This is a genomic window from Heterorhizobium halophytocola (genome assembly GCF_017873095.1).
GTDB lineage: Bacteria > Pseudomonadota > Alphaproteobacteria > Rhizobiales > Rhizobiaceae > Allorhizobium > Allorhizobium halophytocola.
Window position 1 is genome coordinate 225,013 of the sequence record NZ_JAGGJU010000005.1, and the last position, 55,512, is coordinate 280,524.

At 63.9% G+C, this 55,512-nt stretch carries 59 protein-coding genes (2 of these 59 cut by a window edge); 38 read left to right on the forward strand and 21 right to left on the reverse strand.

The genetic code is table 11. The annotated features are described in order from the left end of the window. Both pdxA and rsmA read left to right on the forward strand, forming a co-directional pair. Positions 1-528 carry the 3' portion of a 4-hydroxythreonine-4-phosphate dehydrogenase PdxA gene (pdxA, locus tag J2Z17_RS10840; protein ID WP_209944781.1) on the forward strand. 498 nt of this gene lie to the left of the window's left edge, so the window shows 528 of its 1,026 coding nt (coding positions 499-1,026); the start codon falls outside the window, past its left edge; it ends in the stop codon at positions 526-528. Beyond that, positions 528-1,358, forward strand: coding sequence for a 16S rRNA (adenine(1518)-N(6)/adenine(1519)-N(6))-dimethyltransferase RsmA (rsmA, locus tag J2Z17_RS10845; protein WP_209944783.1), 831 nt, complete (start codon positions 528-530; stop codon positions 1,356-1,358). Before pdxA ends, rsmA begins: the two co-directional genes overlap by 1 nt. Positions 1,359-1,506: 148 nt before the next feature. Here rsmA and J2Z17_RS10850 read toward each other — a convergent pair whose 3' ends face one another. From J2Z17_RS10850 to J2Z17_RS10890, 9 genes are all read right to left on the reverse strand, one after another. Next, a complete protein-coding gene (locus J2Z17_RS10850; RefSeq protein WP_209944785.1) occupies positions 1,507-3,690 on the reverse strand; it encodes a methyl-accepting chemotaxis protein in 2,184 nt (727 codons plus the stop codon). Between the two features lie 144 nt (positions 3,691-3,834). Next, positions 3,835-4,467: a guanylate kinase gene (gene gmk, locus J2Z17_RS10855; protein WP_209944787.1), complete on the reverse strand. Its 633-nt coding sequence runs from the start codon at positions 4,465-4,467 to the stop codon at positions 3,835-3,837. A gap of 10 nt (positions 4,468-4,477) precedes the next feature. Further along, a complete protein-coding gene (locus tag J2Z17_RS10860; protein WP_209944789.1) occupies positions 4,478-5,368 on the reverse strand; it encodes a YicC/YloC family endoribonuclease in 891 nt (296 codons plus the stop codon). Between the two features lie 382 nt (positions 5,369-5,750). After that, entirely contained in the window at positions 5,751-6,950 is a 1,200-nt protein-coding gene (gene mltG, locus J2Z17_RS10865) for an endolytic transglycosylase MltG (RefSeq protein WP_209944791.1), read from the reverse strand. Positions 6,951-7,065: 115 nt separating this feature from the next. Further along, positions 7,066-8,328 (reverse strand): beta-ketoacyl-ACP synthase II, encoded by a 1,263-nt coding sequence (fabF, locus tag J2Z17_RS10870; RefSeq protein ID WP_209944793.1) that lies wholly within the window; start codon positions 8,326-8,328, stop codon positions 7,066-7,068. A gap of 117 nt (positions 8,329-8,445) precedes the next feature. Continuing rightward, the gene (locus tag J2Z17_RS10875) at positions 8,446-8,682 is read right to left on the reverse strand and encodes an acyl carrier protein (protein WP_141147342.1); all 237 of its coding nucleotides are present in this window, start codon (positions 8,680-8,682) and stop codon (positions 8,446-8,448) included. Positions 8,683-8,971: 289 nt separating this feature from the next. After that, the gene (fabG, locus tag J2Z17_RS10880; protein ID WP_209944796.1) at positions 8,972-9,709 is read right to left on the reverse strand and encodes a 3-oxoacyl-[acyl-carrier-protein] reductase; all 738 of its coding nucleotides are present in this window, start codon (positions 9,707-9,709) and stop codon (positions 8,972-8,974) included. A 29-nt stretch (positions 9,710-9,738) separates the two neighbouring features. Continuing rightward, positions 9,739-10,683: an ACP S-malonyltransferase gene (gene fabD / locus J2Z17_RS10885; RefSeq protein WP_209944798.1), complete on the reverse strand. Its 945-nt coding sequence runs from the start codon at positions 10,681-10,683 to the stop codon at positions 9,739-9,741. Between the two features lie 124 nt (positions 10,684-10,807). After that, positions 10,808-11,323 carry a DUF3592 domain-containing protein gene (locus J2Z17_RS10890; protein ID WP_209944800.1) on the reverse strand — a complete coding sequence of 172 codons (516 nt, stop codon included), beginning with the start codon at positions 11,321-11,323 and terminating at the stop codon, positions 10,808-10,810. Between the two features lie 206 nt (positions 11,324-11,529). On the opposite strand from J2Z17_RS10890, the gene J2Z17_RS10895 reads away from it, so the two are divergent. From J2Z17_RS10895 to rplI, 7 genes are all read left to right on the forward strand, one after another. Then, a complete protein-coding gene (locus J2Z17_RS10895) occupies positions 11,530-12,573 on the forward strand; it encodes an aldo/keto reductase (protein ID WP_209944802.1) in 1,044 nt (347 codons plus the stop codon). Between the two features lie 272 nt (positions 12,574-12,845). Next, positions 12,846-14,468, forward strand: a complete 1,623-nt coding sequence (locus J2Z17_RS10900) for a peroxidase family protein (RefSeq protein ID WP_209944804.1) — start codon at positions 12,846-12,848, stop codon at positions 14,466-14,468. Between the two features lie 228 nt (positions 14,469-14,696). Further along, positions 14,697-15,593, forward strand: coding sequence for an RTX toxin (locus J2Z17_RS10905; RefSeq protein WP_209944805.1), 897 nt, complete (start codon positions 14,697-14,699; stop codon positions 15,591-15,593). Between the two features lie 264 nt (positions 15,594-15,857). Continuing rightward, positions 15,858-16,337: a 30S ribosomal protein S6 gene (rpsF, locus tag J2Z17_RS10910; RefSeq protein ID WP_209944807.1), complete on the forward strand. Its 480-nt coding sequence runs from the start codon at positions 15,858-15,860 to the stop codon at positions 16,335-16,337. Positions 16,338-16,349: 12 nt separating this feature from the next. Beyond that, on the forward strand, positions 16,350-16,586 hold the full coding sequence (rpsR, locus tag J2Z17_RS10915; protein WP_209944809.1) for a 30S ribosomal protein S18: 237 nt from the start codon (positions 16,350-16,352) through the stop codon (positions 16,584-16,586). A gap of 180 nt (positions 16,587-16,766) precedes the next feature. Next, positions 16,767-17,768 (forward strand): DUF2232 domain-containing protein, encoded by a 1,002-nt coding sequence (locus J2Z17_RS10920; protein WP_209944811.1) that lies wholly within the window; start codon positions 16,767-16,769, stop codon positions 17,766-17,768. A 5-nt stretch (positions 17,769-17,773) separates the two neighbouring features. Next, positions 17,774-18,406, forward strand: coding sequence for a 50S ribosomal protein L9 (gene rplI, locus J2Z17_RS10925; RefSeq protein WP_209944814.1), 633 nt, complete (start codon positions 17,774-17,776; stop codon positions 18,404-18,406). 80 nt (positions 18,407-18,486) lie between these two features. On the opposite strand, the gene J2Z17_RS10930 is transcribed toward rplI, so the two are convergent. The 3 genes from J2Z17_RS10930 to J2Z17_RS10940 are packed head-to-tail and all read right to left on the reverse strand — an operon-like array spanning position 18,487 to position 21,727. After that, positions 18,487-19,551: an HlyD family secretion protein gene (locus J2Z17_RS10930; RefSeq protein ID WP_209944816.1), complete on the reverse strand. Its 1,065-nt coding sequence runs from the start codon at positions 19,549-19,551 to the stop codon at positions 18,487-18,489. A gap of 21 nt (positions 19,552-19,572) precedes the next feature. Continuing rightward, positions 19,573-21,276 (reverse strand): MFS transporter, encoded by a 1,704-nt coding sequence (locus J2Z17_RS10935; RefSeq protein WP_377300026.1) that lies wholly within the window; start codon positions 21,274-21,276, stop codon positions 19,573-19,575. Beyond that, positions 21,266-21,727 carry a MarR family winged helix-turn-helix transcriptional regulator gene (locus J2Z17_RS10940; protein WP_209944818.1) on the reverse strand — a complete coding sequence of 154 codons (462 nt, stop codon included), beginning with the start codon at positions 21,725-21,727 and terminating at the stop codon, positions 21,266-21,268. Before J2Z17_RS10940 ends, J2Z17_RS10935 begins: the two co-directional genes overlap by 11 nt. A gap of 279 nt (positions 21,728-22,006) precedes the next feature. On the opposite strand from J2Z17_RS10940, the gene J2Z17_RS10945 reads away from it, so the two are divergent. Continuing rightward, entirely contained in the window at positions 22,007-23,506 is a 1,500-nt protein-coding gene (locus J2Z17_RS10945) for a replicative DNA helicase (protein ID WP_209944820.1), read from the forward strand. A gap of 55 nt (positions 23,507-23,561) precedes the next feature. Here J2Z17_RS10945 and J2Z17_RS10950 read toward each other — a convergent pair whose 3' ends face one another. The 3 genes from J2Z17_RS10950 to J2Z17_RS10960 form a co-directional block, all read right to left on the reverse strand. Then, positions 23,562-23,864: an AzlD family protein gene (locus J2Z17_RS10950; protein WP_209944821.1), complete on the reverse strand. Its 303-nt coding sequence runs from the start codon at positions 23,862-23,864 to the stop codon at positions 23,562-23,564. Further along, positions 23,861-24,574: an AzlC family ABC transporter permease gene (locus J2Z17_RS10955; RefSeq protein ID WP_209944823.1), complete on the reverse strand. Its 714-nt coding sequence runs from the start codon at positions 24,572-24,574 to the stop codon at positions 23,861-23,863. The genes J2Z17_RS10950 and J2Z17_RS10955 overlap by 4 nt, the downstream gene beginning before the upstream one ends. A gap of 66 nt (positions 24,575-24,640) precedes the next feature. Next, positions 24,641-25,501, reverse strand: a complete 861-nt coding sequence (locus J2Z17_RS10960; RefSeq protein ID WP_209944825.1) for an AraC family transcriptional regulator — start codon at positions 25,499-25,501, stop codon at positions 24,641-24,643. Positions 25,502-25,595: 94 nt separating this feature from the next. Between J2Z17_RS10960 and alr the strand changes: the two genes are divergently transcribed. From alr to J2Z17_RS11000, 8 genes are all read left to right on the forward strand, one after another. Continuing rightward, positions 25,596-26,762 carry an alanine racemase gene (alr, locus tag J2Z17_RS10965; RefSeq protein ID WP_209944827.1) on the forward strand — a complete coding sequence of 389 codons (1,167 nt, stop codon included), beginning with the start codon at positions 25,596-25,598 and terminating at the stop codon, positions 26,760-26,762. Positions 26,763-26,826: 64 nt separating this feature from the next. After that, a complete protein-coding gene (locus J2Z17_RS10970) occupies positions 26,827-26,967 on the forward strand; it encodes a hypothetical protein (RefSeq protein ID WP_209944829.1) in 141 nt (46 codons plus the stop codon). A 225-nt stretch (positions 26,968-27,192) separates the two neighbouring features. Continuing rightward, positions 27,193-27,372: a type II toxin-antitoxin system RelE/ParE family toxin gene (locus tag J2Z17_RS10975; RefSeq protein WP_209944830.1), complete on the forward strand. Its 180-nt coding sequence runs from the start codon at positions 27,193-27,195 to the stop codon at positions 27,370-27,372. Between the two features lie 5 nt (positions 27,373-27,377). Next, on the forward strand, positions 27,378-28,778 hold the full coding sequence (radA, locus tag J2Z17_RS10980) for a DNA repair protein RadA (RefSeq protein WP_209944832.1): 1,401 nt from the start codon (positions 27,378-27,380) through the stop codon (positions 28,776-28,778). A 92-nt stretch (positions 28,779-28,870) separates the two neighbouring features. Continuing rightward, positions 28,871-29,464, forward strand: coding sequence for a CvpA family protein (locus J2Z17_RS10985; RefSeq protein WP_209944834.1), 594 nt, complete (start codon positions 28,871-28,873; stop codon positions 29,462-29,464). 126 nt (positions 29,465-29,590) lie between these two features. After that, a complete protein-coding gene (gene purF, locus J2Z17_RS10990; protein WP_209944836.1) occupies positions 29,591-31,081 on the forward strand; it encodes an amidophosphoribosyltransferase in 1,491 nt (496 codons plus the stop codon). A 31-nt stretch (positions 31,082-31,112) separates the two neighbouring features. Then, entirely contained in the window at positions 31,113-31,853 is a 741-nt protein-coding gene (locus J2Z17_RS10995) for an SDR family NAD(P)-dependent oxidoreductase (RefSeq protein WP_209944838.1), read from the forward strand. A gap of 34 nt (positions 31,854-31,887) precedes the next feature. Continuing rightward, positions 31,888-32,097, forward strand: a complete 210-nt coding sequence (locus J2Z17_RS11000; RefSeq protein ID WP_209944840.1) for a hypothetical protein — start codon at positions 31,888-31,890, stop codon at positions 32,095-32,097. A gap of 158 nt (positions 32,098-32,255) precedes the next feature. On the opposite strand, the gene J2Z17_RS11005 is transcribed toward J2Z17_RS11000, so the two are convergent. Further along, positions 32,256-32,693 carry a nuclear transport factor 2 family protein gene (locus J2Z17_RS11005; RefSeq protein WP_209944842.1) on the reverse strand — a complete coding sequence of 146 codons (438 nt, stop codon included), beginning with the start codon at positions 32,691-32,693 and terminating at the stop codon, positions 32,256-32,258. A 120-nt stretch (positions 32,694-32,813) separates the two neighbouring features. Between J2Z17_RS11005 and J2Z17_RS11010 the strand changes: the two genes are divergently transcribed. From J2Z17_RS11010 to J2Z17_RS11025, 4 genes are all read left to right on the forward strand, one after another. Next, positions 32,814-33,155 (forward strand): winged helix-turn-helix transcriptional regulator, encoded by a 342-nt coding sequence (locus J2Z17_RS11010; RefSeq protein WP_209944844.1) that lies wholly within the window; start codon positions 32,814-32,816, stop codon positions 33,153-33,155. Between the two features lie 233 nt (positions 33,156-33,388). Then, a complete protein-coding gene (locus J2Z17_RS11015; protein ID WP_209944846.1) occupies positions 33,389-34,270 on the forward strand; it encodes a DMT family transporter in 882 nt (293 codons plus the stop codon). A gap of 246 nt (positions 34,271-34,516) precedes the next feature. Beyond that, positions 34,517-35,077 carry a TetR/AcrR family transcriptional regulator gene (locus tag J2Z17_RS11020; RefSeq protein ID WP_209944848.1) on the forward strand — a complete coding sequence of 187 codons (561 nt, stop codon included), beginning with the start codon at positions 34,517-34,519 and terminating at the stop codon, positions 35,075-35,077. Continuing rightward, positions 35,074-35,418, forward strand: coding sequence for a DMT family transporter (locus J2Z17_RS11025; RefSeq protein WP_342454397.1), 345 nt, complete (start codon positions 35,074-35,076; stop codon positions 35,416-35,418). The genes J2Z17_RS11020 and J2Z17_RS11025 overlap by 4 nt, the downstream gene beginning before the upstream one ends. 15 nt (positions 35,419-35,433) lie before the next feature. Here the strand turns inward: J2Z17_RS11025 and J2Z17_RS11030 are convergent, their stop codons facing one another. After that, entirely contained in the window at positions 35,434-36,156 is a 723-nt protein-coding gene (locus tag J2Z17_RS11030) for an SH3 domain-containing protein (protein ID WP_209944850.1), read from the reverse strand. A gap of 286 nt (positions 36,157-36,442) precedes the next feature. Here J2Z17_RS11030 and cysS point away from each other — a divergent pair, with 286 nt between their 5' ends. The 9 genes from cysS (at position 36,443) to J2Z17_RS11075 (ending at position 44,107) form a co-directional block, all read left to right on the forward strand. Further along, positions 36,443-37,828, forward strand: coding sequence for a cysteine--tRNA ligase (gene cysS / locus J2Z17_RS11035; protein ID WP_209944852.1), 1,386 nt, complete (start codon positions 36,443-36,445; stop codon positions 37,826-37,828). 630 nt (positions 37,829-38,458) lie between these two features. Further along, positions 38,459-38,710 carry an antitoxin gene (locus J2Z17_RS11040; protein WP_209944854.1) on the forward strand — a complete coding sequence of 84 codons (252 nt, stop codon included), beginning with the start codon at positions 38,459-38,461 and terminating at the stop codon, positions 38,708-38,710. 11 nt (positions 38,711-38,721) lie between these two features. Beyond that, the gene (locus tag J2Z17_RS11045; RefSeq protein WP_209944856.1) at positions 38,722-39,120 is read left to right on the forward strand and encodes a type II toxin-antitoxin system VapC family toxin; all 399 of its coding nucleotides are present in this window, start codon (positions 38,722-38,724) and stop codon (positions 39,118-39,120) included. Further along, positions 39,117-39,596 carry a GFA family protein gene (locus J2Z17_RS11050; protein ID WP_209944858.1) on the forward strand — a complete coding sequence of 160 codons (480 nt, stop codon included), beginning with the start codon at positions 39,117-39,119 and terminating at the stop codon, positions 39,594-39,596. Before J2Z17_RS11045 ends, J2Z17_RS11050 begins: the two co-directional genes overlap by 4 nt. Beyond that, positions 39,593-40,075 (forward strand): GFA family protein, encoded by a 483-nt coding sequence (locus tag J2Z17_RS11055; RefSeq protein WP_209944860.1) that lies wholly within the window; start codon positions 39,593-39,595, stop codon positions 40,073-40,075. The genes J2Z17_RS11050 and J2Z17_RS11055 overlap by 4 nt, the downstream gene beginning before the upstream one ends. Then, on the forward strand, positions 40,072-40,560 hold the full coding sequence (locus J2Z17_RS11060) for a GFA family protein (RefSeq protein ID WP_209944862.1): 489 nt from the start codon (positions 40,072-40,074) through the stop codon (positions 40,558-40,560). The genes J2Z17_RS11055 and J2Z17_RS11060 overlap by 4 nt, the downstream gene beginning before the upstream one ends. Before the next feature lie 2 nt (positions 40,561-40,562). Further along, entirely contained in the window at positions 40,563-41,522 is a 960-nt protein-coding gene (pip, locus tag J2Z17_RS11065; protein ID WP_209944864.1) for a prolyl aminopeptidase, read from the forward strand. Between the two features lie 224 nt (positions 41,523-41,746). Beyond that, complete coding sequence (gene cimA / locus J2Z17_RS11070; protein ID WP_209944866.1) at positions 41,747-43,363, forward strand: citramalate synthase; 1,617 nt, start codon at positions 41,747-41,749, stop codon at positions 43,361-43,363. Between the two features lie 30 nt (positions 43,364-43,393). Next, positions 43,394-44,107: a 3-keto-5-aminohexanoate cleavage protein gene (locus J2Z17_RS11075; RefSeq protein WP_209944869.1), complete on the forward strand. Its 714-nt coding sequence runs from the start codon at positions 43,394-43,396 to the stop codon at positions 44,105-44,107. A gap of 7 nt (positions 44,108-44,114) precedes the next feature. On the opposite strand, the gene J2Z17_RS11080 is transcribed toward J2Z17_RS11075, so the two are convergent. From J2Z17_RS11080 to J2Z17_RS11090, 3 genes are all read right to left on the reverse strand, one after another. Further along, positions 44,115-44,948, reverse strand: coding sequence for a protein-L-isoaspartate O-methyltransferase family protein (locus J2Z17_RS11080; RefSeq protein ID WP_245224018.1), 834 nt, complete (start codon positions 44,946-44,948; stop codon positions 44,115-44,117). Positions 44,949-45,103: 155 nt separating this feature from the next. Next, positions 45,104-46,138 carry an aldo/keto reductase gene (locus J2Z17_RS11085; protein ID WP_209944871.1) on the reverse strand — a complete coding sequence of 345 codons (1,035 nt, stop codon included), beginning with the start codon at positions 46,136-46,138 and terminating at the stop codon, positions 45,104-45,106. A gap of 42 nt (positions 46,139-46,180) precedes the next feature. After that, a complete protein-coding gene (locus J2Z17_RS11090) occupies positions 46,181-47,347 on the reverse strand; it encodes an MFS transporter (protein WP_209944873.1) in 1,167 nt (388 codons plus the stop codon). A 103-nt stretch (positions 47,348-47,450) separates the two neighbouring features. On the opposite strand from J2Z17_RS11090, the gene J2Z17_RS11095 reads away from it, so the two are divergent. From J2Z17_RS11095 to J2Z17_RS11115, 5 genes are all read left to right on the forward strand, one after another. Continuing rightward, positions 47,451-48,356, forward strand: a complete 906-nt coding sequence (locus J2Z17_RS11095; protein ID WP_209944875.1) for a LysR family transcriptional regulator — start codon at positions 47,451-47,453, stop codon at positions 48,354-48,356. Positions 48,357-48,560: 204 nt separating this feature from the next. Beyond that, positions 48,561-48,857, forward strand: coding sequence for a hypothetical protein (locus J2Z17_RS11100; protein ID WP_209944877.1), 297 nt, complete (start codon positions 48,561-48,563; stop codon positions 48,855-48,857). Next, positions 48,847-49,002: a hypothetical protein gene (locus tag J2Z17_RS11105; RefSeq protein WP_209944880.1), complete on the forward strand. Its 156-nt coding sequence runs from the start codon at positions 48,847-48,849 to the stop codon at positions 49,000-49,002. The genes J2Z17_RS11100 and J2Z17_RS11105 overlap by 11 nt, the downstream gene beginning before the upstream one ends. A gap of 416 nt (positions 49,003-49,418) precedes the next feature. Further along, positions 49,419-50,294 (forward strand): EamA family transporter RarD, encoded by an 876-nt coding sequence (gene rarD / locus J2Z17_RS11110; RefSeq protein ID WP_209945124.1) that lies wholly within the window; start codon positions 49,419-49,421, stop codon positions 50,292-50,294. A gap of 115 nt (positions 50,295-50,409) precedes the next feature. After that, positions 50,410-50,553, forward strand: coding sequence for a hypothetical protein (locus tag J2Z17_RS11115; protein WP_209944882.1), 144 nt, complete (start codon positions 50,410-50,412; stop codon positions 50,551-50,553). Positions 50,554-50,634: 81 nt separating this feature from the next. Here the strand turns inward: J2Z17_RS11115 and J2Z17_RS11120 are convergent, their stop codons facing one another. Beyond that, a complete protein-coding gene (locus tag J2Z17_RS11120) occupies positions 50,635-51,252 on the reverse strand; it encodes an LOG family protein (RefSeq protein ID WP_209944884.1) in 618 nt (205 codons plus the stop codon). A 156-nt stretch (positions 51,253-51,408) separates the two neighbouring features. Here J2Z17_RS11120 and J2Z17_RS11125 point away from each other — a divergent pair, with 156 nt between their 5' ends. Together J2Z17_RS11125 and J2Z17_RS11130 are read left to right on the forward strand one after the other, a co-directional pair. Then, positions 51,409-53,550 carry a LysM peptidoglycan-binding domain-containing protein gene (locus J2Z17_RS11125; protein ID WP_245224019.1) on the forward strand — a complete coding sequence of 714 codons (2,142 nt, stop codon included), beginning with the start codon at positions 51,409-51,411 and terminating at the stop codon, positions 53,548-53,550. Positions 53,551-53,867: 317 nt separating this feature from the next. After that, a protein-coding gene (locus J2Z17_RS11130) for an ABCB family ABC transporter ATP-binding protein/permease (protein ID WP_209944888.1) crosses the window boundary here: on the forward strand, positions 53,868-55,512 show its 5' portion. The gene runs 242 nt beyond the window's last position; the window shows 1,645 of its 1,887 coding nt (coding positions 1-1,645); its start codon is at positions 53,868-53,870; the stop codon falls past the right edge of the window.

A 55,512-nucleotide genomic window follows, 5' to 3' on the forward strand; every position in this document is an offset into this window, starting at 1 on the left:
CTGCGGGCGGTGCCCGTCACCATCCACATTCCCCTGAGCGCCGTGCCGCAGGCGCTGACCCGCGCGTTGATCGTCGAGACCTGCGAGATCATTCATGCGGACCTGAAGAACCGGTTTTCGATCGCTTCCCCCCGCCTTGCCGTCGCCGGACTCAACCCGCATGCGGGCGAAGGCGGGGCGCTCGGCCGTGAAGACGACGAGATTATCCACCCGGCCGTCATGGCGCTGCGCGAGCGCGGCATCGACGCCTTCGGCCCGCTGCCGGCCGACACCATGTTTCATGACGATGCCCGCCGCCGCTATGACGTGGCGGTCTGCATGTATCACGACCAGGCCCTGATCCCGGCCAAGGCACTCGGCTTCGACGACAGCGTCAACGTCACGCTCGGCCTGCCCTTCGTGCGGACTTCGCCGGACCACGGCACCGCATTCGGCATCGCCGGCACCGGCGTCGCCAAGCCCGACAGCCTGGTCGCAGCCCTGCGCATGGCCGACGAGATCAGCCGCATGCACCAGGAAACCCACTGATGGCCGCTCTCGACGGACTGCCGACGCTGCGCGATGTCATCACGCGGCACGGGCTGGATGCCCGCAAGGCGCTCGGGCAGAACTTCCTGCTGGACCTCAACCTGACCCAGAAGGTGGCGCGCACCGCCGGCAATCTCGAAGGCGCTACCGTCTTCGAGGTCGGCCCGGGTCCTGGCGGGCTGACCCGCGCGATCCTGGCGCTCGGCGCAAGGAAGGTGATTGCCGTGGAACGCGATCCGCGTTGCCTGCCGGCGCTGGCCGAGATCGCCGATCATTATCCCGGTCGGCTCGAGGTGATCGAGGGCGATGCGCTGAAGACCGATTTCGAGAGCCTGGTGCCGGATGACGGCCCGGTGAAAATCATCGCCAACCTGCCCTATAATGTCGGCACCCAATTGCTGGTCAACTGGCTGCTGCCGAACCGCTGGCCGCCCTTCTGGCAGTCGCTGACGCTGATGTTCCAGAAGGAAGTCGGTCAGCGGATCACCGCGGTGGAAGGCGACAATCACTATGGCCGGCTGGGCGTGCTCTGCGGCTGGCGCACCGAGGCCCAACGCGCCTTCGACGTGCCGCCCGAGGCCTTCACGCCGCCGCCCAAGGTCACCTCCTCGGTCGTCCATCTGGTACCGCGTGCAGCCCCGATCGCCTGTGACCCGCAAAAGCTCGAAAAGGTCACCCAGGCCGCCTTCGGCCAGCGTCGCAAGATGCTGCGCCAGAGCGTCAAATCGCTGGGGGGCGAGGCGCTTCTGAACCGGGCCGGGATCGATCCCGCACGGCGGGCGGAGACACTGTCGGTCGAGGAATTCTGCCGGCTGGCGGCGGAAATCTAGACCTCGATTTACACGAAATTGCTCTTGGGCTCGCGGGTTGCGCCAGCGCAAAGACCGCGCGGCAATTGCCCTGCCATGGGAATGGGACGTCCTGCGCCGCACAGAGAAAAAAGAAGCCGAGGGGGGCAGCCCCTCGGCTTCCCCGCCGTCACGCCGCCCGGGAGCGGGCCGTGCCGGCGGTGGCAAGCTTGAACATGTCGACCTGGCTCTTGAGCCGGTCGGCTTCGCCGGCAAGCGCATGGCTTGCCGCACTCGTCTCTTCGACCATCGCGGCATTCTGCTGCGTTACCTGGTCCATCTGGTTGATCGCGGCGCTGATCTCATTGAGAGCCACCGACTGCTCCCGTGCGGTCTCGACGATCGCCTTGACCTCTTCGTTGATCGAAGCGACGTGACCCTCGATACTGCGCAGCACGCTCCCGGTCTCGCCGACCAGCGTCACGCCTGCGCCCACTTCCGAAGCGGAGCGCTGGATCAGGTCCTTGATCTCGTGCGCGGCATTGGCCGACCGCTGGGCGAGTTCCCGGACCTCTTGGGCAACGACCGCAAAGCCCTTGCCCGCATCCCCCGCCCTGGCCGCCTCGACACCGGCATTGAGCGCCAGGAGATTGGTCTGGAAGGCGATCTCGTCGATGACGCCGATAATCTGGCCGATCTGGCCGGACGACTGTTCGATCCTGCCCATGGCGTCGACGGTTTCCGTCACCACCACTTCGGACCGGCTGGTGTCGACCTGCGCCTTCGACACCAATTCGCCGACCGATTCGGCGCGCCGTGCGGCTTCCGTCAGCGAGGTGTTGATCTGCGCCAGCGATGCCGAGGCCTCTTCAAGTGCCGCCGCCTGCCGTTCGGTTCGCTGCGCCAGGTGATCCGTCGCACGCTTGACCTCGCCGGAACCGCTCTGGATATTCAACGAGCTTGAGCCGATCACGGTGACAACGCCGTTCAAGCGCTCCATCGACGCGTTGAAGTTGACCCGCAGCGGATCGAGCTCGGCTGCGAAGCTTTCGGTAATCCGGTGGGTAACATCGCCATTGGCCAGCGCATCGAGACCGCCGGCCAGATTGTCGACGGCAAAGCCGATTTCCTCGGCCCGCCTGGCGCGCTCCTTCTCGGACAGTTCGCGTGCCGCGCGGCGCTCTTCCACAGCCTTTTGTTCCTGCGCCCGCTCCCGCTCGACGCGTGCGCGCGTCGATCTGATGAAGGACTGGATCGACTGCCCCATCCGGCCGATCTCGTCGTGGCCCTCGGAGTGAATGACATGCACGTCGATTTCGCCCTTGGCCAGCTTGTCCAGCACGCCGCTCAACAAGCCGAGCGGACGCACGACGGTGTAGACCATCGAACAGCCGAGCACCAAAGACAGCACGAAACCGGCTCCGGCCAGAGCAATGACCAGAAGAGCGTGGCGCAATTCGCTGGTGGCAACCCGCTCGGCGCTGCCGCGCAGCTCTTCCAGGGCCTCGTCCTCTATCGCCTTGTATTCCTCAATCCGCTGGGTCGTAAGCTTGAACCATTCCGGTGCGCTATGCAGCGTCAGGTCGGCCTTGGCGCCGAGCGCCAGCAGATCTGCGCGCATGTCCGCCACGGCGCGCGCCGCCCGGCTGTCGATATCCTGTTCGTAGATTGCCTTGCTCTCGGGCGGCATCATCTGGACAAAGCGATCCAGCAGCGCCTGCTGCGCGCCGAACAGTCCGACGAATCCCATATAGCGTTCCGGATCGAAGGCACCGGCCGACAGGAAGCCATTGCCCATGCCGCGTTCGCGGCCGGCCAGTTCCTTCACATGCATCATCAGGTCGAAGCCCAGCACCTGCCCGGTCACGCCCTGGGATGCCATGTCGAGCGAGAATTCGCGTGAGATATCCATCAGCCGGCCGACCGTCGACGTGTAGTATGCGAAGGCGGAAGCACCGGCCTCTGTGCCCGCGTCGATCGCCGCGCGCTCGCTCTGCAGCTCGGCCAGCTGCGCTTCGGTCTCGCCGGCGTGATCGACGAGATCCTGCTGGCCGGTCGCCCGGATCGCCGCGAACACCTCTGTCATGTCGCCCAGATTGTTGTCGGTCTTCCTGCGCGCGACACTCAGCTCCTTGCTGAATTTCTCGCCCTTGGAGCCGATGAAGCCCGCCGTCAGGCCACGCTCGGCCTGCAGGAGATGCACCAGATCGCCGATCGTGCCAGCATCTTCCGCCGCCGCCACCAGAGCCGTCGCCCGTCTATAGGCGTTCCACGTGTCTGCAATCTCGATATAGGTGAGAGCCGTAAGGACGATCAGCGGCACGGACAGGGCTGCGGCCAGGCGCCACTTTACGGATATGTCAATCAATCTCATAACGGGCTCCGAGCAATTATGTCTCAACAGAACCGATGGTCTCGGTCGCCAAAGGTTATGTATTAGTTTGATTTAATATTCGGTAAAATTGAAATAAAAGGCCGATAATCGTCCACTGATTGCATTAGCAAATTATTCTGAACACTATTCAACCAGCACACTGACGAAGTCGAACAGGCCGTGCCGCCGCTCGCGCCGCAAGCGTTCCGCCTTGACGATCGACTGAACCGAATCGAACGCCGTGTTCAGGTCCTCGTTGACGATGATGTAGTCGTATTCGTGCCAGTGCGAGATCTCCGCGCGCGAATTGGCAAGCCGCGTCTGGATCACCTCCTCCGTGTCCTCGGCCCGGCGATGCAGACGAGACTGCAGTTCCGCCATCGTCGGCGGCAGGATGAAGATCGAAACGATGTCCGCCCCCATCTTCTCCTGCAATTGCTGGGCGCCCTGCCAGTCGATGTCGAACAGCATGTCGCGGCCCTCGCCGATCGCCTTTTCCACCGGCTCGCGCGGCGTGCCGTAGAAATTGCCGTGCACCTCGGCCCATTCGAGCAGCGAATCGGAATCGCGCAGCCGCTCGAATTCGCGCTTGGAGACGAAGTGGTAGTGCACGCCCTCGATCTCGCTCTGCCGGCGCGGTCGCGTCGTGACGCTCACCGAAATGCCGATCTCGCGGTCGCTTTCCAGCAGCGTGCGCGCGATCGTCGACTTGCCCGCACCGGACGGCGAGGAGAGCACCAGCATCAACCCCCGCCTCTGGATCCCGCCTGACGTCATGCCTGTCCCCCTATTCCAAATTCTGCAACTGTTCACGAAACTGGTCGATCACCACCTTCAGTTCGATCCCCGCATTGGTCACCGCAACGGAGGTCGATTTGGAACAGACGGTGTTGGTCTCCCGATTGAATTCCTGCGCCAGGAAGTCGAGCTTGCGGCCGATCGGGCCGCCCTTGGCCAAGAGTTCGCGCGCCGCGCTGACATGGGCCTTCAGCCGGTCGATCTCTTCGCGCAGGTCCGCCTTGGTGGCGATCAGCGCCGCCTCCATATGCAAGCGCTCGCGGTCGAGATTGTAGCCGCCTTCCATCAGCGCGCCGACCTGGGCTTTCAGCCGCTTTGCGATCTCTTCGGGGCTGCGGGACGGGTCTGCCTCGATGGTCGCCGTCAGGTCGCCGATCTGCGCGACCTGGCCGAGCAGCACGTCCTTCAGGGCGGATCCCTCGTGCTCGCGCATGGCGCAGAGCGCATCGACGGCCTCTTTCAGGCTCGACAGGATCGCCGCATCGCGTGCCTGCAGCGTTTCTGCGGTCTCCTCGGCTTCCTTGAACTCGACCACACCGCGCATCGCCAGCAGCGCGTCGAGCGTCAGCGGCGCGGGATCGAGCACATCGGGACCGAGCGTGCCCTTCAGCGACAGGACTGCGTCCAGTGCATCGCGGTTGAGCACGGCTTCGACCCGCGGTTCGGTCTGCGAAAGGTTCAGGCTGATCTGGATGTTTCCACGGGTCAGTCCCGCCTGCAACAGGCGCCGGACCTCGTTCTCCATGGTTTCGAGACCGTTCGGCAGGCGCAGCCGCATGTCCAGCCCCTTGCCATTGACCGACCGCAGTTCCCAGGCCCAGCGGTAGCGCCCGAGAGCGCCCTCGCTGCGGGCAAAGCCGGTCATCGACAGAACGGTCATGGGCCTCTCCTTCGGATCGGTTGGTGCGGCTTCGACATCGTCATTCCGTTTCAGCATTCACGGACGCCATTGTCACGATCCGAACACCCCCAGACCGCAGTAATCCAGTGAAATTGCAGACTGTTGCCATCCAGGAGCGCGGCGGCTTCGACAGGAACCCCTTTATGGCTCAATCCGGCATCGCTGCGCAATTCCGCGGCGGTTGCAACAAAGGCCCGCGACGGAACCGCGTGAAGGCAACGCGATAGAGCATTTCAGGCAAGGAAAATCGGCGGGTGCCACAAAGGCAGCGCCTCATCCGTCAAAACCGATGACCCTGCGCCGCGTTCGCCTCTGCGCGTCCGCCCCGTACCCCGGCATGAGGATACCGGTCGAGACAGACCTAGTTGGACGTGGCCGCGTCGTCGCCGCCCGGCTGCCCGTCGACTACGTCGTCATTGCTGTTGCGCTCCTTGACCAGGCGGCGCCAGCGCTGGACGTTTTCGTTGTGCTCCTTGAGCGACGAAGCAAACACATGGCCACCCGTGCCATCGGCGACGAAATAGAGATCGTCGGACTTCCACGGCTGGGCAACGGCCTCCAGCGCCGCCTTGCCCGGATTGCAGATCGGGCCGGGCGGCAGGCCCTTGATCACATAGGTGTTGTAGGGCGTCTCTTTCTTCAGGTCCGACTGGTAGATCGGACGGTCGGAAGGCTTTCCGTCGCCGCCGAACAGGCCGTAGATGACCGTCGGGTCCGATTGCAGCCGCATGCCCTTGTTCAGCCGGTTGAGGAAGACCGAGGCGACATGGGCACGCTCGTCGTCCTTGCCGGTTTCCTTTTCGACGATCGAGGCGAGGGTGACGAAATCATTCTTGTCCTTGATCGGCAGATCCGGGTCGCGGCGGGCCCAGACGTCATCGATCAACTTGGCCTGGGCGGCCAGCATCTGGTCGACGATCTCGGCGCGGGCGGTGCCGCGGGTGAACTTGTAGGTATCCGGCCGCAGGGTGCCTTCCGCTGGCACATCCTTCGGCATCGGGCCTTCCAGCATCGTATCGCCGGTGAGCTTCAGGAAGGTCTGCTTGACGGTGAGGCCTTCCGGCATGGTGAAGGCATAGAGAATCGACTTGCCCGACTGCAGGAGATCCATCACCTCCTTCATAGAGGCATGCGCCTTGACCTCGTATTCCCCGGCCTTCAGCGTCTCGCCGTCCTGCTGATAGCTGGCGGTGACATAGCGGAAGATACGGGCATCGCTGACGATGCCGCTGCGCTCGAGGTTGCCGGCGATTTCGGCCAGGCCCGCGCCGTTGCGAACGACGAAATGGGCATTGGTGGCGAGCGGGCCGTCTGCCTGATAGGTGCGCATCACATAATAGAAGCCGATGACCGCGATGACGCAGACCCCGACCGCAAGGCTCATCAGGAAGTTGAGGAAGATGACCAGCTGGCTGTGGGCCCGACGCGACCGACGCGGCGGCTGCGGTACCTTTTCCGGCCGCAGCGCCTCCTTCGGCGATTTGGGCAGGACCGGCCCCTGGCCCGATGCCCTGGACTGACGATTATCTCCCGGAAACTCGTTCTGACTGCTGTCGGTCACCAAACGTCCTCTTCATTCCTTTTCGCAACGCTGTCTGGCGGAGCATTGCGGCAAAATACGGGTTCCGGCCCGGCGGGGCCGTCCGACACGCCGGGGACGAAGACACCCTTTGACCTCAGCCCTCGTAGCGCTTCAGGACGAGCGAGGCATTGGTGCCGCCGAAGCCGAAGGAGTTCGACAGGGCGACATTGACCTCGCGCTTGCGCGCGGTGTGCGGCACCAGATCGATCGCGGTCTCGACATCGGGATTGTCGAGATTGAGCGTCGGCGGAACGACGTTGTCGCGAATGGCCAGCGCCGAGAAGATCGCCTCGACGGCACCGGCTGCACCGAGCAGGTGGCCGATGGCCGACTTTGTCGACGACATCGAGATGCGGCTTGCGTTATCGCCGACCAGACGTTCGACCGCGCCAAGCTCGATCGTGTCGGCCATGGTCGAAGTGCCGTGCGCGTTGATATAGTCGATATCGGCAGCCGTCAGGCCGGCGCGCTTCAGCGCCATGGTCATGCAGCGATAGGCGCCGTCGCCGTCTTCCGACGGTGCGGTGATGTGGAAGGCGTCGCCGGACAGGCCATAGCCGACGACCTCGGCGATGATGTTAGCGCCACGCGCCCTGGCATGTTCCAGCTCTTCCAGAACGACGATGCCGGCACCCTCGCCCATGACGAAACCATCACGGTCGCGGTCATAGGGGCGCGATGCCTTTTCGGGCTCGTCGTTGCGGTCGGTAGACAGCGCCTTGCAGGCGGCGAAGCCGGCCAGGGAAATGCGGCTGATCGGCGATTCGGCGCCGCCGGCGACCATCACGTCGGCATCGCCGAGCGCGATCAGGCGGCTTGCGTCACCGATTGCATGGGCGCCGGTCGAACAGGCCGTGACGACGGAATGATTGGGGCCGCGCAGCTTGTGGCGGATCGAAACCTGGCCGGAGATCAGGTTGATCAGGCGGCCGGGAATGAAGAACGGGGAAATGCGGCGCGGGCCCTTGTCGCGCAGCGTATAGCCTGCCTCGACGATGCCCTCGATACCGCCGATCCCCGATCCGATCAGCACGCCGGTGGCGATCTGGTCTTCCTCGGTCTGGGGATGCCAGTTGGCGTCGTTGAGCGCCATGTCGGCCGCGGCCATGCCGTAGATGATGAAGGGATCGACCTTGCGCTGTTCCTTCGGCTCCATCCAGTCGTCGGCATTGAAGGTGCCGTCGGAACCGTCGCCAAAGGGAATGCGACAGGCGATCTTTGCCGGGAGATCCTCGACCTCGAAATCGGTCACGCGCTGCGCGCCGCTTTGACCGGACAAGAGACGCGACCACGTCACTTCGGTTCCGCATCCAAGGGGAGATACCATGCCGGTACCCGTGATTACGACTCGCCTCATCGCTCGCGACTTCCCAGACTTATCTTCAAGAGCTGCACATAAAACAGGAAGGCCCGCCAGAGCGGGCCAGAAGGAACGGGTGAGATCACCCGCCCCTGTCTCTGTCGATCAGAACGATCAGGCCTGAGCCTTCTCGATGAACTTGATGGCATCGCCAACAGTCAGGATCGAGTCTGCTGCATCGTCGGGAATCTCGACGCCGAATTCTTCTTCGAAGGCCATGACCAGTTCGACGGTGTCGAGCGAATCCGCACCCAGATCGTCGATGAAGCTTGCGCCTTCGACAACCTTGTCGGCATCAACGCCAAGGTGATCTACAACAATTTTCTTTACGCGTTCTGCGATATCGCTCATGTCGGTTTCCTCGACCTTTATCAAAACAAGAGAACCGTGATGGCCTCTCTGCCTGTTTCCTACCGGAATAAGGCGAAATTACCCTATTGCGGCAAACCCGTTCGGCCCCTCGGGAAACGCGACAAAGACGTGCAAAAATACGCCTGTCGCCTGTTTCAAAAGGGGCGACTGCTCACAGTCATGGCCCGCTTAACATGGTTTAGTCCCGGCGCAAAGCCAGAAAATAAACCGTTTGGATACCCTCAACACCCAATTCAGCCAAGGTGGTTAAGGGTCGCGGGGCCCTCCCTCAGATCATCGCCATGCCGCCGTTGACGTGCAAGGTCTGGCCGGTGACATAGCTGGCTTCGTTCGACGCCAGATAGACGACCGAGGATGCGATCTCGCTGCCGGTGCCCATCCGCTTCATCGGGATGGCGCCCATGATGGCATCCTTCTGCTTGTCGTTGAGCTTGCCGGTCATCGCGCTTTCGATGAAACCCGGTGCCACGCAGTTGACCGTCACGTTGCGGGCGGCGATTTCCTGGGCGAGCGACTTGGAAAAGCCGATCATGCCGGCCTTGGAGGCGCAGTAATTGGCCTGGCCCGGATTGCCGGTGACGGCAACGATCGAGGTGATGTTGATGATCCGGCCGAAACGGCGGCGCATCATCGGATGGGTCAGCTCGCGGGTCAGGCGCATGGCGGCGGTCAGATTGACCTCCAGCACATTGTCCCAGTCCGCATCCGACATCCGCACGAACAGGCCGTCCTTGGTGATGCCGGCATTGTTGACCAGGATGTCGACGCCTTCGAGCTCGGCTTCCGCCTTCTCGCCGAGCGCCTTGACCTCGTCACGGTCCGACAGGTTGGCCGGGAAGATCTTCACCCGGTCGCCAAGTTCTGCGGCCAGCGCTTCCAGCTTTTCCACCCGCGTGCCATGCAGGCCGACAATGGCGCCCTGGGCGTGCAGCTGGCGGGCGATTTCTTCACCGATACCACCGGTTGCGCCGGTGACGAGAGCCTTGCGGCCGGTCAGGTCAAACATCTGTTTCATCCTCTGTTCTGTCGAGGGCCTCAGCCCACAAGCGCGCCGAGCGCAGCTTCGATATCCTCTGGCGAATTCACGGCAGTCCCCGTGACGTTCTTGTCGATCCGGCGGGCAAGCCCGGTCAGCACCTTGCCGGAACCGATCTCGTAGAGCGTGGTGACGCCATTCGCGCCGAACCATTCGATCGTTTCGCGCCAGCGCACCTGGCCGGTCACCTGTTCGACCAGCAGGTCGGCGATCAGGCCGGCGTCGGAGACGGGCGCTGCCCGGACATTGGCGATTACCGATACCGCGGGATCGCTCTTGGCGACCTTGCCGAGGGCTTCGCGCATGGCAATTGCGGCCGGGCCCATTAGGGCAGAGTGGAAGGGTGCGGATACCGGCAGCATGATGGCGCGCTTGGCGCCCTTTTCGGACGCCATCGCTGCCGCCTTCTCGACGGCCGCCTTGGCGCCGGAGATGACCAGCTGGCCGCCGCCATTGTCGTTGGCGATCTGGCAGGGACCGACCGCGGAGGCCTCGACGCAGATGGCTTCCACGTCGCCATGCTCAAGGCCGATGATCGCCGCCATGGCCCCCTCGCCCACCGGCACGGCCGCCTGCATGGCATTGCCGCGAATGCGCAGCAGCCGCGCGGTATCGGCAATCGAGAAGGTACCGGCGGCGCAGAGGGCCGAATATTCACCGAGGGAGTGGCCGGCAACGAATGCGACCTTGTCCTTGAGCGAAAACCCGCGCGCTTCCATCACCCTGACGACGGCAAGCGAGACGGCCATCAGCGCCGGTTGGGCGTTGGCCGTGAGGGTCAGCTTGTCTTCGGGCCCGTCGAACATGACAGCCGAGAGCTTCTCGCCGAGCGCATCGTCGACTTCCTGAAACACGGCGCGCGCTTCCGGATAGGTCTCCGAAAGCAGCTTGCCCATGCCGACCGACTGGCTGCCCTGGCCCGGAAATGTAAATGCAACACTCATGGGATATAGTCCTTCCCTTGGCTTTTTTGCCTTCCCATTCACGTTCCGGCCCGTGAAGTCAAGGGATGAACCGGGCAAGAGACCCCTGGGTCCCCCACTTCCATGGCGGTTTTCCGGCTTTTTCTCAGCCTTTTACCAGTTCGACGCTGTCACGGCCGAAGCGGCTGACCACGCGTCCGATCAGGCCGAACATGCCGAGGCCGGCCAGCAGGAAGGCGATCGACGGGACAAGCAGGTTCGGCTCCTGCTGCTTGGTCAGGTTGGAGCGGATGCCGCTGTCGAGCGGATCGCCGACCATGTAATAGATCTCCACGGCGGCATCACCGCGCAGGCTGCTCGGATCGCCTGGGTCCGTCATGGCGTCCAGCGCCGCAAGCGCGATCCGGTCGCGCCCGCCGGTCACCCGGCCGCCGTCGGCGATGAAGCGATAGTCGACCTCGGCAAGATGCGCGGTGGAGAAGTCCCAGGTCCTTTGCTGACGAACGCTGGCGCTGATCACTTCCGCCGTCACCGACTTGCCGTCGGAAAGCAGACGGCGCGCGTGCTGCGAGACCTCGCGCTCCTGCAAAAACAGGTAGCCGCCGGCCCCGGCACCGGCAAGAACGGCAAGGCTCATCCGCATCTTCATGGATGTCTTCACGCGCCATCCCTTCCAAACTCAGAACTAACATACTAGGACTTACTGTTTCTTTAGAGCACCCAGCCCGGAAAAAGGAAGTACCCTACGTCAACTTCGGCGCCAAACCGCGTTTCGGGCGCCGCCCTGGCGGGGCTACATGCCCTGACAACAAACGGTATTTACCATCGCAACGAGTTTCCTGCGACAATTCAAGAGAAGGTCCATCGATGAAGTACAAAACCCTTGGCCGCACGGATATTTCCGTATCGGAGATCTGCCTCGGCACCATGACCTGGGGCAGCCAGAACACGCAAGCCGACGCCTTTGCGCAGATGGACTATGCCTTGTCTGAAGGCGTCAACTTCTTCGACACGGCCGAACTCTATCCGACGACACCGGTTTCGCCGGAAACCTTTACCGATACCGAAAAGCTGATCGGCAACTGGTTCGCGAACAGCGGCAAGCGCTCCGAGGTCGTGCTGGCAACCAAGGTGTCCGGCCCGGGCCGCCCCTATATCCGCGAGGCAAAACCGTTGACCGGTGCCGTCGTGCGCCAGGCGGTCGACGAAAGCCTCGCACGGCTGAAGACCGACTATATCGACCTCTACCAGATTCACTGGCCGAACCGCCCGCACTTCCATTTTCGCGGCAATTGGGGCTTCGATGCCAGCAAGCAGGACCGGGAAAAAGCCGCCGCCGACATCGCGGACATCCTGCAGGGGCTCGGCGATTGCGTGAAGGCCGGCAAGATCCGCGCCGTCGGCCTGTCGAACGAGACCACCTGGGGCACGCAGAAATATCTGTCGCTGGCCGAGGCAAGCGGCCTGCCGCGCGTCTCCACCGTGCAGAACGAATACAATCTGCTCTACCGGCACTACGATCTCGACATGGCCGAAATGTCCCATCATGAAGATGTCGGGCTGCTCGCCTATTCGCCGCTGGCAGCCGGTCTGCTGACCGGCAAATATCTCGACGGCGCCCGGCCCGCCGGTTCGCGCGGATCGATCAACGAAAACCTCGGCGGCCGCATGGTGCCCAGCCAGGAACCGGCCACCCGGGCCTATGTCGCGCTTGCCCGCGCCCACGGCCTCGATCCGGCACAGATGGCGCTCGCCTTCTGCTGCACGCGCCCGTTCATGGCCTCGGTCATCATCGGCGCCACGACGATGGACCAGCTGAAGACGGATATCGGTGCCGCCGACGTCACGCTGTCGAGCGACGTGCTCGACGGCATCGCCGCGATCCACCGCCAATACCCGCTGCCGATGTAATTGCACGCGTCGGCCGCTCTGGTCTGCGCCGCGGGCGACCTTGCAGAAGGGCGCCCGTTTTCGCTTGCAGAACCGGTTTCAATTCCGTCTGATGACAGCGTGCGCTTGCGCGCAACAGGCCCAAGATGGGCCTGCGCCGGCGGCACCCCGTCAGTCGACCGTTAAAAATCCGTCAAAATAAAGTAAAGAGCGACCGCGGCCGGCACTTGCCTTTGACTGTATTACAGCACAGTCGAATACTTCTCCCCAACGATCAACGAAGGGAGAGGACCATGCATCACGGCGCCAAGAATTTCGAGATCACCGCACCCCGGTCTCGCTTCTACCAGGGCAGTTTCGGAAGACTGTTTCCCGACCTGCCGCCGTGGAAGCCGAAACTGGACAGCGACACCGCAGCGGCTCTGGAAGCGTTCGCGCTGGACGTTTCCGAGCGACTGATGACCGACGAGGGCGAAGCGGACAAGGATTCCGCCATACCCTCCGGCTATGTCTATTTCGGCCAGTTCGTCGACCACGACATCACGCTCGACGTGACGCCGCTGAGCGACGCGGAGGCGGACCCGAACCGGCTGCAGAATTTCCGCACGCCGCGGCTCGATCTCGACTGCGTCTACGGGCTCGGTCCCGACGCCCAGCCCTATCTCTACGACAAGACCAAGGGCTTCAACGGCAAGCTCAGGGTGGAGCATATTCCCGACACCCGCTTCTTCGACCTGCCGCGCCTGTCGCGCGCCAGCGGTGCACAGCAGACGGCGCTGATCGGCGATCCGCGCAATGACGAGAATGCCCTGGTCGCACAGGTGCAGCTGGCCTGGATCCTGTCGCACAATGCGCTGGTCGATGCGGCGCTGGAGCGCGGCTACAGCGGCAGCGACGCCTTCGAGAGGGCTCGCAAGTCACTGAAATGGCTCTACCAATGGATTGTCTGGCACGACTATATCAGCCGCATCTGTGCGCCCGAAATCCACGGCCATGCGATGAAGCGCGTGGAATCACCGGGGGGACGTCACAGCTGGGAACTTGGCTACAAGGACGTCTACAACTGGAAATCCAGCCCCTATATGCCGGTCGAATTCTCGGTCGCGGCCTATCGCTACGGCCATTCGCTGGTGCGGACCGAATACCAGACCAACATCATCCACGGCTTCGGCAACAATACCCCGACCTTCTCGGTGGAGGACGACAATCTGCGGGGCTTCCGTGCGCTCGATGTCGACCGGGTGGTACAGTGGGACTGGTTCCTGCAAATGACGTCCTCCGCGCCCGGCATATTCCCGCAATTCGCCCGAGGCTTCGACACCAAGCTGTCCAAGGCGCTGCGGCATCTTCTGGAAGACCCGGACGAACCCGGCAATCCGACGCGGATCCTCAACGTCCTGGCCGCGCGCAACATCGTGCGCGGCGTGCGTCTCGAACTGCCGGCCGGCACCGACGTGGCCAAGCTGCTGAATGTGAAGCCGATCGCGCTTGGCGACGACGAGCCGGATGCTCTCTGGTACTACCTCCTGAAGGAAGCAGAGACAGACCGTGCCGAAAACCCGAGCGGCGGCGGCAGCCAGCATCTGGGCAGCGTCGGCTCGATCATCGTCGCCTCGACCTTCGCCGGCCTGCTGAAGGGCGATCCGATGTCGTTCATCAACCTGCAGCCGGGCTGGCAGCCGGACGACGACGAATTGCTGCAGGCAATCAACGAGACGCGCACCAATATCGGCGGTGATCCGCTGACCGTCGATGCGAAGGGCCAGCCGAATCCCTGGACGCTCGCCTCGATCATCCGACTGGCCGGCCTTCCGGTCGATGCCAATATGGTGACCGAACTCGGCCAACCGCCGTCGCCGCAGCCGACGCAGGACCTGGTGACCGCGCGCGGCCTGAAGGCGGGGGCCTCCCGCTGACATCACAACAATGCCTCTCTGCTGTGTAGTAACGCCTGCGTTCCCTGCCTCACCCGCGGCTCTCCGATGCTCCCGAAAAGCTCGGATCCGCGGGATTTTTTTCGGCATCGGCACAAGGATAGATCGCATTCGGACGGCGAATTTAAGCCGGTCTTAAAATATGAATGCGAACGTGGCGGCAGTCGCGTTTTCGCGGGCCGCCCTGCCCGCGCCAGGGGCCGTGCCGTCATGACCGTCATCAACGCCTTCTATCGGAATGCCAATGCCGTTTCCTATGCCGATCAGCTGTTCGGCAACGGCCAGCAGGCGCCTGGGACCGGCTTTGGGCAGAGCAGCGGCACCGCGCTGAACGGTTATGTCGGCAATGCCGCAGCCGATCGGGCCCTCGCGCGGATCGTCGAAATCCTGAGCCTCGGCCCGGATGCCGGCGATGCACCCGCCGTCTCAGAAACCATGGGCTATGTCACGGGCGCGGCCGGCACGGATGGCGACGACACGATGACCCTGACCGGGCGCGGCATCAACGATCTCAATGCCGGCGCGGGCAACGACAGGATCACGGCGAAATCGGCCTCGATCACCAATATCGCCGGTGGCGGCGGCAAGGACACGCTGCAGCTGAGTGCGGCCTTTGTCGGCGGCATCGACGGCGGCGCGGACGACGACGAGATCGGCATCATCGGCAAGCTGGCCCTCGACATTGCAGGCGGGGCCGGAGACGACACGATCAAGATCGCCGCCGACACCATTATCGGTGCGGACGGCGGCGACGGCGACGACACCATGACCCTCGAGGGCACGCGCATCTTCGCGTCCGGCGGCCGTGGCAACGATACCGTCACCATCCGCCAGAAGGGCAGCGACGCCTATGCCGAATATGCCTTTGCCGCCGGAGACGGCGAGGATCGGATCAACACCGACGGTCCGCTTGCAATCCGCTTTACCGGCATCGCGCCAGACGCGCTGACAGTCACCCGCAGCGGCGACACGCTGACGGCCTCCGTCGCTGGCTCGAACGACAAGATCACCGTCACCCTCGACGGCGGGCAGGATGCGACCTACAGTCTCGTCGCCGACGAGGGCGGTTATGTGCTGAAGGTCGGCTGGGCCGACACGGCCCTTTAAGGCGTGCACCCCTTGCCTTTCGCCGGAAAATCCGTATAAGCCGCACATCGCATCAGACCCGGTCATCTGGCTGGTGGCTGAACGGAGGGCCGGTTCGGGCAACCGAACCGCAGGAACCACAAGGGTTCCGGCCTCCCGTGTCTCCGCTCTCGACCGTCTCGATCACACTGGCTTTTCTTGCGCCGCTTGCGGCACCAAGAGCAGTCGCTGAGGCTTAGCGCCGGACCCGGGTTCGCGAAAAACGCAAGAAAGGCAAAGCTTACAATGGCTCTTTACGAACATGTATTCCTTGCCCGGCAGGATATGTCGTCTCAGCAGGTTGATGCCCTCGTCGAACAGTACAAGGGTGTCCTCGAAGCTAACGGTGGCAAGGTCGGGCGCATTGAAAACTGGGGCCTGAAGTCCCTCACCTACCGCATCAAGAAGAACCGCAAGGCTCATTACGCCCTGATGGACATCGACGCTCCGGCGGCCGCTGTTCATGAAATGGAGCGTCAGATGCGCATCAACGAAGACATTCTTCGTTACATGACCATCGCAGTCGAAGCTCACGAAGAAGGCCCGTCGGCCATGATGCAGAAGCGCGATCGCGACGATCGCCCGCGTCGTGACGGCGACCGCCCCGACCGTGGCCCGCGCCGTGACGGCGACCGCCCGGACCGTGGTCCCCGTGATGGTGACCGCGCCGACCGTGGTCCCCGTGAAGGTGGCTTCGAACGTCGTCCCCGCGAAGATCGCGCTTAAGGAGTATTGACCATGGCTGATATGGCTCGTCGTCCGTTCCACCGCCGTCGCAAGACATGCCCGTTCTCCGGCGCAAACGCACCGAAGATCGACTACAAGGACGTTCGTCTTCTGCAGCGCTACATTTCCGAGCGCGGCAAGATCGTTCCGTCCCGCATCACGGCCGTTTCCCAGAAGAAGCAGCGCGAACTCGCCAAGGCGATCAAGCGCTCGCGCTTCCTCGGCCTGCTGCCTTACGTCGTTTCCTAAGCGACGTCAGTGAATGACGGGATCCGCCTCCAACGGGCGGATCCCTTTTCCCTTCCGCGGTGGGCGCGGATCGGCAACCCCCAAGGACCGCCTGAGGGCGGGCTTGAAATCCCAGGTTGGGGAGCGGACCAGACGGTGGTCCCGACATTCCCCTAACTGCTTGAAGAGCAGGACAGCGACGTGACGACACTGGATGGAAAATCGCTGATCACCGGCATGTTTGCCGGGTTGACCGCCGCGCTTCTTGCGCTCGGCGCCAGCATTCAGCCGTCCTTTGCCTCCCTTCTTTACGCCGCATCCGCCCTGCCCGTGCTGATCGTCGCGCTCGGCCGCGGCAATGCCGCTTCGCTTGCCGCCATCGTCAGTGCCGCCGTCATCTCGGCCGTGGCCATCTCTCCTGTGTTTGCCGCCGGCATGGCGGTCTTCACCCTGCTGCCCGCAGGCTGGCTCGGCCATCTGGCAAGCCTTGCGCGGCCGGCAACCGAAATCGGCGGCCCCGACGACCAGATCGCCTGGTATCCCTTGTCCGACATGATGATGCATCTGTGCGGACTGGTCTCGATCGGCGTCGTCCTGCTCGGCTTCATGATCGGTTACGGACCGGACTTCGTGGCGGAGATCGTCAAGGCGGTGGCCGACGTCGCTTCGACCGAAGACGCCAAGCTGATGACCGATCCGGTCAGCCTGGAACAGTTGAAGGGCATGCTGCTCGTGCTGCTGCCGGCCGCCCAGGGTGCCACCTGGGTGATGATGCTAACGGCCGCCTATTATATCGCAACGCGCATCGTCTCGTCTTCCGGCCATGCCAAGCGCCCGCGCGAAAGCATGCCGGCAGCGCTGCGGATGAACCGCCAGTCGCTGGTGGTGTTCATGGCCGGCATCATCGCCGCCTTCCTCAATGGACCGGTCGGTCTGGTGGGGGCGGTGCTTTGCGGCACGTTCAGTGCCGGCTTTCTGATCGCGGGCTTCGCCTCGCTGCATTATCGCACGATGGGCAAGGACTGGCGGCTGCCGGCCCTCATCATCGTATACCTGTCGGTGCTCTTCGTGCTGCCGGTATTCGCGATCCTCATCCTCGGTCTCGCCGACACCCGGCGCACCGTTGCCCTGACACCGGTCCGCAAAGGCGGCACCGGCCCGAACGAACCCAAACCAGACACAGACAACGAACACGAAAGGTAATAGTCATGGACGTCATTCTTCTTGAACGCATCGCCAAGCTCGGCCAGATGGGCGAAACCGTAAAGGTTCGCGAAGGCTATGCACGCAACTTCCTTCTGCCCCAGGGCAAGGCACTGCGCGCCAACGCCGCCAACAAGACCCGCTTCGAAGCCGAGCGCGCGCAGCTGGAAGCCCGCAACCTCGAGCGCAAGTCCGAAGCCCAGACGGTTGCCGACAAGCTTGCCGGCAAGTCCTTCATCATGGTGCGCGCCGCTGGCGAAACCGGCCAGCTCTACGGTTCGGTTGCTGCCCGCGACATCATCGAGGCCCTCGGTACGGAAGGCTTCACCGTCGGCCGCAATCAGGTCGAGCTGAACCATCCGATCAAGGCCATCGGCCTGCACACCGTCACGCTGCACCTGCATGCGGAAGTCGAAATCGAAATCGAGCTGAACATTGCCCGTTCGGCTGAAGAAGCCGGCCGTCAGGCCAAGGGTGAGGACCTCACCTCGGCCGACGCCATCTACGGCGTCGACGAAGACGCACTGCGTCCGGAAGACTTCTTCAACCCGGATGCCGACGAAGACGACGACGACTTCCGCGGCGAACGCGCACAGAGCGACGACGCTGCCGAAGGCGAAGAAGAAGACAACGCCTAAGTCATCTACGGGCGTTTATCGAAAAAACCCGGAGCGGCACGCCGTTCCGGGTTTTTTATTGCCTTCGGGCTGCCCTTTGTTCACGACGCCGGGGCGGCGGCATCGGGCTCGGCCGCCTTGTCGATGCGCACGACCACCGACAGGCCGGGCGACAGGTCGGTAATCGCCGCCTGGCCCGCGTCTAGCCTGATGCGCACGCCCAGCCGCTGGGCGATCTTGACGAAATTGCCGCTCGCATTGTCCGCCTTGATGACGGAGAACTCCGACCCGGTTGCGGGCGAGAAGCGCTCGATATGGCCTGTCATCTTGCGATGGCCGAGCGCATCGACCACGATCGATACCGGCTGGCCGACCTTCATGCCTGCGACCTGGGTTTCCTTGAAATTGGCGATCACCCAGACATCGTGCGGAACGATCGCCATCAGTTGCGTGCCGGCGGTCACATATTGTCCGACCCGCACCCCGACCTCGCCGACCTTGCCGTCCCGGGGGGCACGGATTTCGGTGTTGGAGAGATCGATCTTTGCCAGTTCGACCGAAGCCTGCGCGTTGGAGACGGCCGCCTCCAGCGAGCCGCGGGTGACGATGATCGTCTGCAGGTCCTGGCGGGACACCTCGACGGCGGCCTTGGCCTGGGCAAGCGCCGCCTTAGCCTTGTCGAGGGCGGCATTGGCCTCGTCGCGGCTGCTGGTGGTCCCGGCACCGCTCTTGATAAGACTGTCCTGACGTTGGGATTCGAGCTCGGCCAGTTTCAATGCGGCCTTGGCACTGTCGACGGCCGCCTCATTCGACGCGATCGTGGCCTTGGCCGAGGCTTCCTGCTGGTGCGAATTGTCGAGCGATGCCTTCTGCGTGTCGAGCGTCGCATTGGCCTGGGCGAGCTTCTGCTCATAGGTGCGGTCGTCGATCTTGGCCAGCAAGGCGCCCTTGGCGACTTCCTGATAGTCCTTGACCGGCACAGCGACCACATAGCCGCTGACCTGCGGGCTGAGCGTGGTCACATAGCCGCGCACATAGGCATTGTCGGTCATCTCGACAGAGGTGGCAAAGGGCGGCAGACGCCAGGCATAGAGCACAAGGCAGATGCCGATTGCGCCGCAGACAAGGACGATAAGGGTGAGAGGGGTGAAAATCTTCTTCAGCATGGGGGGAACTCTTGGGGGTCTTCAATTTTGCGAGGGAATGGCCGCGGCCACGTCACGTTCGGAGACCAGCGCTCTTGCACGCTTCCAGCCGAGATGCAGGACGAGGAAGACAGCGGACGCTGCCGCAACCATCGAGATGAGAAGGAAAGTGTCGGTATAGGCCAGCACATAGGCTTCCTTGGTGACCTGGGCGGAGAGGGTCGAGAGACCTTCCGCATTGAGCAGGGTCGTGTCGGGAAGCACTTTCTTGTAGGCGGACGCCAGCTGGCTGACCCGCAGTGCCACCTCCGGGCGGCTCAGCATGATGCTCTCGACCAATGCGCTGGAGTGAAACTTTTCGCGGATCGTGACGAAGCTGCCGAGCACCGCCGTCGTCAGCATGGAGCCGGTGATCTGGGTGAACAGGAAGATGGCGATGAAGTTGACGAGATAGGGGTAGCCCCGGCCGATCGCCGCGGCAAAGCCCTTCGACATCACCGGTGGCAGGAACATGGCCGCCCCGAAGGCGATCAGCCCCTGGCTCAGATACATCTGCTCGGGCCGGGTGAGATTGCTCGCACCGCTGTCGAGGAAGGCCCCGATGGCGATGAAGATCAGCGCCAGCACATGCGCCGTCTCGGTGAACCGCGAACTCATCAGCACCGCGCAGAACAGGGCACCGATGACCGAGGCCGCAAGCACGATGGCCCAGAGAACCCGTTCCTGGTCGTTCTGCATGCCCATCTGCTGCAGGAAGCTGACGGTCGTCGAGGACTGCTCGGAGGCAACCGCGCGAAACACCAGCAACACCACGGCCATATGCATGTTGTCATAGGTAAAGATCCAGCGCAGATCGAGCATCGGATTGTCACGGTGCAGCTCGATCACCGTCAGGAGGGTGAGGAAACCGATGGCCGCGGCGAGGAACAGGCCGAGCCACCAGGTCTCGGTCCACCAGTAGAACCGGCCAAGCGTGAGGAATACGGCAAGCGCGCCCATGCCGCAGGCAAGCAGGCCATAGGAAAGGATATCCAGCCGCTCGATGACCTGCATGCGCGGCGGCGGGGTCAACGGCAGCAGATAGATCGCCGGCAAGACGGCAAGCGCCAGCCCCAGTTCGAGCATGTAGAGCGCATCCCAGCCGCCGATCTGCAGCAGGTCCGGCGAGACCATGCGGGCGATCGGTGCCGCCAGAAGCGTGCCCATCAGGGCGATGCTGAGACCCTGGTTGAGCTTCTTCTCAACCGGGAAGGCTTCCAGAACATAGAGAAAGCCGAGCGACGACAGGGGTGCGGCGGCACAGCCGGAGAGGAAGCGCACGACCAGAGCCGAATGCAAGTCGTCGACGAAGAGATTAAGGCCGGACGCCACGACGAAAACCAGAATGCTGCATTGGGCGAAGAACCGCAGGCCGAACTGGATGCGCACCTTGAACAGCGCGATCGACAGCGTCGCATAGGGCGCCATATAGGCCGCCGAGAGCCACACGACCTCGGCGAGCGTGGCGGAGAACTGGCCCTGCAACTGATAGAGATTGGCGTTGACGATGTTGAGGCCCATGCCCTGGGTGATGAAGAACATCATGCCCGACAGGATGTAGATGGCGCGCAGCCACCAGTATCTGAGCGCTGGAGACGGCGGCGGGGCCGCGGCCGGCACCTCGTGCAGGGAAACCGCCGCATTGGCAGCCTCCGGCAAGGGCCGCTCCTCGCGATCCTCGATGAGCGCCACGGAATTATTCGCCATGATCGCGCCCTTCCCCGGATGCCGCGAGCAGCCCGGCCGTCATCCGCTGGGTCAGCCTGCGCAGCGTCGCGAGTTCCTTGTCGCTGAGCTCGCGCATCATGTCGGCCCGAAAATCCGCGATCAGCACATTCGTCTTGGCGGCGGAAACCATGCCGTCCTCGGTCAGGGAAATCTGCTTGATCCGGCGATCGGTCTCGCAGATGCGGCGTTCGATCAGGCCCTGCTGCTCCATCGAATCGAGAAGGCGAACAAGCGTCGGCGTCTCGATGTCGAGAACGGCGGCAAGCTCTCTCTGCGTCATCGCATCGGTCTGCGACACCGAATGCAGCAGCCGCGCACGCGCCAGCGTCAGGCCCTTTTCGGCCACGATGGCATCGAACCGGGCCCTGAGCTTGCGGGTAAAGCCGGTCAGTTCGTAGATGACGTCTCGCTGCAGTTCCTGTCGTGACATTTTCTGACAACCATTAGGTAGCTAATTATTTGCTGCCTATATATTTGTCTGCGAGGAATTTTGCAAGGACGCGACTCGCAAGACAGATATGCGTCCGGCGATTGGCAAAATCCGAAACACGCGTGGCCGAAGAAAATTTGGCACACCCTGTGGATTAGGTTGGATAACCCGAAAAGCCGTTTGGAAGCGGCAGGCGGTCGAACCGGGTGTTGACTTGACGGGCCGCGGGCTGCAAACCGGGGAAAATCGCCACCCAAAGAGAAGTTGCAGACGACCGTCATGAACGATGCCGTTCGAAAACTAGCGTCCGCCGACCAGAGCAGCGAGCCGCTCTACCGCGAAGCGCCGAACAATATCGAAGCGGAGCAGGCCCTGCTCGGCGCGATTCTCGTCAACAATGACGCCTATTACCGCGTCTCCGACTTCCTGAAGCCCGAGCACCTCTACGAGCCGCTGCACCGGAAGATCTACGAGGTCGCGGCCGACATCATCCGCATGGGCAAGACCGCCCATCCGGTGACGATCAAGACCTTCCTGCCGGCCGACGAGAAGGTCGGCGAGATCACCGTCGCGCAATATCTGGCGCGCCTGGCCGCCGATGCCGTCTCGATCATCAATGCCGAGGACTATGGCCGGGCGATCTACGACCTGGCGCTGCGTCGCTCGCTGATCCAGATCGGCGAGGACGTCGTCAACATCGCCTATGACGCGCCGCTCGACATGCCACCGCAAAGCCAGATCGAGGATACCGAACGCCGGCTTTTCGCGCTGGCCGAGACCGGCCGTTACGACGGCGGCTTCCAGTCGTTCAACGACGCCGTGGCGCTTGCCGTCGACATGGCCGGCGCCGCCTTCGAGCGCGACGGCCATCTGTCCGGCATTTCGACCGGCATCAATTCGCTCGACAGCAAGATGGGCGGCCTGCAGCGCTCCGACTTGATCGTGCTGGCCGGACGCCCGGGCATGGGCAAGACCTCGCTTGCCACCAATATCGCCTGGAACATCGCCGCCTCCTACGAGCCGGAAGTGCAGCCGGACGGTTCGTTCAAGGCCAAGAACGGCGGCGTTGTCGGCTTCTATTCGCTCGAAATGTCCGGCGAGCAGCTCGCCACCCGTATCATGTCCGAGCAGACCGAGGTCTCCTCCTCGAAGATCCGCCGCGGCGACATTTCCGAGCAGGAATTCGAAAAGCTGGTCGGCTTCTCGCAGACCATGCAGAAGGTGCCGCTCTATATCGACCAGACCGGTGGTATCTCGATTGCCCAGCTGTCGGCACGCGCGCGCCGCCTCAAGCGCCAGCGCGGCCTCGACTGCCTGGTGGTCGACTACGTCCAGCTGATGACCGGCAGCGGCAAGTCCAACGAGAACCGCGTGCAGGAAATCACCGCGATCACCACCGGCCTGAAGGCGCTCGGCAAGGAACTGAACGTGCCGATCATCGCCCTCTCGCAGCTGTCGCGTCAGGTGGAAAGCCGCGAGGACAAGCGCCCGCAGCTCTCCGACCTTCGCGAATCCGGTTCGATCGAGCAGGACGCCGACGTCGTGCTCTTCGTGTTCCGTGAGGAATATTACGTCCAGGGCCTGGAGCCTCGCGATATCGGCGATCCGAAATATGCCGAGTGGGAAGCCAATATGGACCGCGTCCGCGGCACCGCCGACGTGATCATCGCCAAGCAGCGTCACGGACCGACCGGCACCGTCAAGCTCGCCTTCCAGGCGCAGTTCACCCGCTTTGCCGATCTCGCCGATCCGAGCTTTACCGAATATCAGGAACCCTGATCCGGCTTGAAACGCCCGCCGCCAGGTGGGCGTTTCTGCATTCTGGCCGGCGACGTCAAAGTCCGGCGGCGCGCAGCACCGCGATCGTCAGCACGCCAAGGGCTGCCGCCGGCAGCAGCGACAGACGCAAGGCTGCGATGGCCGTCACCGCGCAGGCGAGCGTCTCGGCCAAGCCTTCAGACAGGGCGACGGGTGCGACCACCGCCATCAGGACGGCCGGCGGCACGACACCCAGCGCTTTCTGCGTCTTGTCTCCCAGCGTCAGCCGCCGCACGATCCAGGCACCGGAAAAGCGCGTGAACATGGTGGCAGCCGTCATGGCAAGGATCGCGGCGAATGTCTGGGGATCGAAACTCATGCGGTGACCTCAGCGTTTGCGCGCCCCTTGCCGCGTGGCACGAAGGCAGCCGCCAGACCGGCAAGCGCGCCGGCGGCGATATACCAGGCGCCTGGCAGCAGATGATGCGCGGCCAGGGAGGCGGCGGCGCTGGCTGCCAGCACCAGCCCCGTCTGCCGTCCTTGCCAGAAGCCCATCAGCAGGACGATGAAGACGGCCGGGAAGGCAAAGTCGAGGCCATAGACCGTGACGTCGCCGACGACCGCACCGAAGATCGCACCCGCAAGCCCGGAGCCGATCCATCCCAGATAGAAGGGCAGTGCCAGCCCCAGATAGAAAAGCGGGGTCAGCGGCATCCGCCTCGCCCTTGCCTCCGCCATGGCCCAGATCTCGTCGGCGAGCACGAAATAGGTCGGGATCCTATGCCATGGTCGGAAGAGCGCGAGGCTGCGTTCCAGCGAGGCACTCATCAGCACATGGCGCAGATTGACGAGCAGCGCTGCAAATCCAAGCGCGCTCCAGGAGGCCGGATGGGTCCACAGATCCATGGCGACGAATTGCGATCCGCCGGCAAAGACCATGGCGCTCATCGTCGCGGTCTCCATCGGGGCAAGCCCCTTGCTGCTGGCGACCGCCCCGAAGACGAAGCCGATCGGCAGGGCGGCGCAGAGCAGCGGCAGAATGGCGCGAAAGCCTGCCAGCAGTTCGCGTGATGATGTGGATTTGAACATGAGGACCTCCAGTGGAAGGTCGTCCTATCCGCTCCGCAGTTCGCCGTCTTGAACGAAAGTGAGCCGTCAGCCGGCGCGAAACACGGCGGGCGTCAGGCCGGTGCGCGCCTTGAACTGGCGCGTCAGATGCGCCTGATCGGCAAAGCCGCAGGCCAGTGCCGTATCGCTGGGCGTGGCGCCTGCCCGCAGCAGCCGGCGCGCATGGCGGATGCGCAGATCCGTCTGATAGGCATGCGGGGTGATGTAATACTGCTTGGCGAAGGCGCGGATCATGTGGGCGCGGCTGAGGCCGGCCACGCGGCTCAGGCTTTCCAGACCGACATCCTCGGCAAAATGCGTCGCCAGATAGTCGTGCACGCGGCGCATGGCCAGCGGCTCGTCATGATCGGGAGGCCGAATGATGGTGCTGCCGTGCCGGGCAAACATGCTGGCGAGCACGCCATACATCCCCTCCTCGCCTTCCAGGGTCGATATCCCCTCCTCGATCGTTCGATGCGCCCGGTTGAACGCATCTGCCAGCGGCGCGTCGGTCAGCAATTGCCGGGCAAAGCTCGGCGAGCCGTTGAACGCCCTGCCGGTCACGTCCTCGATGATCTCGGTCAACACCGCGGTATCCGGGTAGATCATCCGGTAGCGATAGCCTTCCGCGACGCCCGGCTGCCCGTCATGCACCTCTCCCGGATTGATCAGGTAGAGCGCGCCGGGCCCGGTCGCCTCGCGCGCGCCGCGGATCATCGCCACCTGGCAACCGCGCTCGATCGCGCCGATTGAAAAGGTGTCGTGCGAATGCGGCGGAAAGGCATGGGTGATGAACGAGGCCGCGAGGCATTCCATGTCGTGAAAACGGCCATCGCGCCAGAAGCGTGTCTGCTCCCTGGTATGGAGCGGCATTTCCTGTGCGGCCTGTTGCTGCGAAACATTGTGCATGGCCGTAGATTATCCGGCTTCACCCTTAACGTCTTGAAGAAAAGTGATAGGGTCCGGCCGGTCAATTCGCATTTTCCAAGATCCGGACCCGCCCATGCCCTTCGCCATCGATCCTGCCGTTGTCACCGAAGAATTCGAAAGCGCACCGCTCCGGCTGACGATCGATCTTGGAGCGATTGCAGACAATTGGCGGGACCTGGCGAAACGGTCGGGAAGCGCGCGCACGGCCGGCATCGTCAAGGCGGACGCCTATGGACTGGGCATCGAGGATGTCGGCCAGACGCTCTATCATGCCGGCGCGCGGGATTTCTTCGTCGCCTTGCCCACCGAGGGCGCGACGCTGCGCCCTTATGCACCGGAAGCGCGGATCTTCGTGCTCGCCGGCATCTGGGCCGGCCAGGAGCAGATCTTTTTCGACAACGACCTCGTGCCGGTGATCTCGTCCGAAGAGCAGCTTGCCTTCTGGATGTCGGTGCTTTCCGAGCGCGGCGAGCATCCTTGCGCGCTGCAGGTCGATACTGGTTTCAACCGCCTTGGCCTGCGCCCCGAGGACGCGCTGGCGCTGGCCGGCGACGTGTCGCGTCCGGCAAGCTTCGCGCCCGTGCTGGTGATGAGCCATCTCGCCTGCGGCGACGACCAGGCATCGCCGATGAGCCATCGGCAACTGGAGAGCTTCCGCACGGTCAGCACCGCCTATGACGGCATCGACGCCAGCCTCTCGGCCTCGTCCGGCATCTTTCTCGGGCCCGACTATCACTTCGACCTGACGCGACCGGGCATCGCGCTTTACGGCGGCGAGGCGCTGAACGGCGTGGCGAATCCGATGCGGCCGGTGGTCAAGGCAGAAGCCCGGATCCTGATGCTGCGCGACGCGAAGGCCGGGGAAACGGTAAGCTACGGCGCAACGCAGACGCTTGCGCGCGACAGCCGGCTCGCCGTCGTCTCGGCCGGCTATGCCGACGGTTTCCTGCGCAGCAATTCGGGCGCCGGCGTGCCGCTGCGCCAGGCCGTACAGCAGGGCGGTACCGGCTTTGTTTCCGGCACGCGCGTTCCGATCGCCGGCCGCGTCACCATGGACATGACGATCTTCGACGTGACCGACCTCCCGCGCGACGCGATCCGGGCGGGCGACTATGTCGAACTCTTCGGCGACAACATCGCACTCGACGACGTCGCCCGCGCCGCCGGCACCATCGGCTACGAGATCCTGACAAGCCTTGGCCTGCGCTATGAGCGGGCCTATCTCGAAGGCGAGATCTGACGCCGACGGCTTTCTCTTGGAAGCTGGATTTGCCTGTGCTATACGAGAACAAAAGGAGATCGAAATGACCGAGATCCGTCTCAGTGAACAGGACAGGGCCTTTGTCGGAGGTGAGATCGGCAGGGGCAGCTACAGGACGCCGGAAGAGGTCGTCTCGGCCGGATTGCAGCGTCTCGCAGCGAAGACGAGATGCTTCGCCAGATGATCGCCGAAGCCGATGCCCAGATCGCCAGGGGTGAATACAAGACCTTCACCTCCGCCGATGAATTGATCGATTCGATCATCGAGCGGGGGTGCAGAGATTAGACAAAAAGAGCTGATCTACGCCCCCGCTCGCCGACCAGAATCTGCTCGACATATTCACTTTCATCGCGGCGGAGGATCCGAATACGGCTGCCCGTTTTGTCGGCGATCTCGTTCGGAAGATAGAATGGATGCGCTAACGGGCTTTCCGGGCGTGCCGCGCGACGGACTGTCCACGGGGCGGAAGGCCCTGCCCTATCGCCGGCGCTGCATCTACTTCCGCACAACCGAAACGCGGGGAACGATCCTGCGCATCTTTCACGGGGCCCACAACGTGTCGCCCCAGGATTTCCAGCAAAACGACTGACATACATGGCAAAAGCAAGAACCCAATTCATCTGCCAGAACTGCGGCACGATCCATGCCCGCTGGGCGGGCAAATGCGACGGCTGCGGCGAGTGGAACACCATCGTCGAGGAAGACCCGATGGGCGGCATTGGCGGCGGCCCCGGCAAGACGCCGAAAAGGGGCAAGCCGGTGACCCTGACCGCGCTCTCCGGCGAGATCGAGGAGGCACCGCGCATTCCAACCGGCATGGCAGAACTCGACCGTGCCACCGGCGGCGGCTTCGTGCGCGGGTCTGCCGTGCTGATCGGCGGCGATCCCGGGATCGGCAAGTCGACGCTGCTGATGCAGGCGGCAGCCGCCCTGTCTCACAAGGGCCAGCGGGTCATCTACGTCTCCGGCGAAGAGGCCGTGGCCCAGGTCCGCCTGCGCGCCCAGCGCCTGGGCGCCGAGAAGACCGACGTGCTGCTTGCGGCCGAAACCAATGTCGAGGATATCCTCGCCACCATCTCCGAAGGGCGGCGGCCGGACCTGGTCATCATCGATTCCATCCAGACGCTGTGGAGCGACACCGCCGACAGCGCGCCGGGCACGGTGACCCAGGTGCGCACCGGCGTGCAGGCGATGATCAAGTTCGCCAAGCAGACCGGCGCCACGATGGTGCTGGTTGGCCATGTCACCAAGGAGGGCCAGATCGCCGGTCCGCGCGTGGTCGAGCACATGGTCGACGCGGTCCTCTATTTCGAGGGTGACCGCGGCCATCACTACCGCGTGCTGCGCACGGTGAAGAACCGTTTCGGCCCGACCGACGAGATCGGCGTCTTCGAGATGTCCGACAAGGGGTTGCGCGAGGTCGCCAATCCCTCCGAACTGTTTCTTGGTGAACGCAATGCCAAGGCCCCGGGTGCGGCCGTGTTTGCCGGCATCGAGGGCACCCGCCCGGTGCTGGTCGAGGTGCAGGCGCTGGTTGCACCCACGTCGCTCGGCACGCCACGCCGCGCCGTCGTCGGCTGGGACTCGTCGCGCCTTGCGATGATCCTTGCCGTGCTCGAGGCGCATTGCGGCGTCAGGCTCGGCCAGCACGACGTCTACTTGAATGTGGCAGGCGGCTATCGCATATCCGAGCCTGCCGCCGACATAGCTGTGGTTTCCGCCCTTGTTTCCTCGCTGGCCGGGCTTGCCCTTCCTGCAGATTGCGTCTATTTCGGCGAAGTCAGTCTGTCGGGCGCCATCCGCCCGGTAGCCCACACCGCTCAGCGGCTGAAGGAGGCCGAGAAACTCGGCTTTTCCGCCGCCGTCCTGCCGGCCGGCTCTGCAGAGCTGCCGAAGGGCGTCATGTCGCGCATGAGTGAGATCGAGGGCCTGCCGGATCTGGTGGCGATGATCGCAGGCTCACGGTTGAAGGCCGAGGCGAACGGGGACGATTGAACCCGGGCCTCAGGGTAATGCGGTTCAGCGTCGGCGCCATGGGCGATTGAGGCGATAAAAACGGTCTTTGGCCGGATCTGGAGTACTGATTTATGCCCATCACGATATTCGACGGTATTGTCATTGGCGTCGTCTTGTTTTCCGCCGTTCTGGCCATGGTCCGTGGATTGTCGCGCGAGGTCCTGTCGATCGCAAGCTGGGTGGGTGCGCTGGCGGCAGCCTATTACCTCTACCCGCTGATCCTGCCCTATGTGAAGAACTACACCTCCGACGACCGTATCGCGCTCGCGGCATCGGCCGGCGTCATCTTCCTCATCGCGCTGATCGTGATCACGGTCATCACCTCCAGGATCGCCGACTTCATCATCGACAGCCGGGTCGGTGCGCTCGACCGCACGCTCGGCTTCCTGTTCGGCGCGGCCCGCGGCCTGTTGCTGATCGTCGTCGCCGTCGCCTTCTGGAATTGGCTGATCGACGCCAAACATCAGCCCGATTGGGTGACTAACGCAAAGACCAAGCCGTTTCTCGACACGCTTGTCCTGAAACTGGAAGCGGTTCTTCCCGACGATATCGAGCCGCAGATGAAGGCCAAGATCCTCGGCAAGGATCAGGACGAGGTCGATGCGCCGGCAGAGCAGCCGCCGGCCGACCAGGCGCCTGCAGAAGCGCCCGCTGCCAACAATTGATGCACGTGGCCTCCAGCGGGCCACGTCATTCAACAAGACCACGGTCATGGCGCAGAGGGACACGTCGCCATTGCCGCTTTCTTTCGTTCCGACAGACTGTCCCCGCGCGAGCAAAGGCGAGCACCGATGAATGAGATGACGGTATCCAATCTTGAATGCGGTCTCGATGACGACACCCTGCATGAAGAATGTGGGGTGTTCGGCATTCTGGGGCATGACGACGCGACAACCCTGATCGCGCTGGGCCTGCACGCCCTGCAGCATCGTGGTCAGGAAGCGGCCGGCATCGTCTCCTTCGACGGTCGCCAGTTCCACACCGAAAAGCACATGGGCCTTGTCGGCGACCACTATACCGACCCGGTCACCCTGGCCAAGCTGCCCGGCTATATCGGCATTGGCCATACCCGTTATTCGACCACCGGCGAAGTGGCGCTGCGCAATGTGCAGCCGCTGTTTGCCGAACTGGAGGAAGGCGGCATCGCGCTTGCCCATAACGGCAATTTCACCAATGGCCTGACCCTGCGCCGCCAGATCATTGCGACGGGTGCGATCTGCCAGTCCACCTCCGACACCGAGGTCGTGCTGCATCTGATCGCCCGCTCGCGGCATGCCTCGACCGCCGACCGCTTCATCGACGCCATCCGGCAGATGGAAGGCGGCTATGCGATGATCGCGATGACCCGTACCAAGCTGATTGCCGCCCGCGATCCGATCGGCATCCGCCCGCTGGTGATGGGTGACCTCAACGGCAAGCCGATCTTCTGTTCGGAAACCTGCGCGCTCGACATCATCGGCGCCAAGTTCGTCCGCGACGTCAAGAACGGCGAAGTGGTGATTTGCGAACTGCAGCCGGACGGCTCTGTCACCATCGACTCGCGCATGCCGGCCCGCCCGGCGCCCGAACGCCCCTGCCTGTTCGAATATGTCTATTTCGCCCGCCCCGATTCCGTCGTGGCCGGCCGCAGCGTCTATGTCGCGCGCAAGAACATGGGCATCAATCTGGCCAACGAGGCGCCTTGCGAGGGCGACGTCGTCGTGCCGGTGCCCGACGGCGGCACGCCGGCAGCGCTCGGCTATGCCCAGGCGAGCGGCATCCCGTTCGAATACGGCATCATCCGCAACCATTATGTCGGCCGCACCTTCATCGAGCCGACGCAGCAAATCCGCGCCTTCGGCGTCAAGCTGAAGCATTCGGCCAACCGGGCGATGATCGAGGGCAAGCGCGTCATCCTGGTGGACGATTCGATCGTGCGCGGCACGACATCGCTGAAGATCATCCAGATGATCCGCGATGCCGGCGCCAAGGAAGTGCATATCCGCGTCGCCAGCCCGATGATCTATCATCCCGACTTTTACGGCATCGACACGCCGGACCGCGACAAGCTGCTGGCCAACCAGTATGTCGACGAGACGGCGATGGCCAAATATATCGGCGCCGACTCGCTTGCCTTCCTGTCGATCGACGGGCTCTACCGCGCCGTCGGCGGCGAGCCGCGCAACGCCGACCGTCCGCAGTTCACCGACCATTATTTTACCGGCGAATATCCGACCCGGCTTCTGGACAAGGAAGGCGAAAAGGTCGGCCGCAAGGAAAGCATGCTCGCCGCCAACGGCTGAGGGCGCGCAAATACACCGCGGGGAGGATAACATGAGCATCGACCTGAAGGGACGCATCGCGCTGGTCACCGGCGCGTCGCGCGGGATCGGCTATTTCACGGCGCTGGAGCTGGCGAAAGCGGGGGCGCATGTGATCGCCTGCGCGCGCACCGTCGGGGGGCTCGAAGACCTCGACGACGCGATCAAGGCCGCCGGCGGCACGGCGACGCTGGTGCCTTTCGACCTGACCGACATGGCCGCCATCGATGCGCTCGGCGGCTCGATCTATGAGCGCTGGGGCAAGCTCGACATTCTCGTCGCCAATGCCGGCATGCTGGGCGTGATCTCTCCCATCGGCCATATCGAAGCGAAGGTCTGGGAGAAGGTGATGACCGTCAACGTGACGGCCACCTGGCGGCTGATCCGCTCCGTCGATCCGCTGCTGCAGAAATCCGACCAGGGCCGTGCGCTGATCTTGTCGTCGGGTGCCGCGCATAAATGCAAGCCGTTCTGGGGCGTCTACTCCGCCTCCAAGGCCGCGGTCGAGGCGATTGCCCGCACCTGGGCTGCCGAATCGGAACGCCTGCCGCTGAAGATCGTCTCGATCGATCCCGGCGCAACGCGCACCGCCATGCGGGCGCAGGCGGTGCCGGGCGAGGATCCGGAGACCCTGCCGCATCCCCGCGAGATCGCCGAAGAGCTGCTGCCGCTGTGCGGGCCGGATCTCACCGAGACGGGCAAGCTCTATGTCGTGCGCGAGGACGCGCTGAAGGCCTACCGCCTGCCGGAATAGACGAAGACTGCCGACGTCGCGCGAAGGAGCCAGCATGCCGCCAGACCTGACAGACGAACAGCGCGAACAGGCGGTCGCCACCGCCAACCTGGTCGCAGCGTCGATGGCGCGGCTCAACCGCGAGCATGGCAAGGCTGCCGTGCTGGAGGCCATGCGGCTGATCAGCTCGGCCATGGAAAGCGACCAGTGGCGCAAGGATGTCGGCCAGGCGCTGATCGACAACGGCAAAATCCTGCCGGAATAGAGGCCAGCAAGGCTGGTCGACGGCATCTGGCGCCAGTGGCGGCCTGTTGCCGATCGCGGCGCCGGCCGGGGGCTTTGAGCGTCCAACATTCGCGACCATCCAGCCACGCGACGCGCCCTCTCAAGCTTAAGCCATGGTCCCGAAAATCGGTGAGGCCTTCAGGCGGCCTGCGGACTTTCCGTGAGACCCAATTGCTGCAGCAGGAGCGTCGCTGCGTTGTAGCAATGGAACGAGATCACCTTGCCATCCTCCATCTGAAAGACGTCGCAGCAGGGAACATCAATCGCCCTGCCGGTCGCGGAAACGGTTCCGCCGGCCGTTTCCAGCGCGCCCTTGTGGGTCCCGCGAATGGCGAGTTCGACAACGACCGCATTGCCCATCCGGTAGATGTCGAAGATTTCCCGGTGAATATCGGGAAAGGCATCCGCCATGCCGCTTGCGACCAGAGTAATGTCCTCACCACGAAACTCGGTCTCTGCCGGAACATTGCGCACATAGGCATCCTTTGCGAAGCAGGAGAGGAATTTCGCCAGGTCAAGCCGATCCCCCTCTGCCGCAGCGTAAAGCTCCCTGATCGTCGAAATGTTGTCGCTCATTCTCATACCCTTCCTGCCGTTTTCGATGTCCGGGAGATTGTCGATCTGCGGACGGAGGGTTAGATAAGCCAGCGATTACCTCAAGGGTAGAACCTACCAAAAAGCAAGTGCGTGGTTTTCATGGATAAGCTGAACACAACATGCGGACTGGACGTGTCGCTGACCGTCATTGGGGGCAAGTGGAAGCCGTTGATCCTCTATCACGTCCAGGGGGGCCCCACCCGGTTTTCAGAGTTGAGGCGCCGTGTGGGAGGCATCAGCGAGAAAGTGCTGATCCAGCAGTTGCGCGATCTGGTTACCATGGACGTTCTGCTTAGGCGCGACCACAACTGCGTGCCGCCGGTGGTCGACTATCAACTGACACCCTTCGGGGAAACGCTAGTCAGGGCGCTCGTGCCGCTGTGCGACTGGGGCAACCAGAATCGCGAACGGGTGACCGAACGTCTGCAGCAGGCGTCGTAGGGCAGAAGCCGTCGAAGCGGCCGGGCACGTCAAGGCCCGCGCAACCTCAAGGGACAGCAAGACGCCAGGCCGCGGCCGTGCCGGCCGCCGGTCGCTGTCGATCCCGTCCCCCAAATCCCCGGCAACCGCGGCCTCTTCCATCGCTTTAAGCGATGCCACGCACACTGAAATTCAATTGACCGGTTCGCCGTTCGAAGCTACGGGATCGAAAGTTCCTCCGGTCAGGTCCTTCCATGCAGCCTCGCGATATTGCCGCCTACTCGTTTCTCGCGGTGGCCTGGGGCCTGTCCTTCCTGCTGCTCCTGAAGGTGGTCGAGGCTTTCGGATGGATCGGGGCGGTAACCTTCCGCTGTTTCATCGCCGGAGCGATCCTGCTCGTCGTTGCAAGGTTGCTACGCAAGCGGCTGATTTTTTCGGCCCGCTGGTTTCACTTTGCCGCCGTTGGCGCCACCACGGTGGCCGGACAGTTGATCGGACTTTCCTATTCCGCGCCACTAATCGGCACCGCGATGTCGGCGATCTTCGTCGCTGCCATTCCGATGTTTTCCATGCTGATCGGCCAGATCTGGGGGCTGGAGCGGATCACAAGGCCGCGCCTGTTCGGCATCCTGACCGGCGCCACCGGGATCATCATGCTGGTCGGCTTTCCGGCTGTGCCGGTGGACAAGACCTTCATTCTCGGCTGCATCGGCATGATATTCTCCACCTTCTCGGCCGCCCTCGGCTCCAATTATGCGAGCCGCCATCTCAACACCGTCGGCTCGTTCGAGGTGACGATCGGCGCCTTCCTGTTCGGCGGCCTTTTGACCTTGCCGCTGCTGGCATTCGTGCCGGTGCCCGGCTGGCCACGCCCGGTCGACTATCTCTATCTGGTGGCCCTGGCCGGGCTCATGAGCGCGCTCACCTATGTGATCTATTTCGCGCTCGTCACCCGGATCGGCGCGACGCGGGCGATCAGCGTCGAATTCTCGGTCACGGTCGTCGCGGTTGCGGTGGGGGCCGGGCTGCTCGGTGAAAAGCTGAGCGTCCTTCAGTATGGCGGTGCCGCCGTCATCATTCTCGGCTGTGCCATCGTGCTCGGCCTGATGCCGCCGCCCTGGCGCAGGCTCGCCTGACCACCGGATACCGAGCGATCCTTCTCGGTGGGAAGTACCGGGAAAACGCAGTCTCATCCGGCGGCCTGGCGGGCTTGTCCCGAACTCGGGCGCCGCGAGCCCTTTATCCTCTCGCCTGCTACCCCATCCTCACTCTCGCCTGCCGTCCCGTCATCTCTCCCCCTGAACGTGCGGCGATCCGAACAGGCCAGAAGGTTTCACGCCGATTTTACTTGAAACATACCGTTTAGTTGGTATCTTTTATGCATGAGCACCATCCGTCGAAAAAAACAGCCCGACAAAGTCCGTCGCGACCTGCTGGACGCGGCAGCCCGCATGGCGGTGCAGCGCGGCGTGGCCGACGTCACCGTCGATGCCGTCTGCCAGGAAGCCGGGGTCACCAAGGGTGCCTTCTTCCACCATTACCAGAGCAAGGCGGCACTGGTGGCGGCGGTGTTCGAGGACCTTATCGCGCGCTTCGAGGTGGATCTGGCCGCGCGCATGTCGGCAGACATCGAGCCGCATGGCCGCTTCACCCGCGCCTATCTTGCCGCCGTCACAGTGCCTGGCGAGGCCGGCAGCGAGCCGCTCTGGGCAGCCCTCTGCGTCTCGGCGCTGGCCGACAGTGCGCTGCGCCGAGGCTGGGGCGACTGGCTCGACGGCAAGCTTGCCGAGCATCGGGAAGCCGGAGACCTTGCGCTGCGCATCGTGCGGGCAGCCGCCGACGGGCTCTGGCTCGACACCATCGCCGGCACACCGGCCACGCCCCAAGAACTTGCCGAGATCACCAAACGGCTGCGCGCCATGACCCTGGAAGACGTCACGTGAACCCTATGACCCTGACCTATGTCGCCCTTGCCGTCGCGGTGCTGTTCGAAGTCGCCGGCACCAGCCTGCTGCAGCAGACCCAGCAGTTCACCCGCCCCCTGCCCTCGATCGGCAGCGCACTCTGCTATGTGGTGGCGATCTATCTGCTGTCGTTTGCCCTCAGAACCCTGCCGGTCGGCATTGCCTATGCGATCTGGAGCGGCTTCGGCATCGTGCTGGTCTCGGCCATCGGCTATGTCGTCTTTCGCCAGAGCCTCGATCTGCCCGCCGTCATCGGGCTCGGCCTGATCATCGCCGGGATATTGGTCGTCAACCTGTTTTCGAGCACCGTCGGCCACTGATTTGGACCGATGAGACTACCGCGCCTCGCGCAGGAAGCGGCCGTTCACCCAGCCGGTCACCGCATTGCGTGTCGCGATCCGGCACCAGCGTCCGCCGGAGGACAGACGGCAACCCAGATTGCGCAGCACCGCGCCGTTGCGCACGGTTCCGACGACAGGCGCCGTGACGGCAGCGGCGGCGCGGATGTTCAGCGTGTCGCGGGCCGAGAGCCCGGTTACGGCAAAATAGTCCGGTCCTCCGGCCATCCCATCGGCATGGTCGTCGTCCGGACCCGGCCCCGCGGGCGCGCGACGCGAAGCCCGGACCGAGAGATTGTAGCGGCCGACCTCGTCGCGGCGCGCCGCGCTGCGCATCAGGTAGATCTCGATCCGGTAGCTACCCGAGGACGGCACGACGGTGGCAAGCCGGTCGCCGGATGCGCTGCCGATGAACATGGCAGCACTGGCACCGGGCGCGATGAAATTGAAATAGCCGGCGCCGTTGTCGATATCGAGCCTTTGCCCGGCCTGGAGATCGACGAAATAAGTGTCCGTGTCGTAGCCGCGGACCACCCCGCGCACCGTGGCATCGGTCTCCCCGCGCGCAAAGCGCAGTTGACGGTCACGCGCCGCCGCCGGTTCGCCAAGGAGCGAAACCAGCAGCAGGGACATCAGGGCGACAGCAAGAGTGACCGGGAAGGCCGTGGCCGACAGGCCGCCTTGCGTACGCGCGGCAAGGCTGGAGCTGAAACCGGCCATGATCTTCGTCCCCCGACATTTGATCCGGGAATGGCACCCGGCCTCTGGTCAATACTGTCGCCTTTCCTGGGAATGACAAGCGGAAACAGGCCGGACGAGGCCTCTCCGGCCCTTGACCATATCCCTGCCCCGCGTCATAACAGCGGCCATGAAAACGGTAGTCTGCACCCTTTGCTGGATTATTATTCGCTAGCTTTCCGCTGGCCCGGCCGTTTTCGTCTCCTGAACAGTCCCAGATGACAAACGCTCGGTCCAGCCGGGTCACACGCATATCTGGAGACACGTCATGGCCGCAGGCCTCAAGCTTTACAACACGCTCACCCGCGAGAAGGTCGACTTCCAGCCGATCGACCGCGAAAACGTGCGCCTGTATGTCTGCGGCCCGACGGTCTACGATTTCGCCCATATCGGCAATGCGCGCCCGGTCATCGTCTTCGACGTGCTGTTCCGGCTGCTGCGCCATCTCTACGGTGCCGATCACGTCACCTATGCGCGCAACATCACCGACGTCGACGACAAGATCAATGCCCGGGCCCTGCGGGATTTCCCAGACCTGCCGCTGAACGACGCCATTGCCAGGGTCACGAAGGCGACCGCCGACCAGTTCCACAAGGACGTCGCAGCGCTCGGCACGCTGGAACCGACCGTCGAGCCGCGGGCGACCGACAATATTGCCCAGATGATCGCGATCATCGGACGGCTGATCGAGCGCGACCATGCCTATGTTGCTGCGGGGGAAGTGTTGTTCGACACGAAGTCGATGGCCGACTACGGCCAGCTCTCCAAGCGCCCGCTCGACGAGCAGCAGGCCGGCGCCCGCATTGCCGTCGACGCCCACAAGAAGAATCCGGGCGACTTCGTCCTGTGGAAGCTGTCATCCGGCAACGAACCCGGCTGGGAGAGCCCCTGGGGCCGCGGCCGCCCCGGCTGGCATATCGAATGCTCGGCGATGTCGGAGCGCTATCTCGGCCACACCTTCGACATCCATGGCGGCGGGCTCGACCTGATCTTCCCGCACCACGAAAACGAGATCGCCCAGTCGCGCTGCGCCCACGGCACGGACGTGATGGCCAATGTCTGGATGCACAACGGCTTCGTCCAGGTCGAGGGCCGCAAGATGTCGAAGTCCGACGGCAACTTCATCACCATCCACGACCTGCTGGAAACCGAAACCTTCGGTGGCCGCAAATGGCCGGGCGCGGTGCTGCGGCTTGCCATGCTGATGACCCATTACCGCGAGCCGATCGATTTCTCCGTCAAGCGGCTGGAAGAGGCAGAGCGGCTGCTTGCCAAATGGCCGGCCGGCGATGCAGGCGACGCGGCGCCGGATGCCTCGGTGCTGGAGGCCCTCGGTGACGATCTCAACACCGTGGCCGCCGTGCACGCGCTGCACGCCCTGGCAACTGCGGCCAATGGCGATTCGGACAAGCTCCCCGCCTTTCTTGCCAGTGCCGCCCTTCTCGGGCTCGAGCCGAAAAAGGCCGAGGTCGCCGACGACCTCGTCTCCGCCATCCAGGTGCTGATCGACATGCGGCTCGAAATGCTGAAGGCAAAGAACTTCGCCGAAGCCGACAAGATCCGCGACGACCTGGCCGCCAAGGGCATCCAGCTGAAGGACGGCAAGGACAAGGAGACAGGCGAGCGCGTGACGACCTGGGAGGTGAAGCGGTAGGATGGGTCCGAGCGCGCGGCATACCCCCCTCTGCCCTGCCGGGCATCTCCCCCTCAAGGGGGGAGATCGGAGCGTGGCGCGCGATCGCCCTGACCGAGGGCTGGCGGCTCATGGCAAGCAGGCGATGCCACTCTTCCTGCGGCTCACCCCCCTCTGCCCTGCCGGGCATCTCCCCCTCAAGGAGGGAGATCGGCTGGGAGCGGCCGCTCGCTCAACCGGATGTGAAGTCATCCCCCCGACAGCGTGTCGATGCCTTTTACGCAATGCGTATCCACCGGCAGCGGGGACTATCTGTAGTTCTCGGTACGCGCGCGCGCGGCAGGAGGGCGGAGCAAGCTCTTGCCCCATCCCCACTTCTGCTGCTGGATGCAGCGAGCGGGTGCACCCGGCTGATCTCCCCCCTCAAGGGGGGAGATGCCCGGCAGGGCAGAGGGGGGGTAGAAAGGGAATTGCCACGCCACATGCAGCAGTTCCTCCGAAACAGTGGTGCAACGCAAAGCGCATGCGTCACGCCATGACCACCATTCACACCGGCGAAAGGGTCACGTCAGGGACATGAAGCGTTGGATTTCGCGGCTATTTCACCAGGCATATGCTAAGACATATGCCTGATCGGCAATGGAGGCCTGCATGAGCATGGAAAGGCACGTCCGCATCTTCCGAAACGGTCGCAATCGCGCCGTGCGCATTCCCGTGGAATTCGACTTTCCCGGCGACGAGGTGATCATGCGCAAGGAGGGCGACAAGATTACCATGGAGCCGGTAAAGATTACGGGGGAAAGCTTCATCGAGTGGCTTCGAAGGCAACCGCCTTTGAGCGCTGAGGAGCTTGATTTCGATTTTGACGTTCCTGAGCCACCACCACGAGATGTCGATCTGTGACGCGCCAATTCATGCTCGATACCAACATCATTTCCGATGTCATACGCCATCCGGACGGCAACCCGAGCAAGCGCTGGACTGCACTTGGAGACGACGCATTGTCCATCAGTGCCATTGTCGCATCGGAACTGCGTTTCGGTGTCCTCAAGCGTGGTTCGGCCAGGCTGCGAGCCATCCTGGAAGAACTCCTCAGCCGCATTCAAATCCTGCCTTACGAGGCGGAAGCAAGCTATCACTTTGCAGAGATCCGGCATGCATTGGAGAGAGTGGGAAAGCCGATAGGTGCAACAGATCTGTTTATCGCCGCCCATGCCAGATCCCTCGACCTGACGGTCGTCACCGCCAATATCCGTGAGTTCAATCGCGTCCCCGACCTCAAGGTCGAGAACTGGCTGGAGGACACGCCATGACCACCCTTCATACCGGCGGATGCCAGTGCGGTGCCATCCGGTTCCGCGTCGAGGGCGAGCTGACCGACAGCTCGGTCTGCCATTGCCGCATGTGCCAGAAGGCCTTCGGTGCCTATTATGCGCCGCTGGTCTCCACCCGTGGCGCAACGCTTGAATGGACCCGTGGCGCGCCCAAGCGGTTCCGGTCGTCCAACCATGTGCAGCGCGGCTTCTGCGCCGATTGCGGCACGCCGCTGACCTATGAGGCGCCTGACGGGGTCGCCATCTCGGCCGGCGCCTTCGACGATCCGGCAGCCATTCCGCCGGTCATCCAGTATGGCACCGAGGCGAAGCTTGCCTTTGTCGACCGGATCGCGGACCTGCCGACGCGCGACACGCTGGACGACCTCGCCAACGCGCAGTTCCTGAGCTCGCTGATTTCCTATCAACACCCCGACCACGACACCGACACCTGGCCAAAGGAGGACAAGGCATGACGACATCCGATGCGGACACGATCTATTCAGGCGGCTGTCAATGTGGCGCGGTCCGGTTCCAGGCCTCCCGCCTCGGCCGCCCGTCGATCTGTCACTGTCGCATGTGCCAGAAGCAGTTCGGCGGCTTTTTCGGCCCGCTGGTCACCGCCGACAAAGCGCATCTGACCTGGACGCGCGGCCAGCCGACATTGTTCCGGTCTTCCAAGAAGATCAAGCGCGGCTTCTGCGAGAAATGCGGCACGCCGCTCACCTATCAGCATGCCGACGGCGTCGAGCTGGCGATCGGCGCCTTCGACCATCCGGAATTCTTCGAACCGAAGATCCAGGTCAATCACGACAAGCGGCTCCCCTGGATCGAGCACATCTTCGACGCCCCGCCCTATTCGAGCCCGGAGACCGAAGCGCAGTTCGCAGCGGTCGAGAGCTTTCAGCATCCCGACCACGACACCGAGACCTGGCCGCCGGAGGACGACACGTGACGCGGCAGGCTCATTCCGGCGGTTGCCAGTGCGGCGCGATCCGCTACCGGATCGCCGGTGAACTGAGCTATCCGCATATCTGCCACTGCCGCATGTGCCAGAAGGCCGGCGGCAACTATTTCATGGCATTTGCCGGCACCCGGGCCGAAGACATGCTGGTCATGCGCGGCGAGCCGAAATGGTTTCGTTCGTCCGAGCCCTGCGGCCGCGGCTTCTGCGGGGATTGCGGCACGCCGCTGTTCTTCCGCACCGCCGGCTCGCCCTATATCAGCGTGACCATCGGCAGCCTCGACAAGCCGGGCGCCGTCACGCCGGTGGCGCAGAACGGCACCGAAAGCCGGGCCTCCCAATTCGATGCCCTGTTCTCGCTGCCGGAAAGTCCGACCGACCGCTCCGCTCTTCCGGGCGGCGATGCGGGCATCCTTGCCAGCAACCGGCAGCATCCCGACCATGACACGACGGCCTGGCCGCCAAAGAAGGACTGATCATGAACGACACCTTGCGCGGTTTCTATCCCGAAATCGAACCCTATGAGAGCGGCCATCTCGATGTCGGCGACGGCCATTCGATCTATTGGGAGCGCGTCGGCACGAAGGGCGCAAAGCCCGCCGTCTTCGTTCATGGCGGTCCGGGCGGCGGCTTTGGGCCCGGCAATCGCCGGCTGTTCGATCCGGCACTCTACGACGTGCTGCTGTTCGACCAGCGCGGCTGCGGCAAGTCCACGCCGCATGCCTCGATCGAGGCCAACACCACCTGGCACCTGGTCGCCGACATGGAAAAGCTGCGCGCAATGATGGGCGTCGAGACCTGGCAGGTGTTCGGCGGTTCCTGGGGTTCGACCCTGTCGCTTGCCTATGCCGAGACCCATCCCGAGCGGGTGAGCGAACTGGTGCTGCGTGGCATCTACACGCTGACCCGGCCGGAACTCGAATGGTACTACCAGCGCGGCGTCTCGGAGATGTTCCCGGACAAGTGGGAGCGCTTCATCGCGCCGATCCCGGAGGCCGAGCGTGGCGACCTGATGGCCGCCTACCGGACCTATCTGACCGGCAGCGACAAGGCCAGGCAGCAGGAATGTGCGCTCGCCTGGAGTACCTGGGAGGGTGAAACCATCACGCTGCTGCCCAATCCGGAATATTCCAACCAGTTCTACGATCCGGACTATGCGCTCGCCTTCGCCCGGATCGAAAACCACTATTTCGTCCATGCCGGCTGGCTCGAAGACAACCAGCTGGTCCGCGACGCGCACAAGCTGAAGGACATTCCAGGCGTCATCATCCATGGCCGCTACGACATGCCCTGCCCGGCGAAATATGCCTGGGCCCTGCACAAGGCCTGGCCCACGGCCGACTTCCACCTGATCGAGGGCGCCGGCCATGCCTATAACGAACCGGGCATCCTCGACCAGCTGATCCGCGCGACCGACAGGTTTGCGGGGAAAGATTAGAAATACCCCCTCTGGCCTGCCGGCCATCTCCCCCACAAGGGGGGAGAAGACAAGCGGCGAGCGATCGCCCAAAGGCAGGCGCAAGGGCAATGGAAACTATCCCCTGACGGTCCACCGCGAAGCGGGAGATCGCGGCAGATTTCTCCCCCCTTCTTGGGGGAGATGGCCGGCAGGCCAGTGGGGGATCTGAAGACAAAGAAGACCACGCCGCGGGAGGCGACACCATGACACGCGAAAAGATCACGCTCTTCGACACCACGCTCCGGGACGGCCAGCAGACGCCGGGTATCGACTTTTCCGTCGAGGACAAGATCGCCATCGCGAGCCTGCTCGACGATTTCGGCATCGACTACGTCGAAGGCGGCTATCCCGGCGCCAATCCGACCGACACCACCTTCTTCGCCGAGAAGCGCACCCAGAAGGCACGGTTCACCGCCTTCGGCATGACCAAGCGCGCCGGTGTGTCGATCTCCAACGACCCAGGAGTGTCGCAGCTGATCGGCTCGAATTCCGATGCGATCTGCTTTGTCGCCAAGAGCTGGGACTATCACGTGAAGGTGGCGCTCGGCTGCACCAACGAGGAGAATCTGGCCTCGATCCGCGAGAGCGTCGCGGCGACGGTGGCCGCGGGCAAGGAAGCGCTTGTCGACTGCGAGCATTTCTTCGACGGCTACAAGGCCAATCCAGACTATGCGCTCGCCTGTGCGAAGACGGCGTACGATGCCGGCGCGCGCTGGGTGGTGCTCTGCGACACCAATGGCGGGACGCAGCCGCCCGAGATCCGCGAGATCGTGGCCGCCGTGATCGCTGCCGGCGTGCCGGGTGCGGCGCTTGGCATCCATGCGCATAACGATACCGGCCAGGCGGTTGCCAATTCGCTCGCCGCCGTCGAGGCCGGCGTGCGCCAGATCCAGGGCACGCTGAACGGCATCGGCGAGCGCTGCGGCAATGCCAACCTGATCACGCTGATCCCGACGCTGCTGCTGAAGCCTGCCTATGCCGACCGCTTCGAACTGTCCGTCGACCGCGACAAGCTCGTCGAGCTCACCCGCCTCTCGCACGCCTTCGACGAGCTGCTGAACCGCTCGCCCGACCATCAGGCGCCCTATGTCGGCGCCTCGGCCTTCGCCACCAAGGCCGGCATTCATGCCTCGGCTTTGTTGAAGGATCCGAAGACCTACGAGCATGTCGAGCCCGACAGCGTCGGCAATTTCCGCAAGGTCATGGTCTCCGATCAGGGCGGCAAGGCCAACTTCATCAACGAGCTGAAGCGGCGCGGCATCGAGGTCGACAAGCAGTCACCGCGGCTCGACACGCTGATTTCGATCGTCAAGGAGCGCGAAGCCCAGGGCTATGCCTATGAGGGTGCCGATGCGAGCTTCGAACTGCTCGCCCGCCGCACCCTCGGCTCGGTGCCGGACTTCTTCGGGATCGAGGGTTTCCGGGTCATGGTCGAACGCCGCTTCGACGCCAATGGCGAGCTGCGGACCGTCTCCGAGGCGGTGGTGAAGATCAATGTCGACGGCGCCAGCATCATGTCGGTGGCGGAAGGCGACGGCCCGGTCAATGCGCTGGACCTCGCGCTCCGAAAGGATCTCGGCAAATACCAGCACGAGATCGACGATCTCGAACTGGTCGACTTCAAGGTGCGCATCCTGAACGGCGGTACCGAGGCGATCACCCGCGTGCTGATCGAATCCGCCGACGGCAGCGGCGCGCGCTGGTGGACGGTCGGCGTGTCGGAAAACATCATCGATGCCTCCTTCCAGGCGCTGATGGACAGTATCGTCTACAAGCTGATGAAGAACAGGAGCATGGCAGGCAAGATCGCAGCAGAGTGAAGCGGACATGACGACACGGAGAAGAGGGGCATGATCGTTCAAGCCTGCCTCAACGGCGCACGTCCGGCAGACTACCATCCCGCCATCCCGCTGAGTGCCGAGGCTATGGCGCGCGATGCTGCGGCGTGCGTGCAGGCGGGCGCCGGCGAACTGCACATTCATCCGCGCGATTACAGCGGACGCGAAAGCCTGGCCGCGGTCGACGCGGTGGTGGCACGGGTGCGCACGGCCTGCCCGGGCAGCCTGATCGGGGTCTCGACAGGCGCCTGGATCGAAAACGACATCGAGCGCACGCGGTCGTTGATCGGCGGCTGGACCAAGCCCGATTACGCCTCCGTCAACCTGTCGGAGGCGGATGCGCCCGCGGTCATGGCGCTCCTTCGTGCCCGCGGCATCGGCATCGAGGCCGGGCTTGCCAGCGTGTCAGATGCCGAACGCTTCGTCGGGCTTGCGGATCGCGAACCGGTGCTGCGCATCCTCCTGGAGATCGACGAGCAGGACCGGGAAACAGCTGTCGATATCGCGGGGCGGATCGCGGACATCCTGCTGCGCAAAGCCGTCTGCCGCCCGCTTCTTCTGCACGGCAGGGACGCGACGACATGGGATCTTGTCCGCCTCGCGCGCAAAAAGGGATGGTCGACCCGCATCGGGTTGGAGGACACAAGCACCTTGCCGGATGGCACGCCTGCGCGAGACAACAGCGCTCTGGTCGAGGCGGCGCGGGAGATCTACCGGCAAGCCTGAGGCAGGCTCAGGAACTGCCGAATTCCAGCCCCCAGTCTGCCTCGCCATACCATTCCGGCGGCCCCGCGACCGGCCGTGGCCGCTTCCAGCGCAGGGTCCGCACCTCGTGCAGCCGCCGGGCGCGGAAGGCCCGGTTCAGCATGTCCTGCCGATCGCGCGATCGCCAGAGTTCGCCCTCGCCCCAGATGAAGGATACCCCCTTGAGGAACTGGGCAGAGAACCCGTCCGCTTCACGCCGGATCAGCAGATAGGCCGCCCGGTCGGTGAAGCGCGGCCCGGCACTCTCACCGGCATCGACCGGCACGCCGAGCGGAAAGAGCAGCCGCCCGCCCGGCGCCAGTCGCTCGATCCAGGGATCGGCGGGCCGGTCACAGGCGAAATTGACATAGACGATATCGACCTCGCCCTCGGGCTTTTCCGCGCCATCACCTTCGATCACCGTGACGGTGTCGTAGCCCGAGAGAGCAATGCGGGCGCGGGCCGCGAGCTGCGCATCAAGTTCCACCGCGGTAACGCTGCCTGCAGAGCCGACGAGTTCGGCGAAGATGGCGGAATAATAGCCCGTACCGGCACCGATATGGGCGATCCGCTCGCCCGGTTGCGGCTGCAGCCAGTCGATGCCACAGGCATGCAGCGACGGGCTGCCATTGTTGATGCCGCGCTGCCGGTCCAGCGCCACCAGCACGTCGGAATAGATGTCCGGCAGTTCGCTGGTCTCGGCGCCGACACCGAAGGATCTGCCGCGGACCCGCCAGGGCGGCGGCCCGAGAAACCGCTCGCGCTCGACCGTGGCAAAGGCCATGGCCAGCGGCCCGGCCGGATCCTTGCCGATCTGACGCAACAGGGCACGCGCGTATCCTGCACGAATCGCGCGTGCAATCATCGTATTTGTTAAACTGAGCATTGCCACCCCGACGGCATATTCAACCGGAGATTGACACCGGGAATACCCGAAGGCAACCCGTGATTTTTCACAGTCGGGGCGCAGGCGCGGCTTCAGACCGCGGGCGGGTTCAGCCGGGCAAAGCCCTCCTGGCGGTCATAGGGGAAATGCGGATAGGGCGCCTCGGTGCGGCTTGCCGCGTCTAGCCGGGCCACCTGCCCGGCCGACAGCGACCAGCCGACCGCGCCGAGATTCTGGCGAAGCTGCTCCTCGGTTCTGGCCCCGATGATCACCGACGACACGGTCGGGCGCTGCAACAACCAGTTGAGCGCCACCTGCGGTACTGTCTTGCCGGTCTCCTCAGCGATGACATCCAGCACGTCGACCACGGCAAACAGCCGTTCGTCATCCACCGGCGGGCCAAAGGCCGCGGTCTCGTGCAACCGGCTCTTTTCCGGCAGCGACGCACCGCGCCGGATCTTGCCGGTCAGGCGGCCCCAGCCAAGGGGGCTCCAGACCATGGCGCCGATCCCCTGATCGATCCCGAGCGGCATCAGGTCCCATTCATAGTCGCGCCCGACCAGGGAATAATAGACCTGGTTGGCCACATAGCGCGGCCAGCCATGCCGCTCGGCCGCAGCCAGCGACTTCATGATCTGCCAGCCGGCGAAATTGGAGACACCGACATAACGGAGCTTGCCGGCAGCCACGAGCCTGTCGAGCGTTGCGAGCACTTCCTCGACAGGGGTCGAGGCGTCGAAGGCATGCAGTTGCAGGAGATCGATATAATCGGTGCCGAGCCGCTTCAGCGCGGCGTCGACACTGGAGGTCAGGCGGGCCGACGAGGTGCCCCAGTCCATCGGTCCATCACCCATCGGAAGCCCCGTCTTGGTCGAGACCAGCACGTCGCCGCGCCGCCCCTTGATGGCGGCGCCGAGCACCTCTTCCGAGGCACCGTTCGAATAGACGTCGGCCGTGTCGAACAGGTTGACGCCGGCTTCCAGGCAGATGTCGACCATGCGACGGGCTTCCTGCGCACCGGACGTGCCCCAATGGCCGAACAGAGGGCCGGAGCCGCCGAAGGTGCCGGCACCGAAGCTCAAGGCTGGAACACGCAGGCCGGAACGGCCGAGTTGACGATAATCCATGGAATTTTCCTTTTTCAGTGGCGTGGGATGGACCGGCACCGGTCAGGCGCGGACCGTTTCTGCAGGGGCTGCTAACGCACGGGTCGAGACCGCAAGCAGCAGGGCAAGCAGCGGAAAGACGGCGGCGACGAGCGGCAGGAAGGACAGGCCGGGGCCGTGATCGATCGCCAGTCCGCCGGTCCAGGCGCCGATTGCATTGCCGAGGTTGAAGGCTGCGATATTGAGGCTGGAGGCGAGCGCCGCTCCGACGCCGCCGGCCTCATGCATCACCCGGGCCTGCAGCGGCGCAACGGTGGCAAAGCCGGCGCCTCCGAGCAGGCCGACGAACAGGATGGTGAGCCAGACCGAGCTCAGCACGAAGGTCATGGCGAGAAGAACGACGGCCAATGCCGCGAGGGTACCATAGATCGAAGCGCCCAGATTGCGGTCCGCCAGCCGGCCGCCGGCCAGATTGCCGACCACCAGCCCGCCGCCGAAGACCAGCAGGATCGGCGAGACCGAGGCTTCGGGAAGCCCGGTGACCTCTGTGAGGATCGGCGCGATATAGGTGAACAGCGCAAAGACGCCGGCAAAGCCCAGCACCGTCAGCGACAGGCTGACCAGGACGGGGCCGCGCAAGACTCCCTTGATTTCGTCGCCGATCCGCCCGGCCTGGGAGCGTTGCCCCGTCGACGGCAGGAAGACGGCGAGCACCACGAGAGCGACGGCGCCGATGCCGGCAACGGCAAAGAAGGTCGAGCGCCAGCCATAGGTCTGGCCGAGCCAGGTGCCGAAGGGCACACCGATGACGTTCGCGACCGTCAGGCCGGTGAACATCACGGCGATCGCCGAAGCCTTGCGGTCCTCGCGCACCAGTCCGGTGGCCGTGACGGACCCGACACCGAAAAACGTGCCATGCGCCAGCGCCGTCACCAATCGTCCGGCCATCAGGGTCCAGTAGCCGGGCGCAAGCGCGCAGGCGAGATTGCCGAGAATAAAGATCACCATCAGGGCGAGCAGCGTGTGCTTGCGGTTCCAGCCCGCGGTCAGCGCCGTCAGCAGTGGCGCGCCGATCACGACACCGAGCGCGTAGCCTGACACCAGCAGGCCGGCGCTGGCGATCGAGACGCCGAGGTCGGCACCCACCGCCTTCAACAGTCCCATGATGACGAATTCCGTGACGCCGATGCCGAAGGCGCCGACCGTCAATGCATAAAGTGCGATGGGCATCTGCCATCTCCCTGATCCGAATAACTGGATGGAGAGATAGACAGGCTGCCTGATTGGAAATAGTAGCATATCGAGACAAACAGCTGTGAATTGAAGTCACATCATGCCGAGAGCAGACATCAATCGTTCCGGGGAAATGGAGATCTTCGTCCGGGTCGTCGAAAGCGGCGGCTTTTCGGCCGCGGCGCGACGCTCCAACATGACCCCGTCGGCCGTCAGCAAGCTGGTCGGGCGATTGGAGACACGCCTCGGCAGCCGGCTGATCAACCGCTCGACCCGGCAATTCCAGCTGACCGCGGAAGGCTGCAGCTTCTACGAGAATGCCGTGCGCATCCTGGCCGATATCGAGGATGCCGAGCGGCATGCCGGAGCGGGCGAGGCTCCGCGGGGCCTCGTCCGGGTCAACACCAGTGCCTCCTATGCCAACCACATCCTGGCGCCGCTGCTGCCGCGCTTTCTCGACGCCTATCCGGGGATCAGCGTCGAGCTGGTGCTGACCGACATGGTGGTCGACCTCGTCGCCGAGCGTGCCGACATCGCCATCCGTGCCGGCCCGATGGTCGATTCGCGGCTGATCGCCCGCAAGCTCGGCGAGACGGCGCTGGCGATCGTCGGGTCACCCGCCTATTTCGAGAGGCATGGCGTGCCGGCAACCGCCGGCGATCTGGAGCACCACGGCCGCTTGGGCTTCGGCTATCGTCGCGCCGTCGGCGGCTGGACGGTGCCCGGCGACCATGGCCCGGTCGAGATCCCGGCCGTCGGCCGGGTCAGCGCCAGCGACGGCGAGGCACTCCGGCATCTGGCAATCGCCGGTGCGGGTCTTGCGCGGCTTGCCGGCTTTTCGATCGCACAGGATCTTGCGGAAGGCCGGCTGGTGGCGGTGCTCGACACGGACGAGACACGGCTGATGGAAGCCTTTCATGCCGTCTATATCGGCCAGGGCGGCCCCCTGCCCCAGCGCGTTCGCGTGCTCCTCGACTTTCTTGCCGAGCATGGACAGGTCAGCTGACACCGATTTGCCCTGCCAGCTCGCAAGCTCCCCACGGGCTGACGCCGGTCGACTGATCAAGTTGCAGGGGTAGACAGTTCACCGAAAGATTGAATTCGGGAAAATATTTGGGCCTGACCAATTCGACATTGAATTGATTGAATATAACAAGCATAGATATCGAATAACAAAACCGGCAGCGGCCCACGCAACGGCGAATTCTCCATGCTTCGGAATCCGGATAATACTCAAAGTGAAGGCTTTATCAGCGATGCCGGCACGCAATCAGCTATGGGCAGAAATGTGACCTCGTGCAAAACAGCAGCACACCTTGTTGTGGCGCCGCCTGAAAGCAGGAGTGTCACGTTGAATCTGCACTTCGGCAAGATCATCGGCGTGCTGGACCGCCTCCGTTTCGATCTGGACTGTCGCCAACTGATGCGGCTCTGGATACTCAACCCTCAGTTTAAGAACAAGCAGCGCGCACTCCAGGAACGGCAGTCGCGTTATTATGAAGCGTGAGCCATATCTGGTCGTGATCGCATCCTTGCTGGCCATCCTCTTGTGCGCGGTGGTGGCGACGAAGACGATGCGGCACCCGCCCCGCAACGAGCACTGCGTCTCCGGCGCACAGGTGACGACCTGCACCATGGACAGCCTGCCCTGAACCCTCCCGGTTCTGCCAGCGTGAGATCGCCCGCCGGATAGGGAACCCGCAGACCATGGCACAAGGCGAACGATGAAAAAAGGTGATGCAGGTATCAAGGACTTTTGTGCTCATCGCCGCTAAGATCATTCCCGACAGGCCGTTCCCGTCGCGCAGGACAGGATCGACCGGGTGGGGCCGGCAACATCCGGCTCCGGGAGCGGAGATTCGTCGACTGCCGGACTTTCACAATGCCGCCATCGGGCGCCCCAGCCGGCCCTGATGCCGTCATCGGCGATTGACATGATGCTGAAAGGCAAACAGTGACACAAGCAGACCGTCCATCGTCCGGCTTCGACGGATCAATCAAGGGTGGACACGGCAATGCGGGTGCCGGCACGCCGGCCCTCAACGAAGACAGTGCGGCCGGCTTTTCGATGGCCCTGCTGGCCTATTTCATGTGGGGATTTCTGCCGCTCTACATGAAGGCGGTTGCCCATATCGCACCGCTCGAAGTGCTGTCGCACCGGGTGCTATGGTCGCTGCCCTTTGCCGGCATCGTGCTTCTGGTGATGCGCCGGACCGCCGACCTGAAGGCCGCACTCCGCTCGCCGCGCACCTTGTTGATGGCCTGTCTCACCGCCGTGCTGATCAGCATCAACTGGGGCACCTATGTCTGGGCGATCGGCGCGGGGCGCGCGCTCGACACGGCGCTCGGCTATTTCATCAACCCGCTGTTCTCGATCTTCCTCGCCTCGGTGCTGCTGAAGGAAAGGCTGCGGCGCACGCAGATGGTGGCGATCGGGCTGGCGGCCCTGGCGGTGGTGATCCTGACCGTCGAGGCAGGCTCGCTGCCCTGGGTCTCGCTGATCCTCACCTTCAGCTGGGGCTTCTATGCCTTTTTCCGCAAGACCCTGCCGGTCGGTCCCAATCAGGGCTTTTTCCTCGAGGTCATGCTGCTCTCGATCCCGGCCGCAATGATCGTCGGCTATCTCGAATGGACCGGCAGCGGCCATTTCTCCAACGGTTCTTCAAGCGACATCGCCCTGCTGATCCTGAGCGGCGCGATCACGGCGGGACCTTTGATGATCTATGCCAATGCGGCCAAGCGGCTCCGGCTCTCGACCATCGGCATCATGCAGTATATCGCCCCGACGATGATCTTCCTGATTGCCGTCTTCGTCTTCCATGAGCCCTTCGGCACAGCCCGAATGATCGCCTTTCCGCTGATCTGGGCGGCGCTGTTTGTCTATTCCTGGCCGATGATCACCGATATCCTCCGGCGCAGACGAGCCGCGGCCGCCAAGGCGTGAGCCGCGTATCGTTCACCGGTTTCGCCTGATCGGGCGCACTCTGATGTGGACAGGCACCGGTTTTTCGGAAAGAACGTGGCGCAAGGCCGAAGAGGAAATGCTCCGGGAGACGCGCATGAGCAATGTCATCGAATTCAAGCAGCCGCCGAAGCCGAAGCAGCCCAGGCCCCCGCGTCCGGGCCTGAAAAAACTGCTGATCGTGCTCGGCGCGATCGCAGCCCTCGTGCTGATCTGGGCCTATTTCCAGTTTCTCGGCTGATCCGCCGAGGGACCGGACGGCCCTCGGCACCACGCTTCGATCACGGCCTATCGATCACGGCTCTTCAATCACGGCGTCCGACTACAGCTTGGCGATCATCTGCGCGTTGCCGGCCGGATTGTCGAGCGCATCCCATTTCTCGATAATCGTCGGCACGATGTCTTCGGCCCGGTCGATCACCAGCGGCTGCACCAGATGCGCGGTGTGGACGAAGCCCTGCTCGCCCATATGGCTGATCAGTTCCAGCATCGGCGCCCAGAAGCCGTTGACATTGGCAAACACCATCGGCTTCTGATGACGGCCGAGCTGGGCCCAGGTCATGATCTCGACGATTTCCTCCAGCGTGCCGATCCCGCCGGGCAGCGTGACGAAGGCATCGGCGCGCTCGAACATCTTGTGCTTGCGCGTATGCATGTCGGGTGTGATGATGAGTTCGTCGAGTTTCCCGAGTGACTGGCGCGTCGCTTCCATGTCGACGAGGAATTCGGGTATGATCCCGGTGACCTGGCCACCGGCCGACAGGACGCTTTGAGCGACGGCGCCCATGATCCCCTTGGTGCCGCCGCCATAGACGAGCCTCAGCCCGTGCCCGGCAATCGCGCGGCCGAGCGCCTGCGCGGCCTCGATATAGGCGGGGTCATGACCGGGGCGGGAACCGCAATAGACACAGATGGAACGGACAGGCGCAATTTCAGTCATCTTGGACAATTCAGTTCGAGAAATGGGATCGGGCCACAAAAGTGCCGGAAAACCCGTCAGGCGACAAGCCGCAAAGGCTAGAATGCTTGTGCAAGCGACAGTATAACGCTAGCAATCCAAAGGGATATGGCGATATTGCGCCCGGAGACTGTGACGATGATGAACCGTGCTGGTTGGTTGGCCTTGGTGGTGCTCGCGATCGCGACACTGGTGATGGTATTCGGCGTCATGCCGTTGATCAAGGATCAACCGGCAGACGATACCGCCAAGGCCCCCGTGTCCAGCCAGCAATCCCAGCCGGCCACGGCCTCCCAATCGCCGGTGACCGATCCGAGCGCCGACGCCGCCTCGACCGACGAGCAGAAGGCCGCCATCGAGAAGGTCGCGCGGCTGCACAAGGCCGCCGGTGAGGCCATCGCCGGACTGGCAACCCTGTTTACCAACGGCAACCTTCCGACGGCGGAAGCCTATGCCGGCGCCCGCGCCGTGGCCCAGACGGCGATCACCGCGCTTGCTGCCTATATGCCGGAAGGCCTCGACGATGCCGCACAGGCCAAGGTCACCGCCCTGCATGAGCGCGCACAAAAGGCGCTCGACGTCATCCGCGCCCTGCCCGACGATCCGAAGGCCGCCGCCGACAAGATCGCCGGCCTTACCGATGCGCTGAGCAGCGACACGCCGGTCGCCGACGCTCAGCCCGCAACGCCCGGCACAGCGAACGGCACGTCGCCGGCAATGCCCGCCGGACAGTCCGCCGCCGCGAACGGTGAGAACGCCGCATCGGCGCCCGAGCCGAGCTTCGACGTGTTGCGCGTCGAGCCGGACGGATCTGCCGTGATCGCGGGATCCGCGACACCCGGTGCGCAGGTCGATATCCTGAACGGCCAGGACGTGATCGCCTCGACCACCGCCGGTCCGAGCGGCGACTTCGCAGCCGTCCTCGACGACCCGCTGAAACCGGGCGACTATGCCCTGGCGCTGCGCTCGACCGACAAGGACGGCAAGGCGACGGTCTCCGGCGAGGTCGCCAGCGTCTCGGTGCCGAAGGACAGGAACGGTGAATTGCTGGCGATGATCAGCAAGCCGGGCGCCGCAAGCGAAATCATCACCCCGCCGACCTCCGAGCAGATTGCCTCCGGCAAGGGCGGCAGGGTGCCGGGCGCAAATGCCGGCTCGGGTCAGGCTGACACTTCCGCCCAGCAGATGGCCAAACAGGATGCCGGCCCATCGACGACGACCACGACCACGCCGACCACCGGCAATGCCACCGGCAACACAACAACCTCGGCCACCGATCCGCGCGTCCAGGTGACGGCCGTCGAAATCGAAGGCGACAAGATCTTCATTGCCGGCACATCGTCGACCGCCGGCAAGGCGGTTGCCTATGCAGACGACGATGCGGTCGGCTCGGCCATGGTGGCGACGGCCGGCCATTTCGTCATCGAGGGACGGCAGGTTCTGTCCGTCGGACAGCACACCATTCGCGTCGACCTGACGGGGGCCGCCGGCAAGGTCGTTGTGCGCACCACCGTGCCCTTCGACCGGCCCGCCGGCACGCAGGTCTCCGCCGTGGCCGCAAACGGCAGCCAGAGCAGCTCCGAGCCGACCCGCCCGATGGTCCCGCTGGAACTCGGCGCACTGGAAAAGCAGCGCGACACGCTCTCCAAGGCCTTCGCCATCCTGCGCTCGCTGTTTGCCGACGGGCAGATGCCGGCGATGGAAGACCTCGCCGCCGCCCGCTCGGCCACCGAGATCGCGCTCGGCGCGCTGATCGACACCCGCCCGGGCCCGGAGACCTCTCCGGCCGTCTCGAGCGCCGTGGCCAAGACGGCAGCGGCCGCCGAGCCGGCCCTGAAGACTCTGCACGATCTGCCGGCGACCGTCGAGGCCGTCGCAGCCGCCCTGCCGGAGCTCTCCCGGCTGATCGACAAGGTGTTGAACGCCGTTCCGGAAATGGCACCGCCGCCGCAGCTGTCGCTGGCCAGCCCAAGCCAGGCTGATGGCCCCGGCGATGACGAGGGGACTGCGCCCGGCTCCGGCCCGAGCACGCTGGAGCAGGCCGCCCTGCAGCCGAGCGACAACAGCGTGATCATCCGCAAGGGCGATACGCTCTGGCAGATTTCCAGGCGCGTCTACGGCCAGGGGGTCCGCTACACCACCATCTATCTCGCCAACGAGCAGCAGATCCTGAACCCCGATCTGATCGAACCCGGCCAGATCTTCGATGTGCCGGCGACCGCCCTTCCCAATGCGGCCGAACTGCATCGCCGGCGGATGGAGCATCTGCCGATCCGCTGAAGCACGTCGCGATGCTTGCGATGCGGCGCTTCAGCGACCGTGTATTTGCGCATGTCTTGTCCCCGAACCGGGGACGCTTTCCCCGGACATGCCGAAGGCTGCAAATCTCGTCTTTTTAGACGGTTCGCGTTGTAACCGCGGCCCAAAGGGCCTATTTGCGGCGGGGCGGCCTTTGGCCGCCTTCTCGTTTCGCGCATATTTCAGCCTGCTTCCCCAAGGCACCAGGTCCGGAATATCGCGCCAATTCAAAATGTTGCAGCGCGCTTTGCATGTCACGTCGCACGCAGGGCGCAGCATACGGGCTCAGGGGGCCGGGAATGGCAGACAAGAAGAGAACCGTGTCGGCGGACGACAGCAATCCGCTGCGCACGCTGGCCAATCTCTGGCCTTACATGTGGCCGGCGGAACGCCGCGATCTGAAGATGCGCGTCGTCTGGGCCTCGGTCTTCCTGGTCGCGGCCAAGCTGATGCTGCTGCTGGTGCCCTATTTCTTCAAATGGGCAACCGACGCGCTGAACGGCAAGGCCGATGCGGTGAATATCCTGCCGGCCTTCCTGCTCGGCGCGGCCATGCTGGTGGTCGGCTACAATGTCATCCGCATCGCCCAGGCGGGTCTCAACCAGCTGCGCGATGCGCTGTTTGCCTCCGTCGGGCAATATGCGGTACGGCGGCTGGCGAGCCTGACCTTCATCCACATGCATCAGCTGTCGCTGCGCTTCCACCTGGAGCGCAAGACCGGTGGCCTGTCGCGGATCATCGAGCGCGGCACCAAGGGCATCGAAACCATCGTCCGCTTCACCATTCTCAATTCGATCCCGACGCTGTTCGAATTCATCCTGACGGCCGTGGTTTTCCTGATCGGTTACGGCTTCTCCTACCTGCTGGTCACGGCCGTCACCGTGGCGGCTTATATCTGGTTCACCATCAAGGCCAGCGACTGGCGCATCAATATCCGCCGGCAGATGAATGACAGCGATACGGATGCCAATACCAAGGCGATCGACTCGCTGCTGAACTTCGAGACCGTCAAGTATTTTGGCAATGAAGAGATGGAATCGCGGCGCTTCGACAGCTCGATGGAGCGCTACGAGAAGGCCGCGACCCAGGTCTGGACCTCGCTCGGCTGGCTGAACTTCGGCCAGGCGGTGATCTTCGGCCTCGGCATGGCGGTGATGATGGTGATGTCGGCGCTCGCCGTCCAGCGTGGCGAACAGACGGTCGGCGACTTCGTCTTCGTCAATGCCATGCTGATGCAGCTGTCCGTGCCGCTCAACTTCATCGGCTTCGTCTACCGCGAAATCCGCCAGGGGCTGACCGATATCGAGCAGATGTTCGACCTGTTGAACGTCGACCCTGAAATCGTCGACAAGCCGGAGGCAAAGCCGCTGGCGGTCGACAAGGGCGCGATCGTCTTCAAGGACGTGCAGTTCGCCTATGACCCCGACCGGCCGATCCTCAAAGGCATTTCCTTCGAGGTTCCGGCCGGCAAGACGGTCGCCGTCGTCGGCCCGTCGGGCGCCGGCAAGTCGACCATCTCGCGCCTGCTCTATCGCTTCTACGACGTGCAGTCCGGCTCGATCACCATCGACGGCCAGGATGTCCGCGACGTGACGCAACAGAGCCTGCGCGCGGTGATCGGCATGGTGCCGCAGGATACGGTGCTGTTCAACGATACGGTGGCCTACAATATCCGCTATGGCCGCACGGATGCCACCGACGCCGAGATCGAGCAGGCAACCGAGGTGGCGCAGATCAGCCACTTCATCCACGACCTGCCGCAGGGCTTCAAGACCATGGTCGGCGAACGCGGGCTGAAGCTGTCGGGTGGCGAAAAGCAGCGCGTGGCGATTGCCCGCACCGTGCTGAAGGCACCGCCGATCCTGATCCTCGACGAGGCGACCTCGGCGCTCGACACCACCACCGAGCAGGACATCCAGGCCGCCCTCGACATCGTCTCGAAGA

Coding starts and splice junctions, on each gene's coding strand:
- J2Z17_RS10950 (WP_209944821.1), bottom strand. CDS start 23,864: ATGAGTTTCGATCCCCAGACATTCGCCGCGATCCTTGCCATGACGGCT.
- J2Z17_RS10850 (WP_209944785.1), bottom strand. CDS start 3,690: ATGAGATTGATTGACATATCCGTAAAGTGGCGCCTGGCCGCAGCCCTG.
- J2Z17_RS10985 (WP_209944834.1), top strand. CDS start 28,871: ATGCCCATCACGATATTCGACGGTATTGTCATTGGCGTCGTCTTGTTT.
- J2Z17_RS11040 (WP_209944854.1), top strand. CDS start 38,459: ATGAGCATGGAAAGGCACGTCCGCATCTTCCGAAACGGTCGCAATCGC.
- fabD (WP_209944798.1), bottom strand. CDS start 10,683: ATGAGTGTTGCATTTACATTTCCGGGCCAGGGCAGCCAGTCGGTCGGC.
- J2Z17_RS10930 (WP_209944816.1), bottom strand. CDS start 19,551: ATGCTGAAGAAGATTTTCACCCCTCTCACCCTTATCGTCCTTGTCTGC.
- rpsR (WP_209944809.1), top strand. CDS start 16,350: ATGGCTGATATGGCTCGTCGTCCGTTCCACCGCCGTCGCAAGACATGC.
- J2Z17_RS10935 (WP_377300026.1), bottom strand. CDS start 21,276: ATGGCGAATAATTCCGTGGCGCTCATCGAGGATCGCGAGGAGCGGCCC.
- pip (WP_209944864.1), top strand. CDS start 40,563: ATGAACGACACCTTGCGCGGTTTCTATCCCGAAATCGAACCCTATGAG.
- J2Z17_RS11115 (WP_209944882.1), top strand. CDS start 50,410: ATGAGCAATGTCATCGAATTCAAGCAGCCGCCGAAGCCGAAGCAGCCC.
- J2Z17_RS11105 (WP_209944880.1), top strand. CDS start 48,847: ATGAAGCGTGAGCCATATCTGGTCGTGATCGCATCCTTGCTGGCCATC.
- J2Z17_RS11075 (WP_209944869.1), top strand. CDS start 43,394: ATGATCGTTCAAGCCTGCCTCAACGGCGCACGTCCGGCAGACTACCAT.
- J2Z17_RS10900 (WP_209944804.1), top strand. CDS start 12,846: ATGCATCACGGCGCCAAGAATTTCGAGATCACCGCACCCCGGTCTCGC.
- J2Z17_RS11010 (WP_209944844.1), top strand. CDS start 32,814: ATGGATAAGCTGAACACAACATGCGGACTGGACGTGTCGCTGACCGTC.
- J2Z17_RS11090 (WP_209944873.1), bottom strand. CDS start 47,347: ATGCCCATCGCACTTTATGCATTGACGGTCGGCGCCTTCGGCATCGGC.
- J2Z17_RS10995 (WP_209944838.1), top strand. CDS start 31,113: ATGAGCATCGACCTGAAGGGACGCATCGCGCTGGTCACCGGCGCGTCG.
- J2Z17_RS10970 (WP_209944829.1), top strand. CDS start 26,827: ATGACCGAGATCCGTCTCAGTGAACAGGACAGGGCCTTTGTCGGAGGT.
- J2Z17_RS10955 (WP_209944823.1), bottom strand. CDS start 24,574: ATGTTCAAATCCACATCATCACGCGAACTGCTGGCAGGCTTTCGCGCC.
- J2Z17_RS11055 (WP_209944860.1), top strand. CDS start 39,593: ATGACGACATCCGATGCGGACACGATCTATTCAGGCGGCTGTCAATGT.
- J2Z17_RS11050 (WP_209944858.1), top strand. CDS start 39,117: ATGACCACCCTTCATACCGGCGGATGCCAGTGCGGTGCCATCCGGTTC.
- radA (WP_209944832.1), top strand. CDS start 27,378: ATGGCAAAAGCAAGAACCCAATTCATCTGCCAGAACTGCGGCACGATC.
- J2Z17_RS11095 (WP_209944875.1), top strand. CDS start 47,451: ATGCCGAGAGCAGACATCAATCGTTCCGGGGAAATGGAGATCTTCGTC.
- J2Z17_RS11000 (WP_209944840.1), top strand. CDS start 31,888: ATGCCGCCAGACCTGACAGACGAACAGCGCGAACAGGCGGTCGCCACC.
- rpsF (WP_209944807.1), top strand. CDS start 15,858: ATGGCTCTTTACGAACATGTATTCCTTGCCCGGCAGGATATGTCGTCT.
- J2Z17_RS11020 (WP_209944848.1), top strand. CDS start 34,517: ATGAGCACCATCCGTCGAAAAAAACAGCCCGACAAAGTCCGTCGCGAC.
- J2Z17_RS11015 (WP_209944846.1), top strand. CDS start 33,389: ATGCAGCCTCGCGATATTGCCGCCTACTCGTTTCTCGCGGTGGCCTGG.
- rarD (WP_209945124.1), top strand. CDS start 49,419: ATGGCCCTGCTGGCCTATTTCATGTGGGGATTTCTGCCGCTCTACATG.
- cimA (WP_209944866.1), top strand. CDS start 41,747: ATGACACGCGAAAAGATCACGCTCTTCGACACCACGCTCCGGGACGGC.
- J2Z17_RS10860 (WP_209944789.1), bottom strand. CDS start 5,368: ATGACCGTTCTGTCGATGACCGGCTTTGCCCGCAGCGAGGGCGCTCTC.
- J2Z17_RS10940 (WP_209944818.1), bottom strand. CDS start 21,727: ATGTCACGACAGGAACTGCAGCGAGACGTCATCTACGAACTGACCGGC.
- J2Z17_RS11005 (WP_209944842.1), bottom strand. CDS start 32,693: ATGAGCGACAACATTTCGACGATCAGGGAGCTTTACGCTGCGGCAGAG.
- fabF (WP_209944793.1), bottom strand. CDS start 8,328: ATGAGGCGAGTCGTAATCACGGGTACCGGCATGGTATCTCCCCTTGGA.
- J2Z17_RS11120 (WP_209944884.1), bottom strand. CDS start 51,252: ATGACTGAAATTGCGCCTGTCCGTTCCATCTGTGTCTATTGCGGTTCC.
- J2Z17_RS10895 (WP_209944802.1), top strand. CDS start 11,530: ATGAAGTACAAAACCCTTGGCCGCACGGATATTTCCGTATCGGAGATC.
- J2Z17_RS11100 (WP_209944877.1), top strand. CDS start 48,561: ATGCTTCGGAATCCGGATAATACTCAAAGTGAAGGCTTTATCAGCGAT.
- J2Z17_RS11030 (WP_209944850.1), bottom strand. CDS start 36,156: ATGGCCGGTTTCAGCTCCAGCCTTGCCGCGCGTACGCAAGGCGGCCTG.
- alr (WP_209944827.1), top strand. CDS start 25,596: ATGCCCTTCGCCATCGATCCTGCCGTTGTCACCGAAGAATTCGAAAGC.
- J2Z17_RS10960 (WP_209944825.1), bottom strand. CDS start 25,501: ATGCACAATGTTTCGCAGCAACAGGCCGCACAGGAAATGCCGCTCCAT.
- J2Z17_RS10975 (WP_209944830.1), top strand. CDS start 27,193: ATGGATGCGCTAACGGGCTTTCCGGGCGTGCCGCGCGACGGACTGTCC.
- rsmA (WP_209944783.1), top strand. CDS start 528: ATGGCCGCTCTCGACGGACTGCCGACGCTGCGCGATGTCATCACGCGG.
- rplI (WP_209944814.1), top strand. CDS start 17,774: ATGGACGTCATTCTTCTTGAACGCATCGCCAAGCTCGGCCAGATGGGC.
- J2Z17_RS10905 (WP_209944805.1), top strand. CDS start 14,697: ATGACCGTCATCAACGCCTTCTATCGGAATGCCAATGCCGTTTCCTAT.
- J2Z17_RS10875 (WP_141147342.1), bottom strand. CDS start 8,682: ATGAGCGATATCGCAGAACGCGTAAAGAAAATTGTTGTAGATCACCTT.
- cysS (WP_209944852.1), top strand. CDS start 36,443: ATGGCCGCAGGCCTCAAGCTTTACAACACGCTCACCCGCGAGAAGGTC.
- gmk (WP_209944787.1), bottom strand. CDS start 4,467: ATGACGTCAGGCGGGATCCAGAGGCGGGGGTTGATGCTGGTGCTCTCC.
- fabG (WP_209944796.1), bottom strand. CDS start 9,709: ATGTTTGACCTGACCGGCCGCAAGGCTCTCGTCACCGGCGCAACCGGT.
- purF (WP_209944836.1), top strand. CDS start 29,591: ATGAATGAGATGACGGTATCCAATCTTGAATGCGGTCTCGATGACGAC.
- J2Z17_RS11085 (WP_209944871.1), bottom strand. CDS start 46,138: ATGGATTATCGTCAACTCGGCCGTTCCGGCCTGCGTGTTCCAGCCTTG.
- J2Z17_RS11125 (WP_245224019.1), top strand. CDS start 51,409: ATGATGAACCGTGCTGGTTGGTTGGCCTTGGTGGTGCTCGCGATCGCG.
- J2Z17_RS11045 (WP_209944856.1), top strand. CDS start 38,722: ATGCTCGATACCAACATCATTTCCGATGTCATACGCCATCCGGACGGC.
- J2Z17_RS10945 (WP_209944820.1), top strand. CDS start 22,007: ATGAACGATGCCGTTCGAAAACTAGCGTCCGCCGACCAGAGCAGCGAG.